53 protein-coding genes and 1 tRNA gene (2 of these 54 running past the window's edge) are annotated in these 56,298 nt (G+C 63.4%); 36 read left to right on the top strand and 18 right to left on the bottom strand.

Going from position 1 to position 56,298, the window contains the following annotated elements; all coding sequences use genetic code 11:
• From radA to AC1Q5P_RS00775, 9 genes are all read left to right on the top strand, one after another.
• Positions 1-894, top strand: partial view of a DNA repair protein RadA gene (gene radA, locus AC1Q5P_RS00815; RefSeq protein WP_492517886.1) — the 3' portion only. Its footprint begins 474 nt before the window's first position; 894 of the gene's 1,368 nt are visible here — the last part of the coding sequence; its start codon lies off the left edge, out of view; its stop codon occupies positions 892-894.
• A 12-nt stretch (positions 895-906) separates the two neighbouring features.
• Positions 907-1,461 carry a CvpA family protein gene (locus AC1Q5P_RS00810; protein WP_039332311.1) on the top strand — a complete coding sequence of 185 codons (555 nt, stop codon included), beginning with the start codon at positions 907-909 and terminating at the stop codon, positions 1,459-1,461.
• Position 1,462: 1 nt separating this feature from the next.
• A complete protein-coding gene (locus AC1Q5P_RS00805; RefSeq protein WP_039332313.1) occupies positions 1,463-1,891 on the top strand; it encodes an iron-sulfur cluster assembly scaffold protein in 429 nt (142 codons plus the stop codon).
• A gap of 88 nt (positions 1,892-1,979) precedes the next feature.
• On the top strand, positions 1,980-3,596 hold the full coding sequence (locus tag AC1Q5P_RS00800) for an MFS transporter (RefSeq protein ID WP_492517885.1): 1,617 nt from the start codon (positions 1,980-1,982) through the stop codon (positions 3,594-3,596).
• Positions 3,565-4,656, top strand: coding sequence for an alanine racemase (alr, locus tag AC1Q5P_RS00795; RefSeq protein WP_492517995.1), 1,092 nt, complete (start codon positions 3,565-3,567; stop codon positions 4,654-4,656). The genes AC1Q5P_RS00800 and alr overlap by 32 nt, the downstream gene beginning before the upstream one ends.
• Positions 4,657-4,695: 39 nt before the next feature.
• Positions 4,696-5,286 carry a polyhydroxyalkanoate synthesis repressor PhaR gene (gene phaR, locus AC1Q5P_RS00790; protein ID WP_407668266.1) on the top strand — a complete coding sequence of 197 codons (591 nt, stop codon included), beginning with the start codon at positions 4,696-4,698 and terminating at the stop codon, positions 5,284-5,286.
• Positions 5,287-5,369: 83 nt separating this feature from the next.
• Entirely contained in the window at positions 5,370-6,917 is a 1,548-nt protein-coding gene (proS, locus tag AC1Q5P_RS00785) for a proline--tRNA ligase (protein ID WP_492517884.1), read from the top strand.
• Positions 6,918-6,997: 80 nt separating this feature from the next.
• Complete coding sequence (locus AC1Q5P_RS00780) at positions 6,998-8,317, top strand: M28 family peptidase (protein ID WP_492517883.1); 1,320 nt, start codon at positions 6,998-7,000, stop codon at positions 8,315-8,317.
• A 39-nt stretch (positions 8,318-8,356) separates the two neighbouring features.
• Positions 8,357-10,636 (top strand): ribonuclease R family protein, encoded by a 2,280-nt coding sequence (locus AC1Q5P_RS00775; RefSeq protein WP_492517882.1) that lies wholly within the window; start codon positions 8,357-8,359, stop codon positions 10,634-10,636.
• On the opposite strand, the gene AC1Q5P_RS00770 is transcribed toward AC1Q5P_RS00775, so the two are convergent.
• Positions 10,637-11,095 (bottom strand): universal stress protein, encoded by a 459-nt coding sequence (locus AC1Q5P_RS00770; RefSeq protein WP_039332326.1) that lies wholly within the window; start codon positions 11,093-11,095, stop codon positions 10,637-10,639.
• A 171-nt stretch (positions 11,096-11,266) separates the two neighbouring features.
• On the opposite strand from AC1Q5P_RS00770, the gene AC1Q5P_RS00765 reads away from it, so the two are divergent.
• The 3 genes from AC1Q5P_RS00765 to lpdA are packed head-to-tail and all read left to right on the top strand — an operon-like array spanning position 11,267 to position 14,417.
• Positions 11,267-12,556, top strand: coding sequence for a pyruvate dehydrogenase complex dihydrolipoamide acetyltransferase (locus AC1Q5P_RS00765; protein WP_492476211.1), 1,290 nt, complete (start codon positions 11,267-11,269; stop codon positions 12,554-12,556).
• Positions 12,557-12,592: 36 nt separating this feature from the next.
• A complete protein-coding gene (locus tag AC1Q5P_RS00760; protein ID WP_039332329.1) occupies positions 12,593-12,979 on the top strand; it encodes an acyl-CoA thioesterase in 387 nt (128 codons plus the stop codon).
• Between the two features lie 13 nt (positions 12,980-12,992).
• Positions 12,993-14,417 carry a dihydrolipoyl dehydrogenase gene (gene lpdA, locus AC1Q5P_RS00755; protein ID WP_062348415.1) on the top strand — a complete coding sequence of 475 codons (1,425 nt, stop codon included), beginning with the start codon at positions 12,993-12,995 and terminating at the stop codon, positions 14,415-14,417.
• A 72-nt stretch (positions 14,418-14,489) separates the two neighbouring features.
• On the opposite strand, the gene AC1Q5P_RS00750 is transcribed toward lpdA, so the two are convergent.
• The gene (locus AC1Q5P_RS00750; RefSeq protein ID WP_052242076.1) at positions 14,490-15,017 is read right to left on the bottom strand and encodes a hypothetical protein; all 528 of its coding nucleotides are present in this window, start codon (positions 15,015-15,017) and stop codon (positions 14,490-14,492) included.
• A gap of 135 nt (positions 15,018-15,152) precedes the next feature.
• On the opposite strand from AC1Q5P_RS00750, the gene AC1Q5P_RS00745 reads away from it, so the two are divergent.
• Entirely contained in the window at positions 15,153-15,296 is a 144-nt protein-coding gene (locus AC1Q5P_RS00745) for a hypothetical protein (RefSeq protein WP_156452230.1), read from the top strand.
• Positions 15,297-15,301: 5 nt separating this feature from the next.
• Here the strand turns inward: AC1Q5P_RS00745 and AC1Q5P_RS00740 are convergent.
• Positions 15,302-15,391 (bottom strand) — tRNA-Ser (locus AC1Q5P_RS00740).
• A 110-nt stretch (positions 15,392-15,501) separates the two neighbouring features.
• Between AC1Q5P_RS00740 and AC1Q5P_RS00735 the strand changes: the two genes are divergently transcribed.
• The 10 genes from AC1Q5P_RS00735 (at position 15,502) to mazG (ending at position 24,533) form a co-directional block, all read left to right on the top strand.
• Entirely contained in the window at positions 15,502-16,548 is a 1,047-nt protein-coding gene (locus AC1Q5P_RS00735) for a lytic murein transglycosylase (protein WP_492517881.1), read from the top strand.
• Positions 16,532-17,503 (top strand): SPOR domain-containing protein, encoded by a 972-nt coding sequence (locus AC1Q5P_RS00730; RefSeq protein WP_492517880.1) that lies wholly within the window; start codon positions 16,532-16,534, stop codon positions 17,501-17,503. The genes AC1Q5P_RS00735 and AC1Q5P_RS00730 overlap by 17 nt, the downstream gene beginning before the upstream one ends.
• A 57-nt stretch (positions 17,504-17,560) precedes the next feature.
• On the top strand, positions 17,561-18,721 hold the full coding sequence (locus AC1Q5P_RS00725; protein WP_492517879.1) for a D-alanyl-D-alanine carboxypeptidase family protein: 1,161 nt from the start codon (positions 17,561-17,563) through the stop codon (positions 18,719-18,721).
• The gene (gene tmk, locus AC1Q5P_RS00720) at positions 18,718-19,353 is read left to right on the top strand and encodes a dTMP kinase (protein ID WP_492517878.1); all 636 of its coding nucleotides are present in this window, start codon (positions 18,718-18,720) and stop codon (positions 19,351-19,353) included. Before AC1Q5P_RS00725 ends, tmk begins: the two co-directional genes overlap by 4 nt.
• Positions 19,350-20,318, top strand: coding sequence for a DNA polymerase III delta subunit-related protein (locus AC1Q5P_RS00715; RefSeq protein ID WP_492517877.1), 969 nt, complete (start codon positions 19,350-19,352; stop codon positions 20,316-20,318). The genes tmk and AC1Q5P_RS00715 overlap by 4 nt, the downstream gene beginning before the upstream one ends.
• A gap of 35 nt (positions 20,319-20,353) precedes the next feature.
• The gene (gene metG / locus AC1Q5P_RS00710; RefSeq protein WP_492517876.1) at positions 20,354-21,919 is read left to right on the top strand and encodes a methionine--tRNA ligase; all 1,566 of its coding nucleotides are present in this window, start codon (positions 20,354-20,356) and stop codon (positions 21,917-21,919) included.
• Positions 21,919-22,695 (top strand): TatD family hydrolase, encoded by a 777-nt coding sequence (locus AC1Q5P_RS00705; RefSeq protein WP_492517994.1) that lies wholly within the window; start codon positions 21,919-21,921, stop codon positions 22,693-22,695. Before metG ends, AC1Q5P_RS00705 begins: the two co-directional genes overlap by 1 nt.
• Positions 22,692-23,459 carry an MBL fold metallo-hydrolase gene (locus AC1Q5P_RS00700; RefSeq protein ID WP_492517875.1) on the top strand — a complete coding sequence of 256 codons (768 nt, stop codon included), beginning with the start codon at positions 22,692-22,694 and terminating at the stop codon, positions 23,457-23,459. Before AC1Q5P_RS00705 ends, AC1Q5P_RS00700 begins: the two co-directional genes overlap by 4 nt.
• An 11-nt stretch (positions 23,460-23,470) precedes the next feature.
• Positions 23,471-23,641 (top strand): hypothetical protein, encoded by a 171-nt coding sequence (locus tag AC1Q5P_RS00695; RefSeq protein WP_156452231.1) that lies wholly within the window; start codon positions 23,471-23,473, stop codon positions 23,639-23,641.
• A 106-nt stretch (positions 23,642-23,747) separates the two neighbouring features.
• The gene (mazG, locus tag AC1Q5P_RS00690) at positions 23,748-24,533 is read left to right on the top strand and encodes a nucleoside triphosphate pyrophosphohydrolase (protein WP_492517874.1); all 786 of its coding nucleotides are present in this window, start codon (positions 23,748-23,750) and stop codon (positions 24,531-24,533) included.
• Here the strand turns inward: mazG and hflX are convergent.
• The 7 genes from hflX to dusB form a co-directional block, all read right to left on the bottom strand.
• Positions 24,510-25,859 (bottom strand): GTPase HflX, encoded by a 1,350-nt coding sequence (gene hflX / locus AC1Q5P_RS00685; protein WP_492517993.1) that lies wholly within the window; start codon positions 25,857-25,859, stop codon positions 24,510-24,512. The genes mazG and hflX overlap by 24 nt on opposite strands.
• Positions 25,856-26,431 (bottom strand): RNA chaperone Hfq, encoded by a 576-nt coding sequence (gene hfq / locus AC1Q5P_RS00680; protein ID WP_082013224.1) that lies wholly within the window; start codon positions 26,429-26,431, stop codon positions 25,856-25,858. The genes hflX and hfq overlap by 4 nt, the downstream gene beginning before the upstream one ends.
• A gap of 189 nt (positions 26,432-26,620) precedes the next feature.
• Positions 26,621-28,006 carry a nitrogen assimilation response regulator NtrX gene (gene ntrX, locus AC1Q5P_RS00675; RefSeq protein WP_062348433.1) on the bottom strand — a complete coding sequence of 462 codons (1,386 nt, stop codon included), beginning with the start codon at positions 28,004-28,006 and terminating at the stop codon, positions 26,621-26,623.
• A gap of 13 nt (positions 28,007-28,019) precedes the next feature.
• On the bottom strand, positions 28,020-30,194 hold the full coding sequence (locus tag AC1Q5P_RS00670; protein WP_062348434.1) for a sensor histidine kinase: 2,175 nt from the start codon (positions 30,192-30,194) through the stop codon (positions 28,020-28,022).
• 140 nt (positions 30,195-30,334) lie between these two features.
• Positions 30,335-31,774, bottom strand: a complete 1,440-nt coding sequence (locus AC1Q5P_RS00665) for a sigma-54-dependent transcriptional regulator (protein ID WP_492517873.1) — start codon at positions 31,772-31,774, stop codon at positions 30,335-30,337.
• Entirely contained in the window at positions 31,774-32,889 is a 1,116-nt protein-coding gene (locus AC1Q5P_RS00660) for a two-component system sensor histidine kinase NtrB (protein WP_039331021.1), read from the bottom strand. Before AC1Q5P_RS00660 ends, AC1Q5P_RS00665 begins: the two co-directional genes overlap by 1 nt.
• A complete protein-coding gene (gene dusB, locus AC1Q5P_RS00655) occupies positions 32,886-33,929 on the bottom strand; it encodes a tRNA dihydrouridine synthase DusB (protein ID WP_492517872.1) in 1,044 nt (347 codons plus the stop codon). Before dusB ends, AC1Q5P_RS00660 begins: the two co-directional genes overlap by 4 nt.
• 103 nt (positions 33,930-34,032) lie before the next feature.
• Here dusB and AC1Q5P_RS00650 point away from each other — a divergent pair, with 103 nt between their 5' ends.
• Genes AC1Q5P_RS00650 through AC1Q5P_RS00640 form a run of 3 tightly spaced genes read left to right on the top strand, consistent with a single transcriptional unit; the run spans position 34,033 to position 36,278 of the window.
• The gene (locus AC1Q5P_RS00650; RefSeq protein ID WP_492517871.1) at positions 34,033-35,193 is read left to right on the top strand and encodes a bifunctional 2-C-methyl-D-erythritol 4-phosphate cytidylyltransferase/2-C-methyl-D-erythritol 2,4-cyclodiphosphate synthase; all 1,161 of its coding nucleotides are present in this window, start codon (positions 34,033-34,035) and stop codon (positions 35,191-35,193) included.
• A 20-nt stretch (positions 35,194-35,213) separates the two neighbouring features.
• Positions 35,214-35,765: a hypothetical protein gene (locus AC1Q5P_RS00645; protein WP_156452232.1), complete on the top strand. Its 552-nt coding sequence runs from the start codon at positions 35,214-35,216 to the stop codon at positions 35,763-35,765.
• Positions 35,766-35,774: 9 nt separating this feature from the next.
• The gene (locus AC1Q5P_RS00640) at positions 35,775-36,278 is read left to right on the top strand and encodes a CinA family protein (protein WP_156135681.1); all 504 of its coding nucleotides are present in this window, start codon (positions 35,775-35,777) and stop codon (positions 36,276-36,278) included.
• Here AC1Q5P_RS00640 and AC1Q5P_RS00635 read toward each other — a convergent pair.
• Positions 36,239-36,700: a type II toxin-antitoxin system RatA family toxin gene (locus AC1Q5P_RS00635; protein WP_062348447.1), complete on the bottom strand. Its 462-nt coding sequence runs from the start codon at positions 36,698-36,700 to the stop codon at positions 36,239-36,241. The genes AC1Q5P_RS00640 and AC1Q5P_RS00635 overlap by 40 nt on opposite strands.
• A gap of 7 nt (positions 36,701-36,707) precedes the next feature.
• Complete coding sequence (lipA, locus tag AC1Q5P_RS00630) at positions 36,708-37,646, bottom strand: lipoyl synthase (RefSeq protein ID WP_039331029.1); 939 nt, start codon at positions 37,644-37,646, stop codon at positions 36,708-36,710.
• Between the two features lie 66 nt (positions 37,647-37,712).
• Between lipA and AC1Q5P_RS00625 the strand changes: the two genes are divergently transcribed.
• Positions 37,713-38,363, top strand: a complete 651-nt coding sequence (locus AC1Q5P_RS00625) for a carbonic anhydrase (RefSeq protein WP_039331031.1) — start codon at positions 37,713-37,715, stop codon at positions 38,361-38,363.
• 75 nt (positions 38,364-38,438) lie between these two features.
• Here the strand turns inward: AC1Q5P_RS00625 and AC1Q5P_RS00620 are convergent, their stop codons facing one another.
• Positions 38,439-39,749: a tetratricopeptide repeat protein gene (locus AC1Q5P_RS00620; RefSeq protein ID WP_492476351.1), complete on the bottom strand. Its 1,311-nt coding sequence runs from the start codon at positions 39,747-39,749 to the stop codon at positions 38,439-38,441.
• A 317-nt stretch (positions 39,750-40,066) separates the two neighbouring features.
• Between AC1Q5P_RS00620 and gyrA the strand changes: the two genes are divergently transcribed.
• Entirely contained in the window at positions 40,067-42,823 is a 2,757-nt protein-coding gene (gene gyrA, locus AC1Q5P_RS00615) for a DNA gyrase subunit A (RefSeq protein WP_492517870.1), read from the top strand.
• Positions 42,820-43,173, top strand: coding sequence for a DUF952 domain-containing protein (locus AC1Q5P_RS00610; protein WP_193828191.1), 354 nt, complete (start codon positions 42,820-42,822; stop codon positions 43,171-43,173). The genes gyrA and AC1Q5P_RS00610 overlap by 4 nt, the downstream gene beginning before the upstream one ends.
• A gap of 26 nt (positions 43,174-43,199) precedes the next feature.
• Here the strand turns inward: AC1Q5P_RS00610 and AC1Q5P_RS00605 are convergent, their stop codons facing one another.
• Positions 43,200-44,381, bottom strand: a complete 1,182-nt coding sequence (locus tag AC1Q5P_RS00605; protein WP_492517869.1) for a serine hydrolase domain-containing protein — start codon at positions 44,379-44,381, stop codon at positions 43,200-43,202.
• A gap of 61 nt (positions 44,382-44,442) precedes the next feature.
• Positions 44,443-45,192 (bottom strand): NYN domain-containing protein, encoded by a 750-nt coding sequence (locus AC1Q5P_RS00600; protein ID WP_492517868.1) that lies wholly within the window; start codon positions 45,190-45,192, stop codon positions 44,443-44,445.
• A gap of 225 nt (positions 45,193-45,417) precedes the next feature.
• Here AC1Q5P_RS00600 and moaC point away from each other — a divergent pair, with 225 nt between their 5' ends.
• The 4 genes from moaC (at position 45,418) to AC1Q5P_RS00580 (ending at position 48,851) form a co-directional block, all read left to right on the top strand.
• Positions 45,418-45,891, top strand: a complete 474-nt coding sequence (gene moaC / locus AC1Q5P_RS00595) for a cyclic pyranopterin monophosphate synthase MoaC (RefSeq protein ID WP_492517867.1) — start codon at positions 45,418-45,420, stop codon at positions 45,889-45,891.
• On the top strand, positions 45,888-47,093 hold the full coding sequence (locus AC1Q5P_RS00590; protein ID WP_492517866.1) for a molybdopterin molybdotransferase MoeA: 1,206 nt from the start codon (positions 45,888-45,890) through the stop codon (positions 47,091-47,093). The genes moaC and AC1Q5P_RS00590 overlap by 4 nt, the downstream gene beginning before the upstream one ends.
• Before the next feature lie 119 nt (positions 47,094-47,212).
• The gene (gene lexA / locus AC1Q5P_RS00585) at positions 47,213-47,932 is read left to right on the top strand and encodes a transcriptional repressor LexA (RefSeq protein WP_062344410.1); all 720 of its coding nucleotides are present in this window, start codon (positions 47,213-47,215) and stop codon (positions 47,930-47,932) included.
• Between the two features lie 250 nt (positions 47,933-48,182).
• Positions 48,183-48,851 (top strand): energy transducer TonB, encoded by a 669-nt coding sequence (locus AC1Q5P_RS00580; RefSeq protein WP_492517865.1) that lies wholly within the window; start codon positions 48,183-48,185, stop codon positions 48,849-48,851.
• Between the two features lie 109 nt (positions 48,852-48,960).
• Here AC1Q5P_RS00580 and AC1Q5P_RS00575 read toward each other — a convergent pair whose 3' ends face one another.
• A complete protein-coding gene (locus AC1Q5P_RS00575; RefSeq protein ID WP_492517864.1) occupies positions 48,961-51,261 on the bottom strand; it encodes a ComEC/Rec2 family competence protein in 2,301 nt (766 codons plus the stop codon).
• 29 nt (positions 51,262-51,290) lie between these two features.
• Between AC1Q5P_RS00575 and gltX the strand changes: the two genes are divergently transcribed.
• The 3 genes from gltX (at position 51,291) to AC1Q5P_RS00560 (ending at position 54,422) form a co-directional block, all read left to right on the top strand.
• A complete protein-coding gene (gene gltX / locus AC1Q5P_RS00570) occupies positions 51,291-52,754 on the top strand; it encodes a glutamate--tRNA ligase (RefSeq protein ID WP_492517863.1) in 1,464 nt (487 codons plus the stop codon).
• A gap of 46 nt (positions 52,755-52,800) precedes the next feature.
• Entirely contained in the window at positions 52,801-54,087 is a 1,287-nt protein-coding gene (locus AC1Q5P_RS00565) for a citrate synthase (protein ID WP_039331048.1), read from the top strand.
• 143 nt (positions 54,088-54,230) lie between these two features.
• Complete coding sequence (locus AC1Q5P_RS00560) at positions 54,231-54,422, top strand: hypothetical protein (RefSeq protein ID WP_492517862.1); 192 nt, start codon at positions 54,231-54,233, stop codon at positions 54,420-54,422.
• Between the two features lie 3 nt (positions 54,423-54,425).
• Here AC1Q5P_RS00560 and AC1Q5P_RS00555 read toward each other — a convergent pair whose 3' ends face one another.
• Complete coding sequence (locus tag AC1Q5P_RS00555) at positions 54,426-55,805, bottom strand: sensor histidine kinase (protein ID WP_492517861.1); 1,380 nt, start codon at positions 55,803-55,805, stop codon at positions 54,426-54,428.
• A gap of 24 nt (positions 55,806-55,829) precedes the next feature.
• Positions 55,830-56,298, bottom strand: partial view of a hypothetical protein gene (locus AC1Q5P_RS00550; RefSeq protein ID WP_492517860.1) — the final stretch only. 506 nt of this gene lie beyond the right edge of the window; the window shows 469 of its 975 coding nt (coding positions 507-975); the start codon falls outside the window, past its right edge — the gene reads right to left on this strand; its stop codon occupies positions 55,830-55,832.

Genomic DNA, 56,298 nt, shown 5'->3' with positions numbered 1-56,298 from the left:
ACGCTGGGATCGATGAACCCGCCCTCGCTGCTGGTGATCGATTCGATCCAGACGATGCATTCGGACCAGATCGAAGGTGCACCGGGCACGGTCAGCCAGGTACGCGGCTGCGCGTTCGAACTTATCCGCTATGCCAAGGAAACCGGCGTCTCGCTGGTGCTGGTCGGCCACGTTACCAAGGACGGCTCGATCGCGGGCCCGCGCGTGCTCGAACACATGGTCGACGTGGTCATGAGCTTCGAAGGGGAGCGCAGCCACCAGTATCGCATCCTTCGCGCAATCAAGAACCGCTTCGGCGCCGTGGACGAGATCGGCGTCTTCGCAATGGCCGGGGCAGGGCTGGAAGAGGTCGGCAATCCCTCGATGCTGTTCCTTTCGGGGCGCGAGGATCAGGTCGCGGGCAGCGCAGTCTTCCCGGCACTTGAAGGCACGAGGCCGGTGCTTGTTGAAATACAGGCGCTCACGGTCCGACTCGCGAGCGGGGCCACCCCGCGGCGCGCCGTGGTCGGGTGGGACAGTGGCCGGCTTGCCATGTTGCTGGCGGTGCTCGAAGCCCGATGCGGCTTGAGCTTTTCGACGGCCGAAGTCTATCTCAATGTCGCCGGCGGTTACCGCCTGACCGACCCGGCCGCCGATCTTGCCGTGGCCGCAGCGCTGATCTCAGCCTTGTCGGACCGTCCCTTGCCGGCGGCTTCGATCTGGTTCGGGGAGGTCTCGCTGGCTGGCGAGGTCCGGCCGGTGGCCCACACACCCGTTCGCCTGCGCGAAGCGGCCAAGCTGGGTTTCAGCCTCGGCTGCGGACCCGAAGCAGGCGCGGAAAAGGTCGACGGTCTGCGCTACTCCCCGCTCAAGCTGCTGCCAAATCTCATTGACCGCATAATGGGCGGCTCATAGGCTCGCGGCGCAATGACCGGTCTTGATTATGTCGTCCTGATTTTCCTGGGCATCGGTGCCGTCGGGGGATTCATACGTGGCTTCATCGAGGAAGTGCTCTCGCTGGCCGCGTGGTGCATTGCCTTGCTGGCAGTGCATTATCTCCACGCACCGCTGACGCTTTGGCTGGCCGTCCATCTGCCGACCGAGACTGGCGCCGGGGTCCTCGCATTCTTCCTGCTGCTGTTGCTCCCCTATCTTCTCACGCGGATTATTGCGCGTCGGATGGGGTCTGCCAGTCGGGATTCGGCGATTGGACCGATTGATCGCGTGCTGGGTTTCGGGTTCGGGGCGGTCAAGGGCTTCATCATCGTCGTGCTGGGCTATTCGATCATCGTCTTCGGCTATGATCTCGTCTGGGGTGAGGATGGGCGTCCGGAATGGATCGTGCAGTCGCGCGCCTATCCCTTCCTCAATGCCGCAAGCGAAGAATTGCTGACACTGATTTCGGAGCGCCGTGAAGAGGCTGCCGATCAGGCCCGTGAAGTTGCCAGGCGCAAGGCGCGCAAGCAGTTGCTGGGCGAATAGAATGACCACGCGCGGGCTCTACACGCCCGACATCCTGGGCCAGGCCATGGTTTTGGCACAGTATCCGTGGGTGCCGGATGCGCCGTATCACGGCGCGGCCAGATCACGCAGTTGTGGCAGTTCGATCGAACTTTCGCTTCGCACGGACGATACTGGCGCCATAGAGGCAGTCGGCGTTCGCCCGCACGCCTGCGCAGTTGGCCAGGCAGCGGCTGCGGTCTTTGCCGAGCAGGCTGCTGGCCGCTCCCGAACCGACATTGCACGGGCACGGGTGACGCTGGCGGCATGGCTGGCGGGGGAGGGCAACCAGCCTGAGTGGCCGGGCATCCACTTGCTCAATCCGGCGCTCGCCTATCCCGCTCGCCACGCCGCGATACTGCTCGCATGGGATGCCGCACTTGATGCCCTGCCGGAGCATGTCCTTCCCTGATCGAATGCGGGGCTTGCGGCAGGCGATGCCGCTTGGCTACAGCACCCTCCGATAAGAGTGACGCGGGGGAAATCGAGTGCCAGATACCATGAAACACGGGGCCGCGGTGGAGCCGAGCGCTTCCGACATCAGGCTGGTGATCGCTGCCAGTTCGGCGGGTACCGTGTTCGAGTGGTACGATTTCTTCATCTACGGCACACTTGCCGCGATCATCGGCAAGACGTTCTTCCCATCCGACAACGCAACGCTCCAGCTGCTACTGGTGTGGGCAGGGTTCGCCGTCGGTTTCGGCTTTCGTCCTCTGGGCGCCGTGTTGTTCGGTTTCCTCGGTGACAAGCTGGGCCGCAAGTACACGTTCCTCGTAACCGTGACGCTCATGGGCATCGCCACCGCAGGCGTCGGCCTTATTCCCTCGGCTGACAGCATCGGCCTTGTCGCCCCCGCCATCGTCATTCTTCTGCGAGTCCTCCAGGGCCTTGCGCTTGGTGGTGAATACGGCGGCGCTGCGGTTTACGTTGCCGAACATGCACCGGGTGGTCGCCGGGGCTATTACACCAGCTATATCCAGGCCAGCGTGGTCGGCGGATTCGTACTCAGCCTCATCGTGGTCCTGACCAGCAAGAGCGTGATGAGCGAGGCGGTGTGGAATTCCTGGGGCTGGCGCGTGCCGTTCCTGGTCAGCCTTGCGCTGCTCGCAGTGTCGCTGTGGATGCGCCTCAAGCTTTCGGAAAGCCCTGTCTTCAAGGCGATGAAGGAGCAGGGAGAGCTGGCAAGCAATCCCTTCGTCGAGAGCTTTACATATCCTGGCAACAAGCGCCGCATCTTCATCGCGCTGTTCGGGATCGCCGCTGGCCTGACCGTGATCTGGTATACCGCGATGTTTTCCAGCCTCGCGTTCCTCAAGTCCGCGATGCGACTTGACGACACTTGGGCGGAGGTCATCGTCGGCATAGGCGGAGCGATCGGGATGGTCTTCTACCTTCTTGCCGGCGCACTTTCAGACCGGATCGGGCGCAAGAAGCCGATCGTGATCGGCTATGCCCTCACTCTCCTGCTGCTCTTCCCCACGTTCTGGCTTCTGGGGTCGGCCGCCAATCCGGAGCTTGCTGCAGCCGCGCAAAGAAGTCCTGTGGTCGTGTCCGGGGCGGAGTGTGATTACAGTCCGTTCAAGGGCGAACAGACAAGCAAGTGCGGAAAGCTGCTTTCCGATCTATCCGCCTCGGGGATTTCCTACTCTCTCGAGCAAAAGGGCAACTTTGCCGTAACTGTCGGAGGCGAAGCGCTAACTCTCGCGGACTATCCATGGACTGAAAAGGCAGCGGTAAGGGCGCAGGCGCTCCAGAGCGAACTGGCAACCTCCGGCTACGAATTTGCCAAGGTGAAGCCTTCGCCACTCCGACTTGCCCTCATCCTCGCCGCGCTGCTGCTGCTCATGGCGATGTCCGGCGCCACGTACGGCCCGGTCGCCGCCCTCCTGTCCGAGATGTTCCCGCCGCGGATCCGTTACAGTTCGATGTCGATCCCCTATCATCTTGGCACAGGATATTTCGGGGGTTTCCTGCCGCTGATTTCGAGCTACATCGTCGCCCGAACCGGCGATCCCTATGCCGGTTTGTGGTACACCTGGGTGATCGTCCTCGTCGCGTTTCTGGTCTCGCTGTGGGGCTTGAAGCCTGGACTGCCCACTGATTTCACGGACGACTGACATCACCTTTCCTGCCCCGCCAGCCCCGACGCTCCGTCTCGGCTTCGATGCCGAAGCGCTCGCCGCCAACTGGCGCGCGCTTGATGCCCTGTCCGGCCGCGCGAGCGCTGGTGCCGCGGTCAAGGCTGATGCCTACGGGGTAGGCGCGGCGCGGGTGGTTCCGGTGCTTGCCGCCGCGGGCTGCGGCACCTTCTTCGTGGCGCACTGGACTGAAGCGGCAGAGATACTGCCTTCCGTGCCCGCTGCATCCATAGCAGTGCTTCATGGTCCCTTGACCGGCGAAGAAAGCGAGTTTGCAAGGGCAACAGGTGTTCGTCCTGTCATCAACAGCCTGGAGCAGGCGCGGCGTTGGAGCAGTGGCGGAGGAGGCCCTTGCCACCTGATGGTCGATACCGGGATGAACCGTCTCGGCGTGCCGCTTGATCAGATTGGCGATCCCGCGATCAGTGCACTTCAGATCGACCTGTGCATGAGCCATCTGGCCAGTGCGGACGAGGACGTATCGCAGAACGAATCGCAGCTGCAGTTGTTCGAGGACGTCCGCCGCAGCATCCGGGCTCGGCGTTACAGCCTCGCCAACAGCGCCGGCATAGCGCTCGGCAAGGGCTATCACGCCGACCTGACCCGGCCCGGGCTTGCGCTTTATGGCGGCATCGCCAGACCCGAACTGGCGCCGCACATCCGACCGGTCGTCCGGCCCGAAGCGGCGCTGTTGCAGACTCGGACACTGCGGGCGGGCGACAGGGTGGGCTACAACGCACTGTTCACTGCCGATCAGCCGATGCGGATCGGGATCATCTCGCTCGGTTACGCCGACGGATACCTGCGATGCTGGTCCTGCATCGGCACGTTTCTTTGGCAGGACCGAAAGGCTCGGGTCTTGGGGCGTGTCTCGATGGACCTGACGATCGTGGATCTGGCGGAAATGCCCGATTGCCATGAGGGTGAATGGTTAACCGCGGACTACCAGCTCCCTGCTGCAGCCGCGCAAAGCGGGCTTTCGCAATACGAATTGCTGACATTGATGGGCAAGCGCTTCTCCCGCCAAAATGGATTCTGACTGGGGTTGTTAAGATTTGTTGCGCCGCACATGCTGCACATGCTAATACTAAGCAACGTCGCAGTGGGGGCCCAAACCATGGCCAGTGAGTCCAAGTCCGGCGGCACGGTTATAATCAAAAAGTACGCAAACCGTCGCCTCTACAACACCAGTACCTCAAGCTACATCACGCTCGACCATCTTGCTCAGATGGTTAAGGACAATGTCGACTTTCAGGTGATCGATGCCAAGACGGGTGCGGATCTGACGCACGCGATTCTGACCCAGATCATCATGGAGGAGGAGTCCGCCGGCGAGCAGATGCTGCCGACCAATTTCCTGCGACAGCTCATCTCCATGTATGGCAATTCGATGCAGGCATTCCTGCCCGGCTATCTAGAAGCCTCGATGGAACATTTCCGCGAGAACCAGGCCAAGATGCGCAAGGCGATCGAGGAAAGCATCGGCGCCAATCCGCTCGCCCAGATCGCACAGCGTAACATGGAAATGTTCAAGGCTGCTGCCGCCGCTTTCGTTCCCGGCGCGGCCACCAAGGACGAGAGTACCCCCGTTGCTGAGGGCGACGACCTGGACGTCCTGCGCAAGCAGATGGCCGACATGCAGAAGAAGCTCGACGAGCTTTCCAAGTAAGCGGTTTTCCTTCCCGCCTTTCCGTCATTTTGAGCTGATGACGGCATTGCGGGAAGCGCTTTTGCGCTTTAACGCGCTGCCTCATGAACAAGCCCGCAATCAAGCACGCGCTCAACGTCAAGCGCGCTGACGACTTCGCCCAGTGGTATCAGGCCGTGATTTCCGAGGCCGAGCTTGCCGAGGAATCCGGCGTGCGCGGCTGCATGGTGATCAAGCCATGGGGCTACGGCATCTGGGAACGCATCCAGAAGCTGATGGACGCCGAGATCAAGGAAGCGGGCGTCGAGAACTGCTACTTCCCCCTGTTCATCCCCCTGTCCTACTTCGCCAAGGAAGCCGAACACGTCGAAGGCTTTGCCAAGGAAATGGCGGTCGTCACGCACCACCGCCTGATTTCTGATGGCAAGGGCGGACTGACGCCCGATCCCGAAGCCAAGCTGGAAGAGCCGCTGGTTGTTCGTCCGACCTCGGAAACGGTGATCGGCGCGGCGATGGCGCGCTGGGTCCAATCGTGGCGCGATCTCCCGCTGATGGTCAATCAGTGGGCCAACGTCGTGCGCTGGGAAATGCGCACCCGCATGTTCCTGCGCACCAGCGAGTTCCTCTGGCAGGAGGGCCACACCGCGCACGCCGACGAGGCTGACGCGATGAAGGAGACGCTGCGCGCGCTCGAGATGTATCGCGCCTTTGCCGAAGGTCCGCTGGCGATGCCGGTCATCGCCGGGCCGAAGCCCGAGAACGAACGCTTCCCCGGCGCGGTCGAGACTTTCTCGATCGAGGCCATGATGCAGGACGGCAAGGCGCTGCAGGCCGGCACTTCGCATTACCTGGGCACGACCTTCGCGCAGGCCGCGGGCATCCGTTATCAGGACAAGGAGGGCCAGCAGGCGCTGGCGCACACCACGTCATGGGGCGTTTCGACGCGCCTGATCGGCGGCGTGATCATGACACATGGCGACGACGACGGCCTTCGCGTCCCACCGCAGGTGGCGCCGCAGCAGATCGTGATCCTGCCGATGCTGCGCGACAACGATGGGGACGAAGCGCTGCTTGCCTACTGCGAAGAGATCCGCAAGGCGCTGGCCAGCCAGTCTGCCTTCGGCGAGCGTGTGCGCGTCCTGCTCGACAAGCGTCCGGGCAAGGCCACGCAGAAGCGCTGGGCGTGGGTCAAGCGCGGCGTGCCGCTGATTCTCGAGATCGGAGGGCGCGACGCAGAGGGCGGGCAGGTTTCGGCGCTACGCCGTGACCGGCTGTGGCGCGAGGATGCCAAGCCCAACTTCGTCGGGCAGGCCAAGGGGGATTTCATCGCCTCGGCTGCGGCAGAGCTCGAGGCGATCCAGAATTCCCTCTACGAGGAGGCGCGCCAGCGCCGCGATGCGCAGATCGTGCGCGACGTGACGGATCTTGACGGCCTGAAGACCTACTTCGCCGAGGGTAACAAGTATCCCGGCTGGGTCGAAATGGGCTGGAGCAAGCCGACCGGTGCCGCGCTGGACAAGGTTGTCGAGCAGTTGAAGGCGCTCAAGCTGACGATCCGCAACACGCCCCTCGATGCCCGGAAGCCGGATGGGGTTTGTCCGTTCACCGGCGAACCGGCGGTCGAGAAGATCCTGATCGCCAGGGCTTATTGATCAACAAGGGTGGCAGGGAACTGCCACCCTTTTTGTCAGGGCCCCTTGGCTCTGCCGGTCGTGGCGCTAGTCTCGGCCGCATGAGACACGCGCTTTACCTCGTCCCGTTCCTGTATTCGTCTGCGGTTCTGGCCACGCCCGAGGACGCTATCTCCGAGGCACGGCTGCGGGCCGATGTGGAGAAGCTCGTCAGCTTCGGCACGCGCCATACGCTGTCGTCGCAGACCGACCCCGAGCGGGGGATCGGTGCGGCGCGTAAATGGGCGGAAGCGGAGTTTCGCAAGAGTTCGGCCGCTTGCGGCAACTGCCTGGAGATCGTCCTGCCGGAAACGGTGGTGAGCGGTGACCGTGTCCCGGTGCCGACCCGTCTCGTCAATGTGGTGGCCATCCAGCGCGGTACCGAACGTCCCAGCGAGGTTGTCATCGTGCAGGCGCACATCGACAGCCGCGTGTCGGACGTGCTCGACGCGACGAAGGATGCGCCGGGCGCTAACGACGACGGCTCGGGCACTGCGCTGGTAATTGAAGCTGCGCGTGTGCTGTCGAAGGAGAAGTTCCCCGCCACGATCGTCTATGCTGCGCTGTCGGGCGAAGAGCAGGGGCTGCTCGGCGGCAAGCTGCTGGCGGACTATGCGGCGCAGCAGGGCTGGACCGTGAAGGCCGTGCTCAACAACGATATCGTCGGCGGCTCGACTGGGTCCGACGGCTACAGGGACGATGCACACGTGCGCGTCCTGTCCGAAGGCCCTCGCGCCGATGCGACCGACGCCCTCCGCGCCCAGATGCGCCGTTATGGGGGCGAGAATGACAGTCCATCACGCAATATCTCGCGCTGGATTGCCAAGCTGGCGGATAAGGATGATGCCGGGCTGGCGGTGCGGCAGATCTGGCGGGCTGACCGGCTCGGCCGGGGCGGGGACCAGTTGCCTTTTTCCGACAAGGGCTACCCCGCGATCCGCTTCACCGTGGCGGTAGAGGACTACGAACACCAGCATCAGGACTTGCGCACCGAAGGCGGGGTGAAGTTCGGCGATACTGTGGACGAGATGGATTTTCCGTATCTTGCCAAGGTGACGCGACTGAACGTGCGTGCGCTGGCAAAGCTGGCGCGCACGCCGATGCCGCCCGCGCCCGTGGTCAAGGGCGCAGTGCAGCCCAGCACGGACATCGCGTGGCAACCGGTGCCGGGGGCCGCGCGCTATGTGCTGTGGCAACGCCGGACCGACGCGCCGATGTGGGAGACGCGCTTGCTCGAAACCGTGGAGACAAAAGCCAGCCTGCCTGGCGTTCGCGCGGACGACTGGCTGTTCGGCGTCAGTGCAGTCGCTGCCGATGGAGAAGATAGTCCCATCGCTTCGGCAGTACCGGGCGGTCAATTCGGCCCGTTACCCAAGCCGTAACTTCTTGCCATCGGCGGGCATAACGACCACATGCCGCCAATGGCCAAGAACAAGTTTCCGCAAGGGCTCCCGACGCGCCAGCAGGTGCTGGACTTCATTGCACAATCGGACGAGCCTGCGGGCAAGCGCGAGATCGCCAAGGCTTTCGGCCTGAAGGGCACCGAGAAGATCGCGCTCAAGACGCTGCTCAAGGACATGTCCGAAGAAGGCCTGATCGATGGCAACCGCAGCGCCTTCCACGCCATGGGTGGCGTGCCGCGCGTAACGGTGTTGCGCATTGTCGAAATCGATGAGGGCGAACCTGTCGCCATCCCCGACAGCTGGCAGCCGGAGGACGCAAGCCCGCCGCCGCGGCTGCGGGTCGTGGAACCACGGGGCAAGGCAAGGGACCGCGGCCCTGCGCTGCGCGTCGGTGATCGCATTCTGGCGCGCACTGAGGAAGCAGGGAAGGGCTGGCTCGCCCATCCGATGAAGAAGATTCAGGGCGGCGAAGAGCAGTTGATGGGCGTCGTCGAACTTGACGGCACCGGCAAGGGCTGGCTCGCGCCGGTCGACAAGCGCGTGCGCAATGCCGTGCCGATCTCGGACCTTGGTGGCGCAGAGGCGGGGCAACTCGTGCTGGCCGAGCCTGCGGGGCGCTCACCGCGTTCGGGCATGAAGGTGGTTGCCGTGCTGGGCGATCCGCTGGCGCCGCGCGCGTTCAGCCTGATCGCGATCCACAAGCATGGCATTCCGTTCGTGTTCCCCGAAGCCGCGCTCCGTGAGGCCGAGGAGGCGGCGAAGCTGCCGCTCAGCGAAGACAAGCGCGAAGACCTGCGGCATCTGCCGATCGTGGCGATCGACCCGGCCGATGCGCGCGATCATGACGACGCCATCTGGGCCGAGCCGGACGGACAGGGCGGCTTCAACGCCCTTGTCGCGATTGCCGATGTCAGCTTCTACGTTCGTCCCGGCGGCCAGACCGACCGTGAAGCCCGCAAGCGCGGCAACTCGGTCTACTTTCCTGATCGCGTCGTGCCGATGCTGCCCGAAGTGCTGTCGGCAGACGTCTGTTCGCTGAAATCGGGCGCAGACCGTGCCGCGATGGCTTGCCACCTCTCGATCGACAGCGAGGGGCGGATCAAGGATTGGCGCTTTACCCGCGCGATCGTGCGGATCGCCGAAGTGATCGCCTATGAAGAAGCGCAGCGGCGCATCGATTCAGGGGAAGCCGAGGCGCACCTCGCCAACTTGTGGGACGCGTGGCGGCTGCTGGAGAAGGCGCGCAATGCACGCGATCCGCTGAACCTCGAACTGCCCGAGCGGCGCGTGGTGCTCGACGAGCAGGGCAAGATCGCCGAGATCGCGATTCGCGAACGGCTCGATGCGCACCGGGTGGTCGAGGACTTCATGATCGCGGCCAACGTTGCTGCGGCCAAGGCGCTGGAGGCAAAGGTCGCTCCGGTCGTCTATCGCATTCACGAACCGCCTAGCCGCGAGAAGCTGGTGGCGCTCAAGGACTATCTGGCGACATTCGATCGCAAGCTTTCGCTGGGGCAGGTGATCACACCCTCGCTCTTCAACCGCATGCTCAAGGACATCGCCGACGAGGCGGAAAAGGCGCTGATCATGGAGGCCGTGCTACGCAGCCAGACGCAGGCCTACTACGGTCCGCGCAATGCCGGGCACTTTGGCTTGAGCCTGGGGTCCTACGCGCACTTCACCTCGCCGATCCGACGGTATTCGGACTTGCTGGTCCACCGCGCGCTGGTCGACGCCTATGGTCTGGAGCAGCCACGGCCCAAGGCCGATCTGCCGCCGACGTCCGGTCTATCGGACCGTGACCGGGGCGATCTCGCGCGGGTTTCCGAAGCCATCAGCAATGCCGAGCGCCGCGCGATGGAGGCCGAGCGCGACACCATCGACCGTTACGTCGCGGCGTGGCTTTCGGGCAAGGTCGGCGAAGTGTTCGACACGCGAATCACCGGCGTCCAGAAGTTCGGTCTGTTCGCCACCATTATCGGTCTCGGTGGCGATGGGTTGGTGCCGGTATCGACCCTCGGGGCGGAGCGTTTCAACTATGACGAGAAGGCGCAGCGCCTGATCGGTGAACTGAGCGGCGAGGAGTTTGCCATGGGGCAGATTCTCAAGCTGCGGCTTGCCGAGGCCAACCCCCTTACAGGGGCGCTCAAGTTCGAGCCGGTTGACGTTGCCGAAGGCGTCCAACGCATCGAGCGGCGTGGCGGCAAGATGGAACACAAGCCCAGGCGGCAGGGAAACTATACCGCGGGCAAGCGGGGTCGCCCATCGAACATCCGGCACCAGGGCAAGCGCAAGTGATCAACTGAAACGGTCGATTTCCTCGTCGGAGATCGCGCCGGGGACGATCATCAGCGGGCAGGGGAGCTGCCCCGCAATGCCGGCAAAGTGGCTGACGAGAGGCCCGGGATTGCCGCCTCCGGCCGCGCCCAGCACCAGCGCGGAGACTTCGGGGTGCTCGCCCAGATATTCGCGCACGACTTTCGGTCCGTCACCCATACGCACCGAGATCTGCGGAGAAAGGCCTGACTCGCTGGCCAGGCTTCCGGCGGCAGTCATGGCGAGGACTTCCGCCCGATCGCGCGCTTCCTCCTCGATCGTGGCCTGTACCCCGCCGAATGCCACGAACTGCTGTTGCGGCACCAGGGCAAGAATGTGGACCGTGCCATCGGTGCGGACCGCGCGCCTTGCCGCAAAGCGCAGCGCTCCCTTGGCTTCGTCAGTCTCATCCATGATGACCAGATATATGCGCTGCGACATGGCGAACTGTCCTCTCGATGCACACGTATCGGCAAATTCGTATGCGGCGCAAGCGGCAAGCCACTTGACCCGACGCGCCATGCTGGTGAAATGGGCGTGACAAAAGGTGCAGGGGAGGTTTCCGCTACGGACTCCCTGCGGCTTGCCATCAGGACACGGAAAAACACGCCCATGCCCATCGCCATCAAGATGCCCGCCCTTTCCCCCACCATGGAAGAAGGGACGCTTTCCAAATGGCTGGTCAAGGTCGGCGACAAGGTTTCCTCGGGCGACATCATGGCCGAGATCGAAACCGACAAGGCCACGATGGAGTTCGAGGCTGTCGATGAGGGCACGATCGTTTCGATCGACGTTGCCGAGGGTGCCGAGGGCGTGAAGGTTGGCACCGTGATCGCGATGATCGCAGGCGAGGACGAAGATGCCAGCGCACCTGCGCCTGCCCCCAAGGCCGCTCCTGCTCCGAAGGCGGAAGCCGCGCCAACGCCTGCCCCTGCAGCAGCGCCTGCCCCGGCACCGGCCCCTGTTGCTGCCGCAGCGCCTGCCGCCAAGGGCGACCGCGTGATCGCCAGCCCTCTGGCCAAGCGTATTGCCGCCGACAAGGGCATTGACCTTGCGGGGATCGCCGGATCAGGCCCCAACGGCCGCATCGTCCGTGCCGACGTCGAAGGTGCCAAGCCTGCCACCGCCGCGCCTGCGGCCACTGCACCAGCCTCTGCTCCGGCAGCGGCACCTGCTGCGGCTCCGGCACCTGCAGCCGTGCCCGACTTTGGCATCCCCTATGAGGCGACCAAGCTCAACAACGTGCGCAAGACGATCGCTCGCCGCCTGACCGAGGCGAAGCAGACGATCCCGCACATCTACCTCACCGTCGACATCCAGCTCGATGCCCTGCTCAAGCTGCGCGGTCAGCTCAACAAGGCGCTCGAGGCGCAGGGCGTGAAGCTTTCGGTGAACGACCTGATCATCAAGGCGCTGGCCAAGGCGCTGGTGCAGGTTCCCAAGTGCAACGTCAGCTTCGCGGGCGACGAACTGCGCACCTACAGCCGCGCCGATATTTCGGTCGCCGTTGCGGCGCCTTCTGGCCTGATCACGCCGATCATCGTCGATGCCGGCAACAAGTCGATCTCGGCAATTGCCACGGAAATGAAAACGCTCGCCGGCAAGGCGCGCGAGGGCAAGCTGCAGCCGCACGAATACCAGGGCGGCACGGCTTCGCTTTCCAACCTCGGCATGTTCGGGATCAAGAGCTTCGACGCGGTGATCAACCCGCCGCAGGCGATGATCATGGCCGTGGGCGCGGGCGAGCAGCGCCCTTACGTGATCGATGGCGCCCTGGGCATTGCCACGGTCATGTCGGCAACCGGCAGTTTCGACCACCGCGCCATCGATGGCGCCGATGGTGCCGAACTGATGCAGGCGTTCAAGAACCTGATCGAGAACCCGCTGGGTCTGGTGGCCTGAGCCTGATCGCCTGAAACAAGTCGCAGGGGTGCAATGATGGCCGATCCGCTACCACAGGGCGAACCGGCCATCCGCATCACGGCGATGCCAGCTGATGCGAACCCCGCCGGCGATATCTTTGGCGGATGGCTCATGGCGCAGATGGACATGGCGGCAGGCATTGTCGCGGCAAGAAGGGCCAAGGGCCGCGCCGCGACGATCGCCGTGGAGGGCATGACTTTCCATCACCCGGTCCATGTGGGTGACGAGGTTTCGGTCTATGCCTCTCTTGCCAAGGCGGGACGCACTTCGATGACCATCGATGTGGAAACCTGGCGCCGCGCCCGCACCGGCGAGGATCGCCAGAAGGTAACGCAAGCACGATTCTTCTTCGTCGCCATCGACGACGAACGCAAACCGCGGCCCTTGCCGCAGACAGACTGACAGGAGCATTTGCGTGGCTGACCAATACGACGTCATCGTCCTCGGATCGGGTCCCGGCGGCTATGTCGCGGCGATCCGCTGCGCGCAGCTCGGCCTGAAGACCGCCATTGTCGAGCGCGAGAACCTCGGCGGCATCTGCCTCAACTGGGGCTGCATCCCGACCAAGGCGCTGCTGCGCTCGGCCGAAGTGCTCAACCACATGAAGCATGCGGCCGCCTATGGCCTCGCCGCTGACAACATCCGCGCCGACCTCGACGCGGTGGTCAAGCGCTCGCGCGGTGTGGCCAAGCAGCTCAATCAGGGCGTCACGCACCTGATGAAGAAGAACAAGATCACCGTGCACATGGGCAACGGCGTGCTCAAGTCAGCGACTTCGGTCGAAGTGACCGGCGGCGTCGATGGCAAAGGGGGCACCGAGACGATCTCCGCCAAGCACGTGATCGTCGCAACCGGCGCCCGTGCTCGCGATCTGCCCTTCGCCAAGGCTGATGGCGAGCGCGTGTGGACTTATCGCCACGCGATGACGCCGAAGCAGATGCCGACCAAGCTGCTGGTCATCGGCTCTGGCGCGATCGGTATCGAATTTGCCAGCTTCTACAACGACATGGGCGCTGAAGTTACTGTCGTCGAGATGATGGATCGCGTCGTGCCGGTTGAAGATGCCGACGTGTCTGCATTCCTCGAAAAGGCGCTGACCAAGCAGGGCATGAAGATCATGACCGGCGCGGGCGTCGAGAGCCTTGCCGTCTCGGCCTCGGGCGTGAAGGCGAAGATCAAGGGCAAGGACGGCAAGGTTGCCGAGGCCGACTACAGCCACGTCATTGTTGCGGTCGGCATCGTGCCGAACACCGAAAACATCGGCCTCGAAGCATTGGGCGTGAAGGCCGAGCGCGGGATCATCGCCATCGACGGCTATGGACGCACCAACGTCAAGGGTCTCTGGGCCATCGGCGACGTGACGCCGGGGCCGTGGCTGGCGCACAAGGCAAGCCATGAAGGCGTGATCGCCGCCGAAGCCATTGCCGCCGAGCTCGGCAACAAGGACGTTCACCCGCACCCGATGGACCGCGCCAACATTCCGGGCTGCACCTACTGCCACCCCCAGATCGCCAGCGTCGGCCTGACCGAGGCCAAGGCCAAGGAAGCCGGCTACGAACTCAAGGTCGGCACGTTCCCGTTCATCGGCAACGGCAAGGCCATCGCCCTGGGCGAGCCCGAAGGCTTCGTGAAGACCGTGTTCGACGCCAAGACCGGCGAGCTATTGGGCGCGCACATGATCGGCGCGGAAGTGACCGAGATGATCCAGGGCTATGTCGTCGGCAAGACGCTTGAGACGACCGAGGCCGAACTGATGCACACGGTGTTCCCGCACCCGACCATCAGCGAATCGATGCACGAAAGCGTCCTGGCGGCTTACGGGCGCGCGATCCACATCTGAGGATCGGCATCTGGCAACAAAAAGGGCGCGGACGGTCATCCATCCGCGCCCTTCTTTGTCTAACTTGTGAAATCAGTAAGGGATACTGTCCACGGTGAACGCGTTCACAAACTGACCCGGCTGCATTACGGCTGACCGTCCGCTCACGAGCCACGTCGCGAAAACAGCCGCTACAGTGTTCCCCTTGCCTTCCTGGCGATGCACTCCGCGCATGGCATAGTCGGTGCCGCGGACGTTGATCTTGTTGAATGTCACTTCGAATTTCCCGGACTTGCCCCCGACGGCCTTCCCGGTCTTCCACGTGATAGTTCCTTCGACCTTGGACCCACGAGGAATAGCGACCGTTCCGTTTTCCAGCACATCGTTGACCACTGAAAAGTTGAACTTGTCACCGACCTCGACCTTTTTCGAAGTGATCTCGGTGTCGGGAGTTACCGGAACCAAAGTGCTCGCCGGCAGCAATCGGGCGGAGGTCTGAACAACTGCGGATTGGGCAGTAGGCGTTGCGGCGACTGTTGCAGTTTGGGATGTGGCTTCTTGCGCAAAACCAGTGGTGGCCGAAATCAAAAGGATTCCAGCGGCGCTTATGACGAACTTCATGTGTTGCTCCATTCCCCTGTTATTTCAGAGGCGTCCCACACGTGTTGCTGAAAGACAAGGTCCAAATTGAAACAATTCTTGTTGGGAAGGAACGCTCGCCTTTCTCGTCGCTTTCCAAGGTGAGGAGAGAGTTCAATGGAATTCGAGATCGAAGAACCCGTGAATCCGCTGCCTTGGGAAGCAGAATGGCGCTGCAAGACGGTCAAGCCGGGTCATGCAGTCGACCGCGACGACATGAGCGTCAAGGCGCTGGAAATCCCGGAGTCAGAGGAAAGCTAAAAATTTGGCGGACAGGGTGGGATTCGAACCCACGGTGAGCTTCCACCCACGGCGGTTTTCAAGACCGCTGCCTTAAACCACTCGGCCACCTGTCCGCACTGCCGGCTTCGCCTTCTGGCGATGCTGGCTCGGCTCGCCGTTAGCGGGTTTGGCGTCGGTCGCAAAGGGGATTCCCAACCATGATGTTCCGTGCGACATCGGTTTGATGATGTTTCTGAAGAATGCGAAGGCGATCCGGGCGTTTGGAGTGGCTGCCATGGCTCTGCTCGCCGCCGGCCCTGCCGCTGGGCAGGCCGATGAGGAAGAGGCAGGCTTTCAAGGGTATCTGCAACTTCTTGCCGCGCGTGGACGGGCTGAAGGCGTCCGCGAATCGACAATTGCGGCAATGACTTCGGGCCTCACTCTCCACCAGCGTGTCATCCAGCTCGACCGTGCGCAGCCGGGATCATCGTCCGGCACCATCCCGGCTTTCGAGCCGTACCGTCGCCAGCATGTCGATTCGTCGCGCATTCTGCGGGGGCGTCGGCAATATGCGGCGGTGAGCGGCCAGATTGGCGCGATCGAGCAGCGCTATGGCGTGCCTGGGCCGGTCTTGATGGCAATCTGGGGCCATGAAACCGATTACGGGGGCTATACCGGCAATTTCGATCTGCCACGAGCGCTGGCAACGCTCGCCTACGAAGGACGGCGACGGGAGCTGTTTGCCGACGAATTTGTTGCGGCGATGAAGATGGTCGATCGGGGCGTGCCGCGGTCGAAGCTGGTCGGCAGCTGGGCAGGGGCTTTCGGCAATCCGCAATTCTTGCCCTCGGTCTATCTGCGCGTGGCGCAAGACGGCGATGGCGATGGTTTTGCCGACATCTGGAGCAGCCGCACCGATACGCTCGCCTCGATCGCAAATTACTTTCGCGATGCCGGTTGGCGTTCGGGGCAGCCTTGGGGCATTGCCGTCAGCGTGCCGGATGGGCTGGATCGCAACAGCCTTGGCACCACGCTGAAAAGCCCACGGTGCCCGCGCGTGTTCGACCGGCATACCGGGTGGAAGACCATGGCCGAATGGCGCGCTCTGGGCATAGTGCCGCGGAGCGGCAGCTGGCCCGGCGACAATGTCATGGCCAGCCTGCTCGAACCCGATGGCAGAGGGCGGACCGCCTATCTGCTAACCGGAAATTATAGGGTTATCCTCGATTACAACTGCTCGAACTTTTACGCTCTGTCCGTAGGACTTCTTGCAGATGAGATCTCCCGTTAGCCGAATTGCACTCGTTGCCACGCTGCTGCTTGCTGCTTGTGGCGGTGCGAATGCCCGCGTTTCAGCAGTTTCCGAGGCTGGTGGCCCAGGTCCAGCGGGCGATTATCCGATGGTGCTGGGGGCGCCGTTCGTCGTCGACGGGGTGACCTATACGCCCGCCGACACGCTGAATTACGATTCGGTCGGCTATGCCGAGGCTGTCGCAGGGGCGGGCGTTTCCGGTGCCCACAGAACCCTGCCGTTGCCGAGCTACGTCGAAGTCACTTCGCTCGACACCGGCAAGACCATCCTCGTCCGACTGACCGAGCGCGGCCCCATGACCGGCAATGGTCTGGTGGCGCTGTCGGCGGGCGCATGGACACAACTCGGTGCTGCGCCAGGTGCGCGCCTACCTGTGCGCGTTCGCCGTGTGAACCCGCCCGAGGCCGAGCGAGCGTTGCTCAGGACAGGCCATCAGGCTCCCGCACGGATGGATACGCCGCCGGGCTTGCTGGCTGCGCTGAAGCGGAAGCTCGGCATCGCGCCTGCTGCCTTGCCGGCCGACACCGTCGCCGAGCCGACCTTGCCGAAACCCGCCGCGCCCGCGAAGCCCGAACCGAAGGTTGCCGCCCAACCTGCGCCCGCCCAACCTGCCCCTGCCAAGCCTGCGCCCGCCAGGCTGGATGCGCCGGTTGCGGCCAAGGAAGCGCCCCCGCCTGCTACTCCGAAGCCCGCTACCCCGAAGCCTTTACCCACTTCTGCCTCGGCAAAAGGCTTTCTTATCCAGGTAGGCGCATACTCCACGCAGGCTCGTGCCGATGCCGCCGCCAGGGCGACCGGCGGTTCGGTGTCGCAGGTCGGCAAGCTGTGGCGCGTGCGTGTCGGACCGCACAAGGATCGTGGACAAGCCGATGCAGCGCTGGCGAAGGTTCGCGCGGGCGGCTATGCCGACGCAAGGGTCGTTGTCGCGCCGTGACCTGATAGGCGCGAAGCGACCGGCGTTGTCCGGGGATTGCACTTGCGTTTGAAGGTCGTGACAATTGCGATGGCTGCCACGCTGGCAGCCCTGCCGGTGCAAGCCGCGGCGCCAGAGTTCCGTGGAGCGGATCCGCTCGGTTCGATGCCCCGGATCGACGCGCCGATTGCGTTGATGCTCGATGTCGGTTCAGGGCGCGTGCTTTTCTCGCGCAATCCTCATCGGCGTTTCGTCCCCGCCTCGATCACCAAGATCATGACCAGCTACGTCGCGTTCGACCTGATTTCGAAGGGCAAGCTGCGGCTCGACCAGCGCATCCCGATCCGGTCCGAAACCTTCCGCAAGTGGCGCAATGTCGGCAGCACGATGTTCCTGCCCGCCGAAGCGCAGCCCACGGTGGCGGAACTGATCGAGGGCATCGTCACGGTTTCGGCCAATGATGCCTGCGTCGTGCTGGCCGAGGGTGCAACCGGCTCCGTCCCCGCCTTCACTGCGCTGATGAATCAGGCGGCCGACGAGCTCGGCATGCGCGACAGCCACTTCAACACGCCAAATGGCTGGATGGACGAGGGCCAGACCTACGTTACCGCTGCGGACCTGGCGACGCTGAGCGGCGCGCTGATGACTCGCTTCCCGGACCTGTACCGTCGCTTCTATGGCCATTCGCAGATGACCTGGAACGGCATCACCCAGCCCAACCACAACCCGCTCTACGGCCACACCGAAGGTGCGGACGGCGTGAAGACGGGCTTTACCAACGAGGCGGGCTACGGCTTCGTCGGCTCGGCCCAGCGCAACGGGCGGCGGCTTGTCATGGTGCTTGGCGGCTATGACCGGCCGATTGACCGCACCAACCAGTCACGCGCGTTCATCGAATGGGGCTTTGCCGCCTGGGATGCCAAACCTATCTATCGCAAAGGCTCTGCCCTTGGCTCGGCGGCGGTGCAGGGTGGCGAAGCTCGCCAGGTATCGCTTGTTGCGCCTCATGACCTGAGCGTGACCATGCCCAAGGGAGCAGCGAGCAAGTACAGGCTGTCGGTGCGCTACAAGGGTCCGTTGAAGGCGCCCATCCGCAAGGGTGAAACGGTGGCGAGCCTCCTCGTTCGCGTGCCCGGAGAGCCGGTTCATGTCCTGCCGCTCGCCGCCGGTGAGGATGTGGCACGCGGCGGCGTGTTGGCCCGCCTGCGCAATGGTGCAATGGGGCTGGTCGGCCTGTGAGCGCTGCACCGGGCCGCTTCATTGCGCTTGAAGGCGGCGAGGGCGTTGGCAAGTCGACGCAGGGGCGGATGCTTGCTGAAGCCTTGCGTGCCCGCGGGCTGGAAGTCGTGACGACGCGCGAACCGGGTGGGACTGCGGGCGCCGAGGCGATCCGCACCATGCTGCTCACCACCGATGGGGAGGGATGGGGCGCCTGCGCCGAGGCCCTGCTCTTCGCCGCGGCCCGTGCCGATCACGTCGAGAAGCTCATCCGGCCTGCCATCGCGCGCGGGGCATGGGTGATCTGTGACCGCTTCGTCGACAGCAGCCGTGCCTATCAGGGCGGTGGCGGCGGGCTTTCCGACACTGACGTTCTTGACCTGCACCGCATCGGCAGCGAGGGCCTCTTGCCGGACCTTACGGTCCTGCTCACCGTACGCCCGGAAGTGTCGGCCCAGCGTCTCGCCATGCGTGATGGTGGCGCGGGTGATCGCATCGAGAGCCGCGGTGCACCCTATCATGCCCGTGTGGCCGAGGCTTTCCGCGCCTTTGCCGCGCAAGACCCGGACCGCTTTGCTGTGATCGATGCCGAGGGATCGCCCGCTGACGTGCATTCGAGGATCATGGCCCGTATCGCAGGCTTTCTCACATGAGCGAGCGCATGATTGGCCATGACGAAGCCTGGCGCATCTGGCGCGCGGCCATTGCCGGCGAACGCATGCACCATGGCTGGATTCTCGCCGGGCGCGAGGGCCTCGGCAAGGCCAGCTTCGCTCGTGCGGCTGCCGCAGAGCTTGTTGCCGAACCCGGAGTGCCGCAACCGCCGGTCGAGGCGCATCCCGACATTCTGACGCTCTTCCCGCTCCCCGCCAATGACGACGAGGCCAAGAAGCGCGACGAGGGCAAGCCCTATCAGTTGAAGCGCAGCATCTCTGTCGATCAGGTCCGCGCGCTGCAGCGGCGCCTCACGACCCGCCCAACACTGGGGCGGCGGCGTGCGGTGATCATCGATTCGGCTGACCTGCTTGAGAAGAGCGCGGTGAACGCATTGCTCAAGAGCCTTGAAGAACCGCCCGTCGGCACCTTCTTCCTGCTCGTCGTCCACGCTCTCGGCCGCTTGCTGCCGACAGTCCGGTCACGCTGCACCGTGGTGCGGTTCCATCCACTTTCGGCAAGCGACGTTTCGCGCGCCCTGGATCATGCAGCACCAGAACTCGATGCCGAGACCCGCAAGGGCGCATTGGCGGTCGCGGGAGGATCGCCCGGCGCGGCCCTGGCTTTCGCGGCGCAGGACCTGGGCAAGGCGCAGGCGCTGTTCGCCCGGATCGTCGAACATGGGGATCCTGACCTCTCGCTACGTGGCGCCTTGGCCGGGGCGCTCGGCGCGCGACCGGACCGTGAAAGGATCGCCGCCGCCATAGAAGCTGCGCGGATGACCGTGGTCGGCGCGCTCGATCGTGTCGACGAAGCTGCCAAGGTGCGGCTTGTCGAAGTCCATGCCCGCCTGGTCCGGCTTGCCGGCGAAGCGCCGATCTACAACTTTGATCCATCGATGCTGACCATGGAAATCGGCTCCTTGCTGGCATCGGCCGCGCCGACTAGGGAAGGGGCACGATAAGCCACCGGATTCCCTTTCAGAAAGCGACTGGCCCAATGGGCGAACCCTTCTACATCACCACCGCCATTTCCTACCCCAACGGGAAGCCGCACATCGGCCATGCCTACGAAGCGATTGCGGCTGACGTGATCGCGCGGTTCCAGCGGGCCATGGGGCGCGACGTGCGCTTCCAGACGGGCACGGACGAACACGGCCTGAAGATGGCGCAGAAGGCGCGCGAGCTGGGCATAACGCCGCGCGAACTTTCAGACGAAATGTCCTCGTATTTCATAAAGATGTGCGATGAGCTTAACGTTTCGTACGACGTCTTTATCCGGACAACAGAAGAACGCCATCACGCCTCGACCCAGGAACTCTGGCGGCGCATGGAAGCCAGCGGCGATCTCTACCTTGATCGCTACGAAGGCTGGTACTCGGTCCGCGACGAAGCGTTCTATGATGAAAGTGAACTGGTGGCCGGGGAAGGGGGCGAGAAGCTCTCGCCGCAGGGAACACCGGTAGAGTGGACCGTCGAGGAATCCTGGTTCTTCCGCCTCTCGAAGTACGCCGAGCCTCTCCTGAAGCTCTACAACGAGAACCCGCAATTCATCCAGCCCGACAGCCGCCGCAACGAGGTGATGCGCTTCGTCGAAGGCGGTCTGCGCGATCTCTCGGTCTCGCGCACCAGCTTCGACTGGGGCGTGAAGGTGCCGGGCAGCGACGGCCACGTCATGTACGTGTGGGTCGATGCGCTGACGAACTACGTCACCGGGCTCGGGTTTCCCGATGAATCCGGCGACTTTGCAAGGTATTGGCCAGCGAACCTCCACCTGATCGGCAAGGACATCGTCCGCTTTCACACGGTCTACTGGCCGGCGTTCCTGATGAGCGCGAACATCGCCCTGCCCAAGCAGGTCTTCGGCCATGGCTTCCTGCTCAACCGCGGGCAGAAGGAATCCAAGTCGCTCGGCAACGTCACCGATCCGCTGGAACTGGCGGAGCGTTTTGGCGTCGATCCGCTGCGTTATTTCCTCATGCGCGAAGTCGCCTTCGGGCAGGACGGGTCGTACTCCCCGGAAGCGATTGTCACGCGCTGCAATGCAGAGTTGGCAAACAGCTACGGCAATCTTGTCCAGCGAACACTGTCCATGATTTTCAAGAACATGGACGGGACACTTGAGAAGTTTGCAAGCGCCGAAGCTGACGATGCGCTGCTCGCCACCGTGTTCACAGCCTGCCGGGACGAGCTGCCGCGCGAGTTCGAGGCACTGAACTTCTCTGCAGGTATCGATGCGTGGATGCGCGCTGTCTTCGCATGCAATGCCTACGTTGACGAGCAGGCCCCCTGGGCCCTGCGCAAGACCGATCCGGAACGAATGAAGGCGGTGCTGCTTACCCTGTTCATGGCCATCAGGGATCTGACAATCGCGATTGCGCCGGTGGTGCCCGCCGCTGCTGCCAAGGTCCTCGACCAGCTCGGCGTACCCGGCGACGCTCGCACCTTTGCAGCCCTGACCGATGCCGACTGGTATCTGGCGCGCGTGGCTGCCGGTGAAAAGCTCGCGCAGCCGGTGCCGGCGTTCCCGCGCCTCGAAATGCCCGAGGAGCCTGCCTCGGCATGATGCTGATCGATTCGCATTGCCATCTCAACTACAAGGGTCTGGTCGAAGATCAGGCCCAGGTTCTCGGGCGTGCGCGCGAAACCGGCGTACGCGGCTTTCTCAACATCTCGACCCGCCAGCGCGAGTGGGCCGATATCGTCGCCACGGCTGAGCGCGAAAGCGATGTCTGGGCGAGCATCGGCATCCATCCGCACGAGGCTGATGGTCATGCAGATCTGGGCGAGGCTGCGCTGCTGGAAGCCGCCGCGCACCCGCGGGTCATCGGCATTGGCGAAACCGGGCTGGATTACTATTACGACCATTCGGACCGGCAGGTGCAGCGGGACCTGTTCCGGGTCCACATCCGCGTGGCCCGCGAAACCGGCCTGCCACTCATCGTCCACACGCGCGATGCGGAAGACGACACGACGCGGATCATCGAGGAAGAAATGGGGAAGGGAGCCTTCCCCGCATTGATCCACTGCTTCACCGCATCCGCGACGTTTGCTGCCAGGATGCTGGAACTGGGCCTGTCAATCTCGCTTTCCGGCATCGTGACGTTCAAGAATGCCAAGGACTTGCAAGCGATTGCCGCCGAACTGCCTGAAGATCGAATCCTGGTCGAAACCGACGCGCCGTTCTTGGCGCCGGTGCCGCACCGGGGCAAGACCTGCGAACCGGCGTTCGTGTCGGACACTTGCGCCTTCGTCGCTGGCCTGCGTGGAACCTCGCAGGAAGCCCTTGCGGATCGCACCGGCGCCAATTTCTTCAAGCTGTTCAGCAAGGCCAGCCTGTGAAGCTGACGATCCTCGGCTCCGGCACGTCGACGGGCGTGCCGCGCATCGGCAACGATTGGGGCGATTGCGATCCGAACGAGCCGAGAAACCGGCGCACCCGGGTTGCCATCATGATCGAAGGCTTTGACGGCAGTCGCCTGCTGGTCGACACCCCGACGGACCTGCGGCAGCAGTTTCTCAGTTGCGGCATCGATCGCGTTGATGGGGTACTGTGGACTCACGACCACGCCGACCACTGCCATGGGATCGATGACCTCAGGCCGCTCCGTTACGGTCGAGCAGGACCCATTCCGGGCTATGCGGCAAGCGAGACCGTCCGCCGACTGCGCCAACGCTTCGGGTATGTCTTCGCCGGGCAGCACGGTTATCATACCATTGTAGAGCTGGACAATCTCGACCGTGTCAGGATGTTGTGCGGCATTGGCATCGGTCATTGCCAGATGCCGCACGGTCCGGCGCAGTCCACCGCGTTTCGCTTTGATCAGGGCGGAAAAACAATTGGTTATGCCACAGACTTCAGCGAAATTACGAATGAAATGATGGACCTGTTCTACAAGGTCGACGTTCTGGTCGTCGATTGCCTCAGGCGGCAGCCGCATCCGACGCATTCGCATCTGGGCATGGCGCTCGAACTGATCGAAGCCACAAGAGCAGGACACGGCATCCTGACGCATCTCGACAAGTCGATGGATTACCGGACATTGTGCGCCGAAACTCCGGACCATGTCGAACCTGCGTACGACGGGCTCGAAGTAAATCTCTAAGGCGGTGCCGCATGGACAGCTACGACACAGTGCGCATCATTGGCATTTCCATGGCGCTTGTCTTGGCCGTCGCCAACTTAAAGGGCCGTGAGATCGGATTGTCTGACGGCTTGAGAATGGCCGCTTTATGGGCCTTTCTGTTTATCGTCGTGGCTCTGGTATTCTCCGTGCTGGGATGGTGACGACGCGCTCCTCTCCGTGCTTAGTTTACATAATCATTATTATCAAATCTGATTTGGCCGGTTGGATCGACACCCTAACTCCGGTCAACCGAACCGGGAAAATACCATGAGCGCAGCTTCCACGCCCAATCTATCGCGGCTCCTAGCCATCATGGCCCGCTTGCGAGATCCGGCGCGCGGTTGCGAATGGGATTGCGCGCAGACTTTCGCAACGATCGCGCCGTACACTATCGAGGAAGCTTACGAAGTCGATGATGCCATCGCCCGCAACGACATGGCCGCGCTGAAGGAAGAACTTGGCGACCTGTTGCTTCAGGTCGTGTTCCATGCACGCATGGCCGAAGAACTCGGTCTGTTCTCGTTCGAGGACGTGGCGGAAGCCATTTCCGCGAAAATGGAAGCACGCCATCCTCATGTGTTTGGCAACGAGCCTGACGAAGGCCAGTCGCGTGAGGACCGCTGGGAGAGCGCCAAGGCCGCTGAACGCAGGTCAAAGGGGGCGACCAGTGCCATGGACGGCGTAGCGCTGGCGCTTCCGGCGCTGATGCGGGCCGAAAAGCTCCAGAAGCGCGCTGTCAGGCAAGGCTTCGATTGGCCCGACCCATCCGGCGCAGCTGCCAAGGTTTATGAAGAGATACAAGAGCTTGCAGAAGCTTCCTCAGACTCTGAGCGCGTTGCGGAAGCCGGTGACCTGCTTTTTGCGGCGGTCAACCTTGTGCGCAAGCAAGGCGTCGCGCCGGAAGAAGCGCTGCGCCAGGCTAACGCCAAGTTCGAGCGGCGCTTCAGGGGCATGGAGCAACTGGCCGAGGGCCGCTTTGCGCAGCTGACCCTCGACCAGCAGGAAGAGCTTTGGCAGGCAGTGAAAGCGTCAGAGCGCGGTGAAACGGCCTAGGTCACGCTGGGTCAACCGCACCTTGATGCGCAGCGCCGGATCGCCACCCGCAGTTTCCGCCTCGGCTTCCTCCAGGATATCGCCGTGGGCGTGCAGCCAGGCAATGCGCTGACCGTCTGACAAAGGAATCGTAAACTCCAGCATCTGCGCCCCGCCGGTGAGCATCTGGCCCAGCTGCTCGAGCAGCGCATCGACACCCGCGCCGGTCCAGGCCGAGATCGGCACCACCGGACTTTCGGCAATGCGCGCGGCAATGAGGTCCCGGCGCATCGCCTGCTCTTCGGCAGTCAGCAGGTCCCACTTGTTCCACGCCTCGACAATCGGGATCTTCGAGCCCCCTTCCCCGATCACATCAAGGTCGGCGAGGATCTGTTCGACTTCAGCCTTCTGATCCGCCGTCGCGGGATTGGAAACGTCGCGCACGTGCACGATCACGTCCGCCGCCGTGACTTCCTCGAGCGTGGCGCGGAAGGCCGCGACCAGTTGCGTCGGCAGCTCGGAGATGAAGCCCACGGTGTCCGACAGGATGGCCTTCTCGACGCCCGGCAGCCGGATTGCCCGCATCGTCGGATCAAGCGTGGCGAACAGGAGATCTTCCGCCATGACGTCAGCGCCTGTCAGGCGGTTGAACAGCGTGGACTTGCCGGCATTGGTGTAGCCCACCAGAGCAATCACCGGCCAAGGCGCTCGCTGCCGCCGTTCGCGGTGGAGGCCGCGCGTGCGCCGGACCTGTTCCAGTTCCTTGCGGAGCCGCGCCATGCGTCCGCGGATCTGGCGACGGTCCGCCTCGATCTGGGTCTCGCCCGGGCCACCAAGGAAGCCGAAGCCACCGCGCTGACGCTCAAGGTGTGTCCATGATCGCACCAGTCGCCCGGCCTGATAATCGAGATGCGCCAGTTCGACCTGCAGCCGCCCCTCGGCGGTTGCCGCACGCTCGCCGAAGATCTCGAGGATCAGGCCGGTCCGGTCGATGACCTTGCGCTTGAGTTTTTCCTCAAGGTTACGTTGCTGGATTGCCGACAGCGAGCCGTCGACGATGACCAGTTCGGCGTCTGACTGGTTGCAGGCCACGCCGATGCGTTCCACCTGCCCCTCACCGAACAGGGTAGCGGGGCGGACGGCGCGGATCGGCAGGATGAAGGCATCGACCACTTCGATGCCAATGGCGCGGGCGAGGCCCTGCCCTTCTTCAAGGCGGCTTTCCGCATCCGAGCCAAGCCCCCCTCCCCGTTGCTTGATATCGGGGAGGACGACAACGGCGCGCGCGCCACGGGTGACTTCACCGGCTATTTCGCCGGTGTTGTTGCCAAATTCAAAAGTACTCAGGAATCCTCACCATCCCAGTCGCCGGTGAGATCAACATGACCGGCAGGCTGAATTGTCGAAACGGCATGCTTGTAGGCGAGCTGTACGTATCCTTCGCGCTCGAGCAGCATGCAGAAGAGATCATAGGACGCGACCTTGCCCTGCAGCATGACGCCGTTCACGAGGAACATCGTCACCTGCACGCCGGAATCGCGCACGCTGGACAAGAACACTTCTTGCAGCAAGCGGGCCTTCTTGCCGTTTTCCTCACCACCCGTCTGGAAGTGCGCAACCGAAAGCTGCTGCCCGGGCATGATCGTCGAGATCGCGTGCTTGTAGACCAGCTGCGACTGGCCATCGCGGCGCAGCAGGATCGAGAAGTTGTCGAACCACGTGACGATGCCCTGCAGCTTGACACCCTTCACGAGGAACATCGTGACAGGGATCTTGTTCTTGCGCAGGTGGTTGAGGAAAAGGTCCTGAAGGTTCTGCCCCTTACCTCCGCTCGGGCCGGTTACCGGTGCCGAAGCTTCCGCGACTGGAGCGGGTTCGGGCTTGGGCCGAGGGCGGGCAGACAAGGTCTTTCCGGTCATTTCACGTGACTCCGTTTTCTATTGGCTCAGCCCTGCGGGGGCCTTCGCGATCTGGCCTTCGTGCTGATCGCACTCTGGCCGGGTTCATTGACGAGTTTATGTCCCCCCGCGCGTTCCGTAAACATGGGAAATTGCACAGGGTTCCGAATTAATGCGTATTCACACGCGAGAAATCAATCGGTCGCGCGATTATTCGTCGTCCTCATCCTCCCGACGCTCCGCCATTCCCAACAGCTTGAGCTTGCGGTGCAGGGCCGAGCGTTCCATGCCGATGAAGCTCGCAGTCTTTGAAATATTTCCGGAAAACCGCCTTATCTGGACCTTCAGATACTCGCGTTCGAAATTCTCCCGCGCCTCGCGCAGTGGCACGCCCATCAGGGCAGAACCTGCGGACTCTCCGCCCATCGGAGTGCTGACGATCTCTGACGGCAACATGTCCGAGTCGATCCGCGCCAACCGGTCACGCGGTGCCAGAATCACCGTCCGTTCGACAACGTTGCGAAGCTGGCGCACGTTGCCGGGCCAGTCATAGCTTTGCAGGGCCGCCATCGCCTCGGGCGAGATTGCAGGCGGCGCCACGCCCTGTTCGCTGGCGTACCGGGCGAAGAAGTGGTCCACCAACGGCGGAATGTCGTCGCGCCGGTCGATCAGCGACGGAATGGCAACCGGCACCACGTTCAGCCGATAATAGAGGTCTTCGCGGAACCGCCTTTCGGCGATCTCCTTTTCCAGCGGGCGCGACGAGGACGACACTACGCGGACGTCCACCCGCAGCTGGCGGTGGCCGCCGACCCTTGCAAAGGACTGCTCGGTCAGCACGCGCAGGATACGTGCCTGGCTGGAGGCGGGCATGTCGGACACTTCGTCCAGGAAGAGCGTTCCCCCGTCCGCCATCTCGAGCAGCCCCGCCCTCACCAGCTTGCCGTCGATTTCCTCTCCGAACAGCTCCTGTTCAAAGCGCTCGGGCGTGATGCGGGCGGAATTGACGGTGATGAACGGGCTCTGCGCCCGCGGGCTCCAGGAATGGAGCAGGCGCGCAGCAACTTCCTTGCCGGAACCGGCCGGGCCGGTAATCAGCAGGCGGCTACCGGTGTTGGCAACGCGCTTGAGTGTCGCGCGCACCTGGTTGATCGCCGAACTGTTGCCGGTGAACTCCTCGGCCATGGCAAAACCCTGGCGCAGGCGGGCGTTCTCACGGCGCAGGCGCTCGGTCTCGGTCGCCCGTTCCACCAGCAGCAACAGACGCTCGGCCTCGAAGGGCTTTTCGAGAAAATCCATGGCCCCGCGGCTGATCGCGGAAACGGCTGTGTCAATGTTGCCGTGCCCTGAGAAGATGATGACGGGCAGCTCTGGCTCGCGCTTCTTGATCTCGTCGAGGACTTCCAGTCCATCCATCGGGCTGCCGTGCAGCCAGACGTCCAGCAGTACAAGGCTGGGCCGACGCTCGTCGATCGCGGCAAGTGCCGAGGTGCTGTCCGCCGCAAGCCTGCAGCCATAGCCTTCGTCGGAGAGAACGCCTGCGACCAGTTCGCGGATGTCGCGTTCGTCGTCTACGATGAGGATATCGAGTGCCATTGCTTGGGTCCTGTCAGTCCTGTTCGGCCATTGCGCTTGATGTGGAAAGCGGGTCGCGGGCAAAGCGCATGGTCACGCGTGTCCCTCCGCCCGGCTCGGGGGTGAAGGCCATTTCGCCGCCGTGCTCCTCGACGATCTTGTGAACGATGGCGAGGCCCAGGCCAGTGCCCTTCTCCCGGGTGGTCATGTACGGTTCGAGAATGCGCTCGCGCTCCGCTGGAAGCCCGATGCCATTGTCGGTGACGCTGACGGTCACCGTGTCGTGGTCTCCAGCCAGGGTCACCGCCACGCGCCCACGGTAATCGACGTCCTCGCTCTTTGCCCGCGTTTCAATGGCTTCGACGGCATTTTTCAGAACATTGGTCATCACCTGACCGAACTGATGGCGATCGCACTGCAACGGCATCGACGCGGCATCGCAGGCGAAGCTGAAATCGATCCCGGTATGCGCCACTTCCTGCAGGAACAGGGATTGCCTGACGAGGTCGCTGGCGTCCTCGGCCCGGAAGACAGGCTTGGGCAGCCGGGCGAACGAGGAAAATTCGTCCACCATCTTCCTCAGATCGCCGACCTGCCTGATTATGGTGCTGGTCAATTCCTCGAACAATTCGGGATCATTCTCGATCTGGCGGCCATAACGGCGGCGCAGACGTTCGGTTGCCAGCTGGATCGGTGTCAGCGGGTTCTTGATCTCGTGGGCGATGCGGCGGGCCACGTCCGACCAAGCCGCGCGACGCTGATCGAGCAGTTGCCGGGTAATGTCCTCAAAAGTGATGACGTGACCGTTGCTGTCCTGCACGACGCGCACCGCCAGCGTGCGCAGGTCACCATCGAGCGGATACTGGATCACGTTGTTGGGCTGGCCCGAGTTCACGAGCTGCGCAAAAACCGGTGAAACTTCCGCGAGGGGACGGCCGATCGGGTTCTGGGCCGCGTCCGCAAGAAGCACGCGCTGTGCAGAAGAGTTGATCAACTGAACCGCGCCATCGCGCCCGATTGACACGATGCCCGCCGTGATCGATTCCAGAACGGCCTCGATGAACGCGCGTCGCACCTCGAGCTGCGCATTGGCGGTAACGAGAGCTTGCGTCTGGCCTTCGAGCTGCTGGGTCATGCGATTGAAGGCACGCGCCAGCAGCCCGACCTCATCGGTCCCGCTGCTCTGCGCCACGCGCATCGAGAAATTCCCGCTACCGATGGTTCGGGCTGCGGAAACCAGTTCGGCAAGCGGCGCCACCTGCCTGTCGGCAAAGCGCAGAGCTGCCCATACCGCAACCCCCACCAGTGCGAGGCTGACACCGAACAGGGCGAGGTTGAAGCGCAACTGCAGCGCCCTCGCCCGCGTCGTCAGCATGTCGTAGGACTTGAGCACGGTCTGCGCTCGCTCCCACTGCTGGAGCGCAAGTGCGTTCGACGTCCGCGCGGCAAAGAGATAGATGCCTCGGGCCTTGTCGATGGGCGTTACCGCCTCGATCCGTTCGGCCGATGCGCGGACGACCACGGCTTCGCCGGCATCGAGACGTTTCAGATCCGCCTGCGTCACGCGCTGCTGGCGGTCGGTCTTTTCGGGATCTACTATGGCGGCAGTGCGAAGCGTGCCGTCGCCTGCGCGTTCGAGGATCGCGGACTCGTTGAGCTGGCGACTGAGAACCTGGAAGGAGTACCCTTCGGCAAATTCGGTTGAGGTGATCGGCGCCTGGTCGAGGTAATCGCGAATGTCACCAGCCATGGTGACCGTTTCGTTGCCGACGTCGCGCAGCTTGTCCTCGTAATAGCCCCGCGCGAGCTTGTTTGCATTCTCCAGCATTCCGCGGGAATTGTCAGAGAACCAGAATTCGACGCCGGACTGGAACAGGAAAGAGGCGAAGATCACGACCAGAAGCGTCGGGATTGCTGCGATCAGCGAGAACAACCAGACCAGGCGGACGTGGAGGCGCCCGCTCGATCCAAGCACGCTTTGCGCGGCGCGTCTGATTGCCAGTCTCCGGCCCCACAGTATCTGGAGGGCCATGGCCGGGACAAGCGTTCCGATCAGAAGACTCGACGTGAGGCGCGAAGGCAGGATCTGGCCTTCGCTGCCGCTGCCGGTGACCGTCAGCCAGCTGACTGCCAGCATCAACGCAAGGACCGTAGAGGCCGCCACTTCGAGCAGGAAGAACACGTTTGCGCGACGCAGGCCGACGGCCATTCGCCGCACCCATCGCGGCATCCTGCGGACCGTGACTCTAGACTCCTGCATCATCGTTGCATGATCACAACACCACTGTTGCAGAAATGCAAGAGGAAACCGACGAGTGTCTGGCGGTGGACGACAAGTGTCGCAAACCATCAGTCGCGCAGGGCGAAGTCCTCCGCAATAATGCCAAGCTCGGACAGCCGCTTCCGCAACGTATTGCGATTTATGCCGAGGATTTGGGCAGCGCGCAGCTGGTTGCCACCGGTCTGGCTGAGGATCGCTGCAAATAGTGGGCGTTCGAATGCGGCGAGCGCTGCGTCATAGACGTCTCCGGGTGCCGGACTGTTGCTCGAAAGCCAATGCTTTACAGCCACGGCGATGTCGCTTTGAGCAGATTCGGTCGTGTGCTGCAGTTCCTGAGCCGGAGAGCTGCCTTCAGCGTGAACAAGCAAGGGTTCGATCACAGTGGCGTCGATGATCTCGTCGCGTGCCAGCAGGGCGAGCCGATAGATGAAGTTGCGCAGTTCGCGCACGTTGCCCCGCCACGGCTGGCGCGACAGCAGCTCGGCGCCGGACTGGGTCAACTGGCGGCGAGGCAGGCCTTCGGCTGCGGCATTCGCCAGAAAATGGCGGGCGAGAGCCTCGATGTCGTCTGCCCGGTCTCGCAACGGTGGCAGCTCGATCGGCACCACGGCCAGGCGATAGTAAAGGTCTTCGCGGAACGTCCCTGCGGCAATCATCGGCAGGAGATCGCGATTGGTGGCGGCGACGATCCGGCAATCCAGTGTGATCTCGTCACGCCCGCCAACGCGACGGATCCGTCCAGACTGCAAGGCGCGCAGCAGGCGCGTCTGGGCCTGCATGGGCATGTCGCCGATTTCATCGAGGAACAATGTGCCACCGCTCGCCTGTTCGAACTTGCCGATCGAGCGGGCAACTGCGCCCGTGAATGCACCTTTCTCGTGGCCGAACAGCTCGCTCTCGATCAGCTCGGCGGGGATGGCAGCGGTATTGACGGCCACGAAGGGCCCGGACCGGCGATTGCCGAGCTGGTGGATCGCTTCAGCCACAAGCTCCTTGCCCGTCCCGGATTCGCCCAGGATCAGCACGGTCAGATCGTTGCGCAAGACCCGCGTTATCATGCGGTAGACCGCCTGCATTGCGGCGCTACGGCCAACCAGCGGAAGGCCCTGCGTGACGTCCTGCGGCACGTCGATCTCGGCGGCTTCGGCCTTGCCGATGGCCTGCGTGACCGTGCGGACCAGTTCCTCGAGGTCGAAGGGCTTGGGGAAGTATTCGAACGCTCCGGTCTCGCTGGCGCGCACCGCCGTATCCAGCGTGTTCTGCGCTGAAAGGATAATGATCGGCATGGAGGGATGTGCATCGCGCACCGATCCCAGCGTTTCGATCCCGTCGCCGTCGGTCAGCATCACGTCGGTCAGCAACAGGCGATAGTCAGCGCCCGCAAGATGCCGGTCACGCCCAGCGACCGAATCGCAGTGATCGACGTCGAAGCCTTCGGCTTCAAGGGCAGCAGTGATGACGAGGGCGATCGAGGCGTCGTCCTCGACCAGAAGAACGCGCTTGGTCATCAGGGCACCGATCCGGCAACGGGGAGGTGAATACGGAAATGGGTGAGGCCGTTGGCCTCGTCCCGGTCATGCGTGATGCGCCCGTTCATTTCACGCACCAGCTTCTGGACCAGCGCAAGGCCAAGGCCCTGCCCGCTCTTTTTGCCGGTCACGAACGGTTCGAAGATGTGATCGCGCAGCTTGGGGTCGATGCCCGGGCCATTGTCTGACACGCGCAGCTCGATCGGCAGGCGCAACGGCTTTCCGCCCGGCCCGACATGCAGCTGGATGCCGCTGGCAAAGCGCGTACGCACCGAAATTCGCGGCTGCAGCTGGTGCTGGCAGGCTTCCCGCGCGTTGCTCAACAGGTTGAGCAGGACCTGCACCAGCGAATCCGCATTGGCTGTCACCGGGGGAAGCGATGGGTCGAACTCCTCCTCGATCACCACGTTCGAAGGGTGCCCGGCCACCAGCACCGCCTCGGCGCGCCGAACGGCCTCATGCAGGTTGCACTCCTGCGCCGGCTCGGCACTGCGCCGCGACAGCGACTGCATCTGGTCGATCAGCTTGGCAATCCGGTCGACCTCGGCCGTGATCAGCCCGGTCATTGCCCGGTCGCGTTCGCTCAGCTTGCGGTCGAGCAGCTGCGCCGCGCCGCGGATGCCGGCAAGCGGGTTCTTGATCTCGTGCGCCAGCACTTCCGGCGCACGCAGGGCCACGCCCTCGCCGCCGCCCGCGCCTCGCCCGTCGCCGGTCAGCGCCTCGACGCCGACGCCTTCGTGCAGCATCAGCAATTGCCAGCCCGGACAATGGGTCACCGGGCTCGTCATCACGTCGAACGTGCGCACCGGCTGCCCCATGATCCGCACGCCCACGCCGCGTGCAAACAGATTCGCCTCGCCATCTGCCAGACGCCCGAGGATCAGCGGTTCCTCGAATTCGAACAGTTCCGCCACGGACTTGCCGACCAGGCGCCGGTAGCTCTGGCCCATCAGTTGCTCGGCGGCGGGGTTGACCGAAGCCACCACCAGCTCCGGATCGAGCTGCAACAGGGCGAGCGGCAGGCTGGCGACGACGCGCTTGGGATCGGGCTTCTGCCCGGGCTCGGTCCTGCGCCAGTCGGGCAGCAAGCTCATGCCGCCGCGCGCTGCCCCACCTGTGCCGAAAGGCTGTGCTCGATCGCGCGCTTGTAGAAATCGGCCAGATTTGCGAGCACCGCCTTGGGGTCGTCGATGAAGTTGACCTTGTTGCGGAAATCGGCCGAACCGTGGAGGCCCTTGGTATACCACCCGATGTGCTTGCGAGCCATGTTGACCCCGGTGACCGTCCCGTAGTGCTCCTGCATCGCCTTGTAGTGTTCGACGATCAGCGCATACTGTTCGGGGAGAGTTGGATCGGCCAGGCGCTCGCCCGTCTCCAGCCAGTGCATGACCTGGCCGAGCAGCCACGGCCGCCCGTAGGACCCGCGCCCGATCATCACGCCATCGGCACCGCTCTGTTCGATCGCGGCGGCAACGTCCTCGATCCCGCAGATATCGCCATTGACGATGACCGGGATCGACACCGCGTCCTTCACGCTGCGCACGAAACCCCAGTCGGCATTGCCCTTGTACATCTGGTTGCGGGTGCGGCCGTGGACCGTGATCATCTTCGCACCGATGTCTTCGGCAATCCGCGCGAGTTCCGGCGCGTTGAGGCTGTCGTGGCACCAACCCATGCGCATCTTCACGGTCACCGGCACCTTCACCGCCTTGACCGTTGCCTCGATCAGGCGTGTGGCGAGCGGGATGTCACGCATGAGTGCGGAACCGGCATCGCCGTTCACCACCTTGCGCACCGGGCAGCCCATGTTGATGTCGATGATCGCCGCGCCCTGCTGCTCGACCAGCTTCGCCGCTTCGGCCATCTGCGCCGGGTCACAGCCCACCAGTTGCATCGAAACCGGCTCTTCCATCGGATGCCAGGCTGCCTTCTGGATCGACTGGCGCGTCTCGCGGATGGCAGCTGGGCTGGCGATCATCTCGGTCACGTTGAGACCCGAGCCGAAGCGACGCACGATCGTGCGGAACGGCAGGTCCGAAACCCCGGTCATCGGTGCGAGCACGACCGGGCAATCGACCGTTACAGGGCCGACCTGGATGGGCTTGAGCACGGGCGGGACGGGAGCATAGGACATCGGGATCAAATCTGCCTAAAAAACAGGCAGGCGCTTAGTCGATTACAGGTGAAACGGCAAGACGGTTGCTCATCCGCCCCAAGCGCTGGTAGAGGCGCCGCGAATGAGCGATCCCCTTCCCTCCCGCACCGGGCCGGTTGCCGCCGTCGTCGTGGCCGCGGGCAAGGGCTCGCGCACCGGCGGCAGCGTGCCCAAGCAGTTCGTCGCATGGCGCGGAAAGCCTCTCGTCCGCCATTCGGTCGAAGCACTGGTGGAAGCGGGCATCGCCCCGATCGTCGTCGCCATACCACAGGGCTTTGAGGCCGAGGCGGCGCAGGCGCTTTCGGGCCTTCCCGGCATCAGGTTCACGCACGGCGGCGCCACGCGGCAGGAATCCGTCCGCCTCGCCCTGGAAACACTGCAGCACGACGCGCCCGCGCGCGTGCTGATCCACGACGCGGCACGCCCAGCGCTGCCACAGGCCGTGATCGCTTCACTTCTAGGCACTCTCGACCGTGGCCTCGCCGCGATCCCGGTCCTCCCCGTGGTCGACAGCATGATCCGCGGCGCCGACGACGCGATGGCGGAAAAGGTCATTCGCGAGGAACTCTACCGCGTCCAGACACCGCAGGCCTTCGACTACGCCGCAATCCTCGCTGCGCACCAGGCGTGGACCGGCGAGCCCGACGCGGGCGACGATGCACAGGTTGCCGCCTCAGCCGGCATTAATGTGCTGCTTGCCAATGGCGACGAAGTTCTGCGCAAGATCACATTCGCCGCCGACCTTGAGGAACAGGACATGACCCGATTGCCCCGCACCGGCATGGGCTTTGACGTGCATCGCCTGGTCGAGGGCGAGGAGCTTTGGCTCTGTGGCGTGAAGATCGCGCACAGCAAGGGGCTGTCCGGCCATTCGGACGCCGACGTTGCAATCCATGCACTGGTCGATGCGCTGCTGGGCGCCGTGGCCATGGGCGATATCGGCGATCACTTCCCGCCATCCGACCCGCAGTGGAAAGGCGCATCGTCCAACCGCTTCCTCGCGCACGCTGCACATCTCGTCCGGGATGGCGGGTACGAGATCGGCAATGTGGATGTTACCATTATCTGCGAGGCCCCGAAGATCGGGCCGCACAAGTTCTCGATGCGTGAGGCACTTGCCCGGATTCTCGGGATTGACTCAAGTGCCGTCTCAGTCAAGGCGACGACTACGGAACGCCTCGGCCTCACCGGCCGGGGCGAAGGTATCGCGGCACAAGCGGTGGCGACGGTCGTCCCCCGCTGATCCGCAGGAGCAAAGACGTTATGGTCTCTTCCCGTATTCTTTTCGGCGCGCTTGCGGGTGCAGCGCTCATGCAGGCCCAGATGGCGCAGGCCGCAACAGCAACGGCGCCTTGTCTCAGTGAAAGCGAAGTGACCGCGCTGGTCGGCTACGCCCTGCCCTCGGTCATCGACGGCACGATGAAGGGCTGCAAGCCGCACCTTGCCGCAAATGGCTACTTCGCCACCCGGGGCAGCGAATTCCTGAACCGCTATGCCGCGCGCAAGGATCAGAACTGGCCGCTCGCCAAATCCGCATTCCTCAAGCTTGGCGGTTCGAAGGACGCCAAGATGGCGGACATGATGCAGAACCTGCCCGACAACGCCATTCAGCCCTTCGTCGAGGCGATGGTCAGCGAAATGGTCAGCGGCGAGATCAAGCCCGATCAGTGCACTGCTATCGAACGCGGCGTGCGCATTCTCTCGCCACTTCCGCCGGAAAACACGGCAGAGCTGGTGACCTTCATCCTGGTCATGGCGGACAAGCCGAAGCCCGGCAAAGCCTCGTCGTTCCCGATCTGCAAGCCGGCGGCCTGATCAATGCCGATGGAAAGCCTGCTTCCTGAAGAAATTGGCGATCTTGCCCGTCGCGTGATTGCCGAGAATGCCGCTCTCGGCCGCAAGGTCGCGGTAGCCGAAAGCTGCACCGGCGGGCTTGTCGCTGCGGCCCTTACCGAAGTCCCCGGCAGCTCCGCCGTGCTCGATCGCGGCTTCGTGACCTATTCGAACGAGGCCAAGAACCAGCTTCTCGGCGTCTCGGAAGATCTCATCGATACCTTCGGTGCAGTTTCGATCGCCGTCGCGTGGTCGATGGCGCAAGGGGCGCTCAAGAAGTCCGGGGCCGATGTCGCCGTGGCCATCACGGGCGTCGCCGGGCCGGATGGTGGTTCGGAACAGAAGCCGGTCGGCACCGTCGTCTTTGCCTGCGCCAAGCGCGGCGAGGACCCCGAAGCAACCAACGCGGAGCTCAAACTGTTCGACAGCGCCAGCACGCGAGCCGAAGTGCGCTTTCAGGCGACGCTCACCGCGCTGGAACTCTTGCTGCCGTAAAGCTGCTCGGCCCTCTTCTCGAACGCGGCGACCATCTTGCGGAACGCCGCGTCGAGATACTGCCCGGCGAGCTTTTCGAAGATCGCGCTGCGGAACGTGAAATCGACGCAGAAGTCGATCACGCACCCCCCGTCGGGCCCTTCCCGGAACGTCCAGTCGTTCTCGAGCCGCTTGAGCGGGCCGTCAATGTACTCGACCTTGATCGACCGCGGTCGGTCCTTGACCACGCGCGAGGTGAACTTCTCGCGCAGTGCGCTGAAGCCTACGAGCATGTCGGCGATCATCTCGCTTTCGCTATCGGACTTGATCCGGGTGGCGACCACCCACGGCAGGAACTCCGCATAACGACGCACGTCGGCAACAAGGTCGAACATCTGTTCGGCCGACCATTGCAGCGTCCGGGTTTCGGTAATTCTCGGCAAGTCAGGCCTACATTCCGACCTTGGCCGCAGCCTTGGCCAACTGGGCATCGCGCGCGGCGCGCATCGCGCGGAAATCGTCGCCTGCGTGATAGCTGGAACGGGTCAGCGGGCTCGCCGCAACCTGCAGGAAGCCCTTGGCGCGCGCGATCGAGCCATACGCCTCGAATGCCTTCGGCGTAACAAAATCGATCACCTTGGCGTGCTTCGGCGTCGGCTGCAGATATTGTCCCATGGTCAGGAAGTCGATCTGCGCTGAACGCATGTCGTCCATGACCTGGTGAACCTCGAGGCGCTCTTCACCAAGGCCCAGCATGATGCCCGACTTGGTGAAGATGCGCGGATCGTGGCGCTTGACCTGCTCGAGCAGACGCAATGACGCATAATAGCGCGCGCCTGGACGGATCGTCGGATAGAGGCGGGGGACCGTCTCGAGATTGTGATTGTAGACGTCCGGCCCCGCCTCGACGATCGATTCGACGGCCGCTTCCATCTTGTTGCGGAAATCGGGCGTCAGAATCTCGATCGTGGTGTTGGGTGTGAGCTCGCGCAGAGCCTTGATCACCTTGACGAAGTGGCCGGCACCGCCGTCGGGCAGGTCGTCCCGGTCGACCGAGGTGATGACGATGTGCTCAAGCCCCATCTTCGCCGCAGCCGTCGCCACGTTCATCGGCTCCATCGGATCGACAGCGCGCGGCATCCCGGTCTTCACGTTGCAGAACGCACAGGCGCGGGTGCAGACCTCGCCGAGAATCATCACCGTGGCGTGCTTCTTGGTCCAGCATTCGCCGATGTTCGGGCAGGCCGCTTCCTCGCACACGGTGTTCAGCCCGAGTTCGCGCATGAGGGCGCGAGTCTCGCCATAGCCCTTGCTGGTCGGAGCCTTGACGCGGATCCAGTCGGGCTTGCGCTGGCGCTCGGGGCGGAGATTCTGGGCCGGTTCGGTCATGGCGCCCAGATAAGCCGTTACGCCAGCACTTGAAAGACCCAATCTATGTGGTCATTAGCTCAGGCCATGACCCAGGCATCTCCCGAACTCGACCGCCTCATTGCAGGCTATCGCCGCTTCCGCGAAAGCGGCTGGACCCCGAAGCTTGAGCGCTGGCGCGAACTGCGCGAGGGTCAGGAACCGCAGGTGATGATCATTGCCTGCTCCGATAGCCGGGTCGATCCGGCACAGATCTTCGATGTCGATCCGGGCGAAATCTTCGTGGTCCGCAACGTGGCGGCTATGGTGCCTCCGTTCGAAACCAATCCCGGCCATCACGGCGTTTCGGCGGCGCTGGAATTCGCGGTACAGGTGCTGAAGGTCAAGGAAGTCGTGGTCATGGGCCACGGCATGTGCGGCGGCTGCAAGGCAGCCCTGACACAGAGCCTCAAGGGCACTGAGCCGGGTGAAGGCGGCTTTGTGGCGGACTGGATTTCACTGCTCGACGATGCACGAGAGGACGTCGTCTCGCACTTCGGGACCGAAGGACATGAAGCCGAGCGGGCGATGGAGCAGGCCGGCGTTCGTGCCAGCCTTGCCAACCTGCGCACATTCCCGTGCGTTCGCCGCAAGGAGGCGAGCGGCGAGCTCAAGCTTCGCGGTGCATTCTTCGCGATTTCAGACGGCGTGCTGCATGTGCTGGACGAACCCAGCGGAGCATTCGCTCCGGTCAACTGACCACGGCAATCGCTCCAGAAGCAAAAAAGGGCGGCCTGCGAAGGCCGCCCTTTTCGTTTGCCAGAAGCCTCAGGCTTACTTTGCCTGGGTGTTGGCGAAAGCCAGCCACAGGCGGCCGAGCGTTGCACGGGCGCCGCCGACTTGGGCAAAGGTCGCCTTGGCGTCGGCGAACTTGTCCTGGTCGAGCTGCGCGATGCCGAGGCGAGTCAGGGCACGGTCCTTGTCGATGCCACCCTTTTCGATGGCCATCTTGTAGAACTCTTCCGCCTTGGCGGCTTCGTCGTACGAAAGGTACGCATCGGCCATGGCCATCGGGCTCTTGCCGTCCTTGGCAGCGCGGGCTTCCTTGTCCAGCGCCGGGAGCGAGGCCTTGTCAGGCGCGATGCGACCCTTGGCCTGGGAGATGGCGTCCGTGACGAAAGCATCGTTCGCCTTCAGCACGCCGGCCTGCACGCCCATGTTGGCAACCTTCAGCACTTCGCCCGGCAGACGACGCGGGTCAGCTGCTTCGATGTACTCGACGTATTCGCGCTCGACGTACTTAGCATCGTTCTGGAAACCGCCCGAACGCATCAGCAGACGGCCGAGGTCCAGCGACTCCTGGTTGGTGAACTGGCTGAACTCGCGAACCAGCTGGCCCGCACCGAGCCAGTTCAGCGGGGTCGGGTTGTTTTCCACCATCAGCGTCGACCATTCGATCGCCTGCGGCCCGAGCTTGTTCTTGTAGGCAATCAGGTTTGCACGCTTGAACCAGCCTTCGGGCACTTCGGCACCGGCTGCCTTGCGCGCATCCAGTGCCATCTTCAGCGCGGTCAGCGCTTCAGCGTTCTGGCCCTGCTGCGAGTACGAGTCCGCCAGCAGCTCGGCTGCCGTATCGTCCTTGTAGTTCGCCTGGACAACCGGGGTCAGCGCCTTGACGGCGGTGGCGTAGTCCTTGTTCGAATAGGCGAAGTTGCCGAGGTAGAACTGGTACTCGGTCACGTTCGCTGCCGGAACCTGCCCGCTGTCGAGCATGTTCTGGATGCCGCGCTGGCGCATCGCGATGTCGTTCAGCGTACCGCCGATGCTGACAGCCCAGCCGCCTGCCGCCATGCGGTCGAGCGGTGTCTTGATCGCAGCTTCGGCAGCAGCGAGTTCAGCCGGAGCGTTGGCCAGCAGCGCCTTCTGCGCAGCGGCATCGGCACCCTTCTTCTTGGCTTCATCAAGCGCGGTCACGGTCTTCTGGATCGGGCCGGCAGCGGCCACGAATTCCTTCGAGTAGCTGGCCTTCTCGGCCTTGGCTTCCTTTTCCTTGGCGAATGCCGCGGTCGACGTGACCGACAGTGCGCCGGCCGAAAGCGCGAGGGCCATCGCCGTCTTGCCAATCAGTCCGAAAGTAGCACGCATAGAAATCGTCTCCTGTTCGACCGGATGCGTCTGGCGGAAGCGACCCTGCCCCGACACCTTCGCACCCCGGTGTCCTCTCACCTCTGGTCGATCCCGCTAGTGGCGCGGAATTGGGCCCTTGGCAACGGTTTGCGCACTATCCTTTTCACGGTGAACGCCATTTGAATGGCGTCTCGTCCGAATATTCATGCATCTGGTCGCAGGTGTGGAAAACCGGCTTCGTTTCAGGCCCACCGTGGCCCGATTGCTGGCTATCGTGCGGCAATTGGCCTAGGGCCATCTTTCATCCCTTGTAGCTATAACGAAAAGCAGTTCCCGTGAGCGACGACACCACGATCATCGACCCCCCAGTCCCCGCCCCGGAAGGCGAGTTCCAGCGGATCGACATCGTCGACGAGATGAAGACCAGCTACCTCGATTACGCTATGAGCGTGATCGTCAGCCGCGCGCTGCCCGATGTGCGCGATGGCCTGAAGCCGGTCCACCGTCGCATCCTGTGGACCAGCCACGAAAACGGCTTCGTGTCGACCAAGGCCTATCGCAAGTCCGCCCGTATCGTCGGCGATTGCATGGGCAAGTATCACCCGCACGGCGACGCCGCGATCTACGATGCCCTTGCGCGCATGACGCAGGACTGGTCGATGCGCCTGCCGCTGATCGATGGGCAAGGCAACTTCGGCTCGATGGACCCCGATCCGCCGGCTTCGATGCGCTACACCGAAGCGCGCCTTGCCAGGGTCGCGGATTCGCTGCTCGGCGATATCGAGAAGGACACGGTCGACTTCATCCCGAACTACGACGGGTCGGAGCATGAGCCGCAGGTCCTGCCCGCGCGCTTCCCCAACCTGCTGGTCAACGGCGCGGGTGGCATCGCCGTCGGCATGGCCACGAACATTCCGCCGCACAACCTCGGCGAAGTGATAGACGGCTGCCTTGCCTACATGGACAACCCGCTGATCTCGATCGACGAGCTGATCCAGATCATTCCAGGGCCGGACTTCCCGACGGCCCCGCTGATCCTCGGCACCGCGGGCGCCCGCAAGGCCTACCATGAAGGCCGCGGCTCGATCATCATGCGCGCCCGCCACCAGATCGAGGAAGGCCGGGGCGATCGCCGCTCGATCGTGCTCACCTCGATTCCCTATCAGGTCGGCAAGTCCGGCCTTGTCGAAAAGATCGCCGAAGCCGCCAAGGACAAGCGGATCGAGGGCATTTCCGACATTCGCGACGAATCCAACCGCGAAGGCGTGCGCGTCGTCATCGATCTCAAGCGCGATGCTACGCCCGAAGTCGTCCTCAACCAGATCTGGCGCAACACCCCTGCGCAATCGAGCTTCCCGGCCAACATGCTCGCCATCCGTGGCGGCCGTCCGGAAGTCCTCAACCTCAAGGACATCATCGAAGCCTTCGTCCGCTTCCGCGAAGAGGTCATCACCCGCCGCACCAAGTTCGAACTGAACAAGGCGCGCGACCGGGCGCATATCCTGCTCGGCCTCGTCATCGCGGTGACCAACCTCGATGAGGTCGTGCGCATCATCCGTGGCTCGCCGAACCCCGCCACGGCGCGCGAAACCCTGCTCGCTCGCGAATGGCCGATGGGCGAGATCGCGCAGTACATCAAGCTGGTCGAAGCCATCGAAGACATCGGCGTGGCCGGCGCTGCCACCTATCGCCTGTCCGAAATCCAGGTCCGCGCCATCCTCGACCTGCGCCTCCACCGCCTGACCGCGCTGGGCCGGGATGAGATCGGTGAAGAACTCGAAGGCCTCGCCACCGCGATTGCCGAATACCTCTCGATCCTGGCTGACCGCGTGAAGCTTTACGGCGTCATGCGCCAGGAACTGCTCGAAGTCCGTCAGGCCTTCGCCACGCCGCGCCGCTCGGAATTGACCGCGCCTGCCGATGGCATCGAAGACGAAGACCTGATCGAGCGCGAGGACATGGTCGTCACCATCACGCTTGACGGCTATATCAAGCGCACGCCGCTCTCCACCTTCCGCGCCCAGAACCGTGGCGGCAAGGGCCGCTCAGGCATGGCGACGAAGGACGAGGATGCCGTGGCGACGATGTTCGTCACCAGCACCCACACTCCGGTCCTGTTCTTCTCGACTGCGGGCAAGGTCTATCGCCTCAAGGTCTGGCGCCTGCCCGAAGGCGGGCCGACCACGCGCGGCCGCCCCGTGATCAACATGCTTCCGGCGCTCGACAAGGACGAGACCATCGCCACCGTGCTGCCGCTGCCGGAAGACGAGGCGGAATGGGGCAAGCTTTCGGTCGTCTTCGCCACGGCCAAGGGCAATGTCCGCCGCAACTCGATGGATGCCTTCGCCAACATTCCGTCGAACGGCAAGTTCGCGATGAAGTTCGATGAAGACAGCGACGATCGCCTGATCGGCGTCGCCCTGCTCGAAGCAACGGACGACGTGCTGCTCGCCACCCGCGCCGGGAAGGCCATTCGCTTCGCAGGCGACGAAGTCCGAGAATTCACCAGCCGCACCTCCACCGGCGTGCGCGGCATGACGCTTAAGGGCGACGACGAGGTCATCTCGCTGTCGATCCTGCACCGCGTCGGCACCACGCCTGACGAGCGCGAGGACTACGTCCGCTTCGCACCCTGGAAGGGCGAGAAGGAAGGCGAACCGGCCTTGTCGGCCGAGCGCTATGCCGAACTTCAGGCACGCGAACAGTTCATCCTTACCGTCTGCGCCAATGGCTACGGCAAGATGTCCTCGGCCTATGAATACCGCCGCACCGGACGTGGCGGTCAGGGCATCACCAATATCGACAACATTGCCCGCAACGGCCCGGTCGTGGCCAGCTTCCCGGCGACGCAGGCCGACCAGCTCATGCTCGTCACCGATCAGGCCAAGCTGATCCGCCTGCCGCTCGATTCGCTTCGCGTGATCGGTCGCGGCTCGGCGGGCGTGCGCCTGTTCAACGTCTCGGGCGACGAACATGTCGTCAGCGCCGTGCGTCTTGCCGAAGGCGAAGGCGAGGATGCCGAGACGACCGAGCCCAGCAGCGGCAATGAAAGCGCAGCACCCGCCGCACCGGAAGACGGCACCGCCGAATGACTGACCTCCCCCTCCTCGCCTACAAGGTCCTGACCGGCCCGCAGATGGCGCAGCTTGAAGCGGACGGCGTGTTCAAGGGTGCCGCGGTCGATCTGGCGGATGGCTACATCCACCTGTCGACCGAGGCGCAGCTGACCGAAACCGTCGACAAGCACTTCGCAGGGCAGGACGATCTCCACGTCGCCGCCGTCGATCTCGCCGCACTTGGCTCTGCGGTAAAGTGGGAGCCGTCGCGCGGCGGCCAGCTTTTCCCGCATATCTACGGCGATCTGCCGTTGAATGCAGTCGTCGCCTATTCTCCGATGGAGCGGGATCAGGACGGAACGGTCAGGTTGCCGATCGCAAGCTGACCGTCTGGGCTAGGGCGGAAACCGCTCTAGTTGCCCGCGTCGATCAAGGCCTGAACTTTCCGATAGAAGCTTTCGCGCGCCTCGGGCTGTGGTCCGGCGCTGGCGCGCGGCCAATCCGAATTGCTGGCAATCACCAGTTTGCGCTTGGGGTCAATGAAGATGCCCTGGCCGAAGATGCCTTGGGCGGCGAAAGTGCCATCGTCATTGGTCCACCACTGGAAGCCATAGCCGCGCCCTGCCCGGCCGATATCCCTCTGCTTGGTCGTCGCCTGTGCGAACCAGTCCGACGGCACGATCTGCCTGCCATCGCGCCCCTTGCCACCGTTCAGCACAAACAGGCCGAACCTTGCGTAATCGCGTGTCGCGGCCTGCAGGCAGCAACCACCGATCTCGAGCCCGGTCTTCCCCAACAGCCACGTCGCCTCGGCTTCCATTCCGGCAGGTTGCCAGACCTTCTCCTGCAAATAGGCGGACAATGACTTGCCGGTGGCCGAACTCACAAGCACGCCGATCAGGTTGGTCTCGCCAGTGTTGTAATGCCACACCTCCCCGGGCGGATAGGCGCGCGGCAGCTTGCGCATATAGCTGACGGTGGCATCGAGGCCGTCCTCCGGCTGGGCCCGATTGAACTCGGCAACATCCGACTTCGGGTCTTCGTAATCCTCGTTCCAGCGTACGCCTGATGACATGGTCAGCAGCTGTCGCACGCTCACGTCATCGTAAGCGCTGCCCTTGAGGCCAGGAATATACTGGCTGACCTTGTCGTCCAGGCTCCTGATCGCGCCATCCTGCAAGGCTGCGCCGACAAGGGTCGAGGTGAATGACTTCGCCACCGAAAAGCTGGTCCAACGACCCTTGGCATCGAAGTCCAGCCCGTAGCGCTCCAATCGCACTTTGCCATCCTGCACGATCACCAACCCCGCCGTGCGCTGGCTTGCCATATATTCGTCCAGTCCCGGCACGGTCAGCGGCTTGCCTGCTGGAAGAGGCAAAGGTTCGGCCGCAGGCGCAATCGTGTTGGCCTTGGCCAGAAACGGCAACCTGTCCATCGCCCGGAAAGCCGCATCACGCTGCCCTTCCCGCCAAGACAGCACGTCGGCATTGGTCGGTAGCGCAAGAAGAATTCCCCGCGTTTCCTTGTCAAGCGAGGCAAACCCGGCACCCCCGGCCAGCACGACCGCTCCTAACAAAACCCACCGCTTCCGCATCCACCGCTCCCGTTATTGACACTTGGGACAATAGCGAGCGCTGGCAGGGCGGCAAGTGACGTCAGGCCACCAACCGCACCTGCGATTGGGTGGAACCCGCAATCTTTTCAACGGCGAAGCGGCCGTCCTTCTTGAACACTTGCAGCCAGCTCCTTGATCCGAACGAGGCGGGTTGGAGCTTCGCCTTGCTCAGGACGGTAGCGAGCTCCGGCAATGCCACCCATTCCCGCTCGTTGGCCAACTCGTTCAAAGCTTCCCTGACTTTGGCCCAGTTGGCGGCTTCCGATTTGGACGGCTCTTGCGGGGGCTTGGCTTTGGTCGCAGCTGCCGTTGGTTTCTCGACTTTCTCAGAGGATGTTGCGGCAGCCTTCCTCGTGTTCAGAACGATATGGTATTTCGAGCAACTGTTTCGGAGTTTCAGGTCAGCGGCATCACCGCCGAAACCATGCACTTCGGCGCCCTCCCTGCGCAGAAATTCGACAAGTGGCTGAAAGTCACGGTCATTCGATGCAATGCAGACGCAATCAAACCCCTTGCGCAGGACGATTTCGACTGTCTCGACAGCCAAGGCGATGTCGGTGGTGTTCTTCTTGTTCTTTGAAGGTGTAACCTGTCTCACATCGAGCGGATGGTCTTTGGAATGGTCTATCCATTCGCCATTCGCCCCGTTTGCAAAGTTTCCATAGACACGGCGCAACTGCACGTCCCCCAACGACGTTGCGATCGCTTCAATCTTTGACATCGTGCTTGCGGGCACGTTCTCGCCATCAATCATGATGGCAACACGCTTCTTGTTCTGCACAGTATTCATCAATGTGCTTATTGCGGCAGAAGGCTTACGAAATTCCAATATGTAGTCACTTCGGATTGGAAACGCTTTCCTACAGGGCAGGTTTTTGCCATGGTGCCGACTGTCAGCGAAGCACCTTGAAAGCCCCGGAAATCCGCGCCAAAACTGCGTTCCAACTCCCGTTCCGCAGTTCTCTCTGGACAGTGTAAACCCCGTAAACCCCCATTCAGCATTCCAGGGACAACGATGAACGACCTCACCCATCTCGATTCGACCGGCACCGCTCGCATGGTCGACGTCGGCGGCAAGACCGAGACGCACCGCGTCGCGATTGCGCGTGGTATGATCCGCATGTCTGACGCCACGCTCGAGGCGATCAGGTCCGGCAATGCTCCGAAAGGCGATGTGCTTGGCCCAGCGCGGATTGCCGGGATCATGGCGGCGAAAAGGACAGGCGACCTCATCCCGCTCTGCCATCCACTGGCGCTCGATGCGGTCAACATCGATTTCGCCTTCGTCGCCGACGGCATCGAATGCACCGCCTCCGCTTCGTTGACCGGTCGCACGGGCGTAGAGATGGAAGCGTTGACGGCGGTGAGCCTCGCCCTGCTGACGATCTACGACATGGCCAAGGCTCTCGACAAAGGCATGGTGATCGAAAGTGTCCGTCTGATCGAGAAGCGGGGCGGCAAGTCCGGAACCTGGCGCGCTCCGGAATGAAAGCGCCGCCCCTACCCCTTGCCGAAGCGCAGAGCCGGTTGCTCGCGCTCGCGCCTTCGCTGCCCGTCGAGCATCGCTCGGTTGCCGAATGCCTTGGCCATTACCTAGCCGAGGACCTCCTTGCCCGGCGCACGCAGCCAGCGGCAGCCCTTTCGGCGATGGACGGCTATGCCATGCGCAGTGCCGATCTTCCGGGCCCGTGGCGCGTGATCGGTGAAAGCGCGGCCGGCCACCCCTTCGGCGGCGAGGTCGGCCCCGGTGAAGCCACCCGCATCAGCACTGGCGCCATACTGCCCAAAGGCGCGGACATGGTGCTGCTTCAGGAGGACAGCGCGCGCAACGGCAACGAGCTGAGCTTGACCGGCGAGCCACCGCAGCCCGCTTCGCGCCACGTTCGACCCGCAGGCATGGATTTCAGCTCTCGCGAAACGCTGATCTCTGCGGGTAGCCGCATTAGCCCTGCGCAAATCGCGCTCGCCATCGCCGGTGGCCACAGCCATCTCCCCGTGCGCCGGCGTGTCAGCCTGACCGTCATCGACAGCGGCGACGAACTGGTTCCTCCCGGCCACCTGCCCGACCTGCACCAGCTTCCCGCCAGCAACGGGCCGATGCTCTGTGCGATGGCCGCCTCCCTGCCGGTCGATATCCGCCATGCCGGTCCTGTGGCGGACGAACTCGCAGAATTGGTCCGCGCGCTGGACGCGGCAAACAGCTCGGACATCATCGTCACAAGCGGCGGGGCGTCAGTCGGGGATCACGATCTCGTTCGCCCGGCGCTCGAGGCCGTTGGCGCCTCGATCGACTTCTGGCGCATCGGCATCAAGCCGGGCAAGCCGCTGCTGGTGGCAACGCGTGGATCCCAGATCATTCTCGGCCTGCCCGGCAATCCAGCCTCGGCCTTCGTTACGGCCTACCTGTTCATGCTCCCCCTGTTGAGAGCGATGCTCGGCGCGAGTGCGCCTTTGCCAAAAGCCATCCCAGCCCGGCTTGCAGAGCCACTGGCGCAGGGCGGGAGCCGAATGGAGTTCCTGCGCGCGATATGGGACGGAGCGTCGGTAAGGCTCGACCCGCTCCAGGATTCCGGAGCGCTCTCTCCACTTTCAAGGGCCAACGCGTTGGCCGTGCGGGAAGCAGGGGCCGAGGCCAAACCGGCCGGAACGGATGTTCCTATCTACCTCCTCGAAAATGGCGGAATTGCTTGACGAGTCGCAACAGGTTGCTTATCCGTTCCGCATTCGTTCGCCGGGATGGAACATTCGCTCCCGGTCCATGAAAGACCAGCGGCTTCGCCTCGAAGCCGCGCATTGCGGAGTGGCCGCCGATGTTGACGCGCAAGCAGCACGAACTGCTCACCTTCATTCAGGTCCGGCTTGAAGAGTCGGGCATCTCCCCCTCGTTCGAGGAGATGAAGGAAGCGCTCGATCTGAAGTCCAAGTCGGGCGTCCATCGGCTGATCTCGGCGCTTGAAGAGCGTGGCTTCATCCGCCGCCTCCCCAACCGCGCACGGGCACTCGAAGTCCTCCGCCAGCCTGACAGCGCGGTGGGCAAGCAGAGCGCCGTTCGGCAGATTGCCAATGCAGATGGTGGAGCAACGGGCGGAAGCGTCACGGCGCTTCGTCCTGCACCAAAAGCGCCTCCCGTGCCTGTGGCGGCAAACGACGTGATCGAGCTGCCGCTGCACGGCAAGATTGCAGCCGGTGTGCCAATCGAAGCGCTTGAGACGACGGCGACCCTGCCAGTTCCTGCCGCGCTACTGGGCGCAGGAGAGCATTACGCACTCGAAGTGTCCGGTGACTCGATGGTTGAAGCCGGGATCTTCGATGGCGATTACGCGCTTGTCCGCAAGACAGATATGGCGCGCGATGGCGAGATCGTGGTTGCACTTGTGCGCGGGGAAGAGGCCACGCTCAAGTATCTCCATCACGAAAAGGGCATGGTTCGGCTGGATCCCGCCAACGCTGCCTATGATCCTCAGTTCTATCGCCCCGACGAGGTGACCGTGCAGGGCAAGCTTGCAGGCTTGTTGCGGCGCTACCACTGACGTTTGTTGCAACATAGCGCCCGACCATCGGGCGTGCCTGATGACAAAGGCCGCTGCGCAGGAAATGCGCGGCGGCTTTTTTTGCATCAGCATGTTATGGTAAATATCAATCGATTTGGTTGAGATTTTTCTGGATGTGGTCCAGTGTGAGGTATAGTATCCGCTGTTACCGAATGCCCCGCCGTGGGGCTCCCCTTTCCGGGACGGCCCGCCAGAACATGGGGCGTCGGCAACGGAAGAGGTGTTGCCAATGGCTTATGCAATCGAGAATACGAGACGCAGGCAGACACAGACCTTCATCGCGGTCGGGCTGCTTCATGGAGTGGCGATCTGGGCGATCGCTTCAGGGTTCGCCAACAGCATGGTCACGATCCTGACGGACCGACTTCCTGCCAAGCAGTGGGAGGACGAGGAGGTGAAGGTAACGCCTGTCGTGCCGCCGCCGGACGTGAAACCTTCCCCACAGCCTGACAGCCGCTCGCTGGTGGCCCCCCGCCCCGACATCGCGATTACGCCGGTGGATCCTTCAAGCACAGTCCGGGAAATCGAGGTCACCCCGATCACACCAGTCGACCCTATCCCGAACGTCCTGCCCGAGCCCCACCCCTCTCCCTCGCCGAGCTTTGCCGTGCGCACAGCATCACCGAAGGGATCGCCGGGCTCATGGATCTCGGACCGCGACTATCCCTCGGCCGCAATCAGAGAGGAAAGAGAAGGGCTAACCCGCTTTCGGCTCTCGATAGGCGTGGATGGCCGCGTCACGGGATGCGAGATTACCGGATCGAGCGGGTCTCCTGACCTTGATGCAGCGACATGCACGAAAGTCAGCGCGCGGGCGCGGTTCACTCCTGCACTTGGCAGCGACGGCATGCCGACTGCGGGGAGCTACGTCGGTTCGGTGCGCTGGGTCCTCCCCTGATGAATTGAGCCGGGCGAACGTCAGGTTCGCCCGGCAAGTCTGGCGGAAAGGAGCGCTGCTTCGAGATTATCGCCCGCCGGACAAGGGCATGGACCGCCCTGGGTCGCATTCATCGCTTGGAAGCCACTGGCGCCGTTACCGGCACGGTTGCATCAGGCGCATCCGTCGCTCCAACTCCGACGTCGTTGAGTTGCGTCAGGCTGGGCGTCGGGCGCGGTACTGGCCAGCGATACCAACCATGCTGGCCCTGCGTTTCCGCTACGGTGCGAATCCGGCCAGAGGCAAGATCGATGGATATGCCTCCCGTATTGGCGAGATAGGATCGGTCTGCCTTCAGCATGCGCGGGCGGCACGATGCCGGAAGGCGTCGATCGGCGATGACGATGTCGGCCCGCTCGCAGGCCGCCACAAGCGCCATGTCGTCAATGTAGTTTCGGCTGCGGGCCATCAGGAGCGTAAAACGCCGTTCGTTTCTGAGCACCGTTGCAGCGCAGAAGTCTTCATTGCAGCGAGCACCCGGCCATTCATCGAGGCGACGAAGGCTGCCTTCCATTCCGGCAAGTTCGAGCAAGTTGTCCCGCATGTAATCGCCCCTTCCCATGCGCAGGACGATCAGGTCCGATCCTTCGCCGGCTATGCCGACGTGATGGCCATCACCGGTGACAAGCACATCGGGCCGCGGCGTCAGGACCATGGCGGTGATGGCAAGACCGGCGGGTATGGTGCCAAGAAGGCGCACCTTGCCCACCCAGAGTGCCAGCCACAACATGCCGACGAGGAACAGCGCGTAGCTCCATGTTTCGAAGGGCGGCATTGCAGTTACTGAGCCGGGTTGTGATGCCACGAAGTGTGCCAGCGCCAGCAGCAGATCGAGGGACTTGCCAACCAGCCACCAAACCGGTGCGCCAAGGCCTGCGAGATCAAACACCAGGGCCAAGCCGATCAGCGGCATGGTCACGAAAGTGGTCAGCGGAATGGCAATGACGTTTGCCAGCGAGCCATAAACGCCAGCGCGATGAAAATGGAACAGGCCGATTGGCATCAGTGCGAGTTCAATGACCATGCCGGTAGCCAGCAACATTACGAAGCTTCGCCCAGCCCGGACCAGGGGCCCATGGTGTTCACCGGTGAGGAACGAGCGAACCGGGCCCGCCGAGTGAAAGGCGATGATCGCAATCACGGCCGCGAAACTCATCTGGAAGCTGGGGCCAAGGACGGCATCGGGCCAGAACAGCATGACGACAAAGCCGCCAACTGCGACCATTCGCATCGATAGTGGATCGCGTCCCAAGGCCAGCGCACCAAGTACAAGCAATGCCCCGATGCACGACCGGATGGTGGGCACTTCCGCTCCGGTCAGCAAGGTATAGCCAAATCCTGCCAGGGCGCCTGCCAGCGCAGCTGCAAGAGGCACGCGGATCCTGAGCGCAACCCAGGGAAAGAGCGCGAGCAAGCGCGCAACCAGCCAATAGACGGCCCCCACCAGCGCGCTGACATGCAAGCCGCTGATCGACAGGAGGTGGGTCAGTCCCGCATCGCGCATGGCGTCTTCATCGCTGGCAGCAATCGCCCCGCGATCCCCGCTGGCAAATGCGGCCGCAATTGTCCCCGCCGATCCGGTCAACCGTGAGCGGACATGCTCGGCCAGCGACTTCTGCAAGCTGCGAAGCGTGGTATCACGATCTGATCTTCCGACCACTCGCACATCGCCCAGCACCGTTCCCGTCGCTGCAAGGCCATCGAACCAGGCCCTGCGAGCAAAATCGTACGCGCCCGGAAGCATGGGAGCGGCCGGTGGCATGAGCCGGGCGCGCAGGGCGACCCGGGCACCTTCAGCCACGTCGCCCGGATCCTTGTCGTAAGGCAGGTTGACCCGCACGCGGACAGGATCGGCCAGGCCATCCAGCATCACCCGCAATACGAGGCGCGCGCGCGCATTTGCCGGCTCCTCCCGTCGTTCAAGAACTTCTCCGGCAAGAGCAGAAACCTGCGGTCTCGCTATGCCCGGTTGCCCCACCAGCGCGGAGCGCGTCCAGATGGTGACCTCGCCGGCAGCCACCATGATCGCCAGTCCTGCCACGGCGAGGCGCAGGTGAGGCCGCTTCTCGGCATTGATCGCCAGCAGGGCAAGGATGGCGATGGCCCCAAGCGCCAACAGTGCGGCAATCCAGTCGGAGCGGGAGGGAAGCGCTACCCACAGCACGATGCCTGCGGCAAAGGCCACCACCAGCCAGAGCCCGCGTTCGAACGGGTGTGCATCCAGGAAGCGTTCTGCAGCGTCGATCCGACCATCAAGCATGCTGGACAATCGCGCGCGGATGTCCCAATGCCGCGCGCGTTCGCCCGGTTCAGGGACCGGTTCGGCGGCGGGGTAGTCTGCCGCTGGCCGATCTGCAGCCGGAGACGCCATGACATTCAAAGCAAAGGAAAGCGCGGCCGATGGCAAGCGCCACTGACACCGTTTCTGCAGGATCGCCCGGCAATGCCCCGGTCGTCACCCGTTTCGCCCCTTCGCCCACTGGCTTCCTGCACATTGGCGGCGCGCGTACGGCGATGTTCAACTGGCTCTATGCTCGCCACAACGGCGGCAAGTACCTGCTGCGCATCGAGGATACCGATCGTGCTCGCTCGACCGATGCGGCCATCGAAGCGATCTTCGACGGGCTGAACTGGCTGGGTCTGGGCGGAGACGAGGAGCCTGTGTTCCAGTTCGCCCGCTCGGAACGGCACGCTCAGGTTGCGCACCAGATGCTGGAGGCCGGACACGCCTATCGCTGCTACCTGACACAGGAAGAGCTCGCCGCTCGTCGCGAGAAAGCCCAGGCCGAGCGCCGCCCCTTCCGCATCGATAGCGAGTGGCGCGATGCGACGCCTGATCAGTGGCCGACCGACCAGTCCTACGTGGTGCGCATGAAGGCGCCGCGGGAAGGCGAAACGACGATTCCCGATCGCGTTCAAGGTTTTATCACGGTCCAGAACAGCGAGCTTGACGACTTCATCGTGCTGCGTTCGGACGGCACGCCGACATACATGCTCGCTGTCGTAGTCGACGATCATGACATGGGCGTCACCCATGTGATCCGCGGCGACGATCACATCAACAATGCGTTCCGTCAGCTGGTGATCGTCCGTGCGATGAACGAGATCGAAGGTGGTTGGCCCGATCCGATCTACGCGCACATCCCGCTGATCCACGGTGCTGATGGCGCCAAGCTTTCAAAGCGTCACGGTGCGCTGGGCGTCGACGCCTATCGCGACGAGATGGGGCTGCTGCCCGAAGCGGTGTTCAACTACCTGCTGCGCCTCGGCTGGGGCCATGGTGACGAGGAAATCATCAGCCGCGATCAGGCGGTTGAATGGTTCGATATCGCCAACGTCAACAAGGGCGCATCGCGCTTTGATCTCAAGAAGCTGCTGAACCTCAATGGCCACTACATTCGCGAGGCTGATGATGCCCGGCTTGCCGGGCTGGTCGCCCCGCGTCTGGCTGTGCTGGAGCCTGGCTTCGACGCCAAAGCGGGCATGGATCTGCTGACCAGAGCGATGCCGGTGCTGAAGGTGCGCGCTGCCGATCTCAACGAACTGGCGACCTCGTCGGTGTTCCTGTTCGCGCAGCGCCCCCTGCCCATGGCGGAAAAGGCGGCCGCACTACTGACCGACGATTCGCGCGCGATACTGGCCAAAGTGGTGGCTGCGCTCGAGGCGGAAAACGGCTGGACAATCGAAGGGCTGGAGGCCACTTTGAAACAAATGGCCGAGGAGCTTGGGATAGGCTTGGGCAAAATTGCCCAACCGTTGCGCGCGAGCCTGACGGGACAGACTACCTCGCCGGGAATATTCGACGTATTGGCACTGCTCGGCAAGGACGAGTCGCTGGCGCGCATCCGCGATCAGTTGGCTTGAACCCGGGCATAAACTGTAAAGACAGAAGAAACAGGAGGGCTTAGGCGTGAGCGAAAACCAGGCTTCTTTGACCGCTGGCGGCAACAGCGTGGACATGCCGATCAAGAGCGGCACCATCGGGCCGGACGTCATCGACATCCGCAAGCTCTATGGCCAGACGGGCATGTTCACCTATGACCCGGGCTTCACTTCGACGGCAAGCTGCGACAGCGCACTGACCTACATCGACGGTGATGAGGGCGTGCTTCTGCACCGCGGTTACCCGATCGGCCAGTTGGCCGAGCATTCGTCGTTCATGGAAGTGAGCTACCTGCTGCTTAACGGCGAACTGCCGAGCCAGCAGGAACTTGCGGACTTCAGCCGCACGATCACCCGCCACACGATGCTGCACGAGCAGCTTGCCACGTTCTATCGCGGCTTCCGTCGCGATGCGCACCCGATGGCGATCATGTGCGGCGTCGTCGGCGCGCTCTCGGCGTTCTACCACGACAGCACCGACATTGCTGACCCGACGCATCGCAAGATCAGCTCGCACCGCCTGATCGCCAAGATGCCGACGATCGCGGCGATGGCCTACAAGTATTCGGTTGGCCAGCCCTTCGTCTATCCGGACAACAAGCTGTCCTATACCGGCAACTTCCTGAAGATGACTTTCGGCGTTCCGGCCGAAGAGTACGAAGTGATCCCTGCTGTCGAGAAGGCAATGGATCGCATCTTCATCCTTCATGCCGATCACGAGCAGAACGCTTCGACCTCGACCGTCCGTCTGGCCGGTTCCTCGGGCGCCAATCCGTTTGCCTGCATCGCGGCAGGCATCGCCTGTCTGTGGGGCCCGGCGCACGGCGGCGCGAACGAAGCCGCGCTCAACATGCTCAAGGAGATCGGCACCCCCGATCGCATCCAGCACTACATCGACCGCGCCAAGGACAAGAACGATCCGTTCCGCCTGATGGGCTTCGGTCACCGCGTCTACAAGAACTACGATCCGCGCGCGACCGTGATGCAGCAGACCGTGCGCGAAGTGTTCGACGCGCTGAAGGTCAACGATCCGCTGTTCGAGACCGCCCTGCGCCTCGAGGAAATCGCGCTCAGCGATCCGTACTTCGCGGAGAAGAAGCTGTTCCCGAACGTGGACTTCTACTCGGGCATCATCCTTTCGGCGATTGGCTTCCCGACGACGATGTTCACCGTGCTCTTCGCCCTCGCCCGTACCGTGGGCTGGGTCGCACAGTGGAACGAAATGATCAGCGATCCTGGCCAGAAGATCGGGCGTCCGCGCCAGCTCTACACCGGCCCGACGCAGCGCGACTACGTGCCGCTGAGCGAACGCTGAGGCGTGAGAGGCGCGGCCGCACTTTTCGTGCCGGTTTCTCGAGAGAAACCGGATGGCCGCGCCGGCTCTACACCGGCCCGACGCAGCGCGACTGCGTGCCGCTGAGCGAACGCTGATCGATTGAGAAACAGGAAAGGGCGACGATGGCGACAGTTCTCAGGATTTTCGGCATCGTCGCCCTTCTCATGGGCGGCTTGTGGATCGGACAGGGGCTGGGCCTGATCATGTGGCCGGCATCGAGCTTCATGCTCGCCCAGACGCAATGGGCCTATATCGGCGCAGGCTTGATGCTGATCGGCGCGCTTGCAATCTGGCGCGCATCGAGGCGCCGCTGAGCGTCAGCCCGCTGCGCTTGCCTGCGCGGCAGTGTCAGCCGGCAACAACAGCACGAATTTCGCGCCGCCGTCTGGCGCCTGCTGAACAGTGAGATCGCCACCCATCGCGCGTGCCAGTCTGCGCGAGATATAGAGGCCCAGTCCGCTGCCGCCATCGCCACTGCGACCAAGGCGCTCAAATTTCTCGAAAACCTTTTCGGCATGCTCCTGAGGAATGCCCTGCCCCTGGTCCAGTACGGTGATCCAGGCGAACTCCCCATCGATGCCGCAATCGACCTCGACCCGGGTATGTTCAGGCGAGTATCTCACGGCGTTGCCGATGAGATTGAGGAGAATTTGCAGCACGCGGCGGAATTCCGCGATGGCTGGCGCTGCCACATCGAGCGCGGGGAGTACGAACGCAATGCCCCGTTCCTGCGCCCGCACGCCGAGGATGCCTGCTGCGCGCCGTGCACAATCTACAAGATCGATGTGATCGGGAGCAGGTGCAAAGCCTTCATCTTCCACCGTCTCAAGGTCGGCAAGGTCTTCGACCAGAGACAGCAGGTGCCGCCCCGCCTCTGCAATATCGCCGGCATACCCTACGTACTGTTCTGCCAATGGACCGGCGAGGCGTGTCCGGATGGTTTCGGCATTGGCCACGATCCGGTTGATTGGCAAACGCAGTGCCGGCGCCAGCTTGCGCCCCAGCAATCCCTTCCAGTCTGGCTGTGGGAGGGGTTCCGGCGCAGCAGCGACAGCCTTGGCCGGGACATTGATCAACACAGTCTCTGCTACGAGGAGCAGTTCGAACCCCCCGGCACGCAACGGAAGAATGCGCGTCTTCCACACACGGGACGAGCCGGGTACGGCCACCCGGGCTTCGTCAAGCAATCGCCAGTGCAGCGGTTGGCGGTGTGCATTGCCTTCAAGCGTTACGAAATCGGTCCAGTATTTGCCAAAGCCTTGCTGCAGGCCCGATGCGAGGTCGGCAAGATCGCCCGCCGTTACAGAACCCGATACGATGCGCTGCTCAGCGTCCAGAACAATGTGCGCCTCGGCCAATTGGCGGACCAGTGCTTCATCGGCGGATGCGGCTTCATCGCCCTGCCAGGCGTCCGAGGCGACCTTCCAGTCGCTGATCTCGATTCTTGTGCCCGCCCCATCGGGGATGGCGCGCGCCGAAAACGAAAGCGGTTGCCCTTCGTCCGTCACAGTCATGGCGGCACCCAGGGTCGCTCCCGCCATTCGCGCACGACGAACCAGCGACAGGAGACCGGGCAGCGCAATCACTCCGGGGTAACCCCCGCCCAGCCGAACCTGCAGCGCCGCAAGGATCTCGTCGGACTCGACCAGACGGTCCGCACTGTCGCAGCGGGCGCTGATTAGACCTGCGGTGGTCACGGGGATACCTTCATCTGCTGATCGCTATCCGAACGCTTCGCGACGCATCAGGGAAGACGCCAGCATCGCCGCAGCTGCATCAGGTACGATCTGATCGATGCCATCGGGCAAGCTGGTCTGCGGATGAAGCGCGGCGAAAGTTGTCACCAGATTCGTGCGGTCAGCTCCTGCAGCCGACAGTGCGAGAGCCATTCGCGCCATCTGACTTTCGGTCGTGCACATGATCGCCATCTCGCGCGACATGCCCGCTCCCGATGCAAGCGTCGATAGAAAGAGCGCAATGCCCGCAGTATCAATTTTCAGACCGCGGCCTGAATCTCCGGCCAATTGGCCAATGACGTGATCGAGAAGTTCAAGACGCGATGCCGCAGTCATCCGTTGCTGGCGCAGCGTGCTTTCTGCCGCCCCGGCAGCAGCCAGTCCGGATGGGTCCTCGGCAACATAGGCCTGCATCGTCATCAATGCGATATGATGAAGGTCACCCGGAAGTTCC

The organism is Novosphingobium sp. GW835-FHT14H07 (assembly GCF_058793515.1).
This window is presented reverse-complemented; position numbering and strand designations above follow the sequence as displayed.

Bases quoted from the DNA above. Each gene is read 5' to 3' on its own strand.
- AC1Q5P_RS00810 (WP_039332311.1), top strand. From the start codon at position 907: ATGACCGGTCTTGATTATGTCGTCCTGATTTTCCTGGGCATCGGTGCC.
- AC1Q5P_RS00805 (WP_039332313.1), top strand. From the start codon at position 1,463: ATGACCACGCGCGGGCTCTACACGCCCGACATCCTGGGCCAGGCCATG.
- AC1Q5P_RS00800 (WP_492517885.1), top strand. From the start codon at position 1,980: ATGAAACACGGGGCCGCGGTGGAGCCGAGCGCTTCCGACATCAGGCTG.
- phaR (WP_407668266.1), top strand. From the start codon at position 4,696: ATGCTAATACTAAGCAACGTCGCAGTGGGGGCCCAAACCATGGCCAGT.
- proS (WP_492517884.1), top strand. From the start codon at position 5,370: ATGAACAAGCCCGCAATCAAGCACGCGCTCAACGTCAAGCGCGCTGAC.
- AC1Q5P_RS00780 (WP_492517883.1), top strand. From the start codon at position 6,998: ATGAGACACGCGCTTTACCTCGTCCCGTTCCTGTATTCGTCTGCGGTT.
- AC1Q5P_RS00775 (WP_492517882.1), top strand. From the start codon at position 8,357: ATGGCCAAGAACAAGTTTCCGCAAGGGCTCCCGACGCGCCAGCAGGTG.
- AC1Q5P_RS00770 (WP_039332326.1), bottom strand. From the start codon at position 11,095: ATGTCGCAGCGCATATATCTGGTCATCATGGATGAGACTGACGAAGCC.
- AC1Q5P_RS00765 (WP_492476211.1), top strand. From the start codon at position 11,267: ATGCCCATCGCCATCAAGATGCCCGCCCTTTCCCCCACCATGGAAGAA.
- AC1Q5P_RS00760 (WP_039332329.1), top strand. From the start codon at position 12,593: ATGGCCGATCCGCTACCACAGGGCGAACCGGCCATCCGCATCACGGCG.
- AC1Q5P_RS00750 (WP_052242076.1), bottom strand. From the start codon at position 15,017: ATGAAGTTCGTCATAAGCGCCGCTGGAATCCTTTTGATTTCGGCCACC.
- AC1Q5P_RS00745 (WP_156452230.1), top strand. From the start codon at position 15,153: ATGGAATTCGAGATCGAAGAACCCGTGAATCCGCTGCCTTGGGAAGCA.
- AC1Q5P_RS00735 (WP_492517881.1), top strand. From the start codon at position 15,502: ATGATGTTTCTGAAGAATGCGAAGGCGATCCGGGCGTTTGGAGTGGCT.
- AC1Q5P_RS00730 (WP_492517880.1), top strand. From the start codon at position 16,532: ATGAGATCTCCCGTTAGCCGAATTGCACTCGTTGCCACGCTGCTGCTT.
- AC1Q5P_RS00715 (WP_492517877.1), top strand. From the start codon at position 19,350: ATGAGCGAGCGCATGATTGGCCATGACGAAGCCTGGCGCATCTGGCGC.
- metG (WP_492517876.1), top strand. From the start codon at position 20,354: ATGGGCGAACCCTTCTACATCACCACCGCCATTTCCTACCCCAACGGG.
- AC1Q5P_RS00705 (WP_492517994.1), top strand. From the start codon at position 21,919: ATGCTGATCGATTCGCATTGCCATCTCAACTACAAGGGTCTGGTCGAA.
- AC1Q5P_RS00695 (WP_156452231.1), top strand. From the start codon at position 23,471: ATGGACAGCTACGACACAGTGCGCATCATTGGCATTTCCATGGCGCTT.
- mazG (WP_492517874.1), top strand. From the start codon at position 23,748: ATGAGCGCAGCTTCCACGCCCAATCTATCGCGGCTCCTAGCCATCATG.
- hfq (WP_082013224.1), bottom strand. From the start codon at position 26,431: ATGACCGGAAAGACCTTGTCTGCCCGCCCTCGGCCCAAGCCCGAACCC.
- ntrX (WP_062348433.1), bottom strand. From the start codon at position 28,006: ATGGCACTCGATATCCTCATCGTAGACGACGAACGCGACATCCGCGAA.
- AC1Q5P_RS00670 (WP_062348434.1), bottom strand. From the start codon at position 30,194: ATGGCCGTCGGCCTGCGTCGCGCAAACGTGTTCTTCCTGCTCGAAGTG.
- AC1Q5P_RS00665 (WP_492517873.1), bottom strand. From the start codon at position 31,774: ATGACCAAGCGCGTTCTTCTGGTCGAGGACGACGCCTCGATCGCCCTC.
- AC1Q5P_RS00660 (WP_039331021.1), bottom strand. From the start codon at position 32,889: ATGAGCTTGCTGCCCGACTGGCGCAGGACCGAGCCCGGGCAGAAGCCC.
- dusB (WP_492517872.1), bottom strand. From the start codon at position 33,929: ATGTCCTATGCTCCCGTCCCGCCCGTGCTCAAGCCCATCCAGGTCGGC.
- AC1Q5P_RS00650 (WP_492517871.1), top strand. From the start codon at position 34,033: ATGAGCGATCCCCTTCCCTCCCGCACCGGGCCGGTTGCCGCCGTCGTC.
- AC1Q5P_RS00645 (WP_156452232.1), top strand. From the start codon at position 35,214: ATGGTCTCTTCCCGTATTCTTTTCGGCGCGCTTGCGGGTGCAGCGCTC.
- AC1Q5P_RS00640 (WP_156135681.1), top strand. From the start codon at position 35,775: ATGGAAAGCCTGCTTCCTGAAGAAATTGGCGATCTTGCCCGTCGCGTG.
- lipA (WP_039331029.1), bottom strand. From the start codon at position 37,646: ATGACCGAACCGGCCCAGAATCTCCGCCCCGAGCGCCAGCGCAAGCCC.
- AC1Q5P_RS00625 (WP_039331031.1), top strand. From the start codon at position 37,713: ATGACCCAGGCATCTCCCGAACTCGACCGCCTCATTGCAGGCTATCGC.
- AC1Q5P_RS00620 (WP_492476351.1), bottom strand. From the start codon at position 39,749: ATGCGTGCTACTTTCGGACTGATTGGCAAGACGGCGATGGCCCTCGCG.
- AC1Q5P_RS00610 (WP_193828191.1), top strand. From the start codon at position 42,820: ATGACTGACCTCCCCCTCCTCGCCTACAAGGTCCTGACCGGCCCGCAG.
- AC1Q5P_RS00605 (WP_492517869.1), bottom strand. From the start codon at position 44,381: ATGCGGAAGCGGTGGGTTTTGTTAGGAGCGGTCGTGCTGGCCGGGGGT.
- AC1Q5P_RS00600 (WP_492517868.1), bottom strand. From the start codon at position 45,192: ATGAATACTGTGCAGAACAAGAAGCGTGTTGCCATCATGATTGATGGC.
- moaC (WP_492517867.1), top strand. From the start codon at position 45,418: ATGAACGACCTCACCCATCTCGATTCGACCGGCACCGCTCGCATGGTC.
- AC1Q5P_RS00590 (WP_492517866.1), top strand. From the start codon at position 45,888: ATGAAAGCGCCGCCCCTACCCCTTGCCGAAGCGCAGAGCCGGTTGCTC.
- lexA (WP_062344410.1), top strand. From the start codon at position 47,213: ATGTTGACGCGCAAGCAGCACGAACTGCTCACCTTCATTCAGGTCCGG.
- AC1Q5P_RS00580 (WP_492517865.1), top strand. From the start codon at position 48,183: ATGGCTTATGCAATCGAGAATACGAGACGCAGGCAGACACAGACCTTC.
- AC1Q5P_RS00575 (WP_492517864.1), bottom strand. From the start codon at position 51,261: ATGGCGTCTCCGGCTGCAGATCGGCCAGCGGCAGACTACCCCGCCGCC.
- gltX (WP_492517863.1), top strand. From the start codon at position 51,291: ATGGCAAGCGCCACTGACACCGTTTCTGCAGGATCGCCCGGCAATGCC.
- AC1Q5P_RS00560 (WP_492517862.1), top strand. From the start codon at position 54,231: ATGGCGACAGTTCTCAGGATTTTCGGCATCGTCGCCCTTCTCATGGGC.